Genomic DNA, 57,671 nt, shown 5'->3' with positions numbered 1-57,671 from the left:
TTTTCCTTGGCCAGTTTCACTGCATAATGTGTCGCTTCTTTTGAAGGACTGGAGATCATGGAGATGGAGCCAAAGTGGAGAATCTTATGTTCGGTAAAATCTGTTTCCTCGATCTCCCCTGCTTCCAGGAATCTGTCCGCACTTGGGTCGATGTAAAAGTCGAAGCTTCTCTCCCCGTCTTCAGCATTTGTAACAAACACGACACCCGTTTTGATGTCCGGGGTAAGAAACATTTGGTTCGTCCGGACCCCGTAGTTCTCCAGGGTTTCTTTTAGAAATTCACCCAGGACATCCTTGCCCACTTTTCCTAAAAAAGTAGACTTGGCACCAAGCCTTGCCAGTCCTACAGCTACATTGGCAGGGGCACCGCCCGGGCTTTTCTGATAAGAAATATTCTCTTGATCAAGAGGGATAAAATCAATTAAGGCTTCACCCAATGAAATAATTCCGTTTTTCATCCTTACATCCTCCAATACAGTTCTAGGAAGGGTCTCTTCTTTTGTATGAACCCCTTTTCTGCTAGCTCATTTAATGTGTATATTTCTTATAATAACGCTTCAGAACGCGGGAATCTATGAGTGAGGTATTTTTGCAATGATTTCCCTTCACCACGTTAAAGCACTAAGAGGGACAGTCCCTCTTAGTGCTCTAACGCATTAACGCGCTGGGGGACTGTCCCCCAGCGCGTTAGTGTGGTAAAGCAATCTATTTATTGAACAGTATATCCTCCGTCAAGCACGACTGCCTGCCCTGTGACTCCCCTTGCTCCTTCTCCGCAAAGGAAGATGGTATATTCGGAGATTTCTTTTACTGACAGAAGCCTTTTCTGCGGTACAAGCGGATAGATGACGTCTTCCAGCACCTTTTCAAGTTCGACACCGCGCGTCCTTGCCAGATCCCCGAGCTGATTCCGTACCAGCGGCGTATCGACATAGCCAGGACAAACGGCATTTACCGTCACCCCATGCTCAGCTGCTTCCAAAGCCGCCACCTTCGTCAGACCGATCACCCCGTGTTTTGCAGAATTATAGGCTGCTTTTCCGGCAAAACCAATCAAACCGTTGATGGACGCCATATTGATAATACGGCCGAAGCCTTGCTTTTTCATGATTGGCAATGCATGCTTGATTGCCACGAAAGGTGCCGTCAGCATGACCTTGACGAGCAGCTCGAATTTTCCAGTAGGAAAATCCTCAATATTGGAAACATACTGCAGGCCGGCATTATTGATCAGGATATCCAGCCCGCCAAACTGCTCGACCGCCGACTCAATCGCCGCCACAATCTCTTCTTCAGATGTGACATCACACTTAACGCCAATCGACTCGTACCCCAAGCCAGTGAGCTTTTCTGCGGATTCCCTGACTTTGTCTTCCTGCAAATCAGTCAGTACCACCTTGGCACCCTGCTCAGCGAAATCCTTGGCAATCTCGTAGCCGATTCCCTGCGCGGCACCTGTAATTAATACGACTTTATTTTTAACCATATAAATCAACTCCTTAGGAAGCCGGCTGCCGGGCAACACCTCTCCGCCCCGCCCGCCTGACCGGCACTCTATATTATTAAATTCCAACACCAAGCGAGAATAATAGAATCGCAATCGCCAGTCCGATCAGCGGAACGATGACCGTCAGTGCTCCAACTGCCCCATAGGCCGCTGCGTGTGTCTCGTTACATATCGAACGGATCGTTGTAACGACATAACCGTTATGAGGAAGCGAGTCCAGTGCACCGGAAGAAATCGCAACCGTACGGTGGAGGGCTTCCGGATTGACGCCCATATCCATATAGTGAGGAGCCAGAATCGGAAGCGCGATCGCCTGGCCACCCGAAGCAGATCCCGTCATACCGGCAATCACACTGACCGCAATCGCGCCGCCAATCAGAGGTGATCCAGGGATATTCGTCATCACATCAACGGCCACGTCAAAAGCAGGAACTGCCTTCGCCACACCGCCGAAACCGACAACGGCTGCCGTGTTACCAATCGCAATCAACGCACCGATCGTACCTTCGGAAACCGCTCCCCAGAAACCTTTGAAATACTTACGGTTTAATAGATACGCAGAAATGACTCCGCCAAGAAGCGCAATGATCAATGCTGATTGTTTTAAAGAATCATGGAAAATGAACGCAATGACTAGTACGACCAGCAAAGGAATCAGACCCATCAATGGGTTTGGCAACTGCCTGTTACTGTCAATGACAGGGTCTTCCTCACGTGCCTCGAATCGTTCGCCTTTTGCCACAGCCTTGTTGATCATTCGTCTTAGCCACCAATATCCGAATACAGCCATGAATACGGCTACAATCAAACTCACTTCCCAACCCGCGTAAGGGCTGGTTCCAAGGTAATCAATCGGAATCCAGTTCTGGATTTCCGGCGACCCTGCAGACGTCATCGTAAACGTAACAGAACCGAACGCCAATGCTGCCGGGATGAAACGGCGGGGCAGATCAGCCTGCTTGAACAAACTCACAGCCATCGGATAAACCGAGAACGCCACAACGAATAAGCTTACTCCGCCGTATGTCAAGACCGCACAAGCAAGCACAATCGCAAAAACGGCAAACTTCATACCAAGTTTCTCTACTACGAAACGGGATACACTGTCTGCGGCCCCGCTGTCTTCCATAACCTTACCGAATACTGCACCAAGCAAGAACATCAGATACCAGGAAGCAATGAACCCGGTGAAACCCGACATATAATTGCCGACAAGGTTGGCTTCCCCTTCCCCAACCAGCTGCGGAAACAGCGGCAGTCCGCTTAATACCGCGACAAACAAGGCCGAAATCGGCCCGACGATGAGGATATTCATCCCCCGCATCGTTAACACAATCAATAAAATAAGTCCCCCGATTAGACCAATCATGCTTAACATGAAAGTTCCCCCTTTGTCCTTTAATAAGAAAAGCGCAAGCGCCCTGTTCAGCGGCGTACAGATTGGAGGGCTCTCGCATGAGATAAAGGAAACACAACGAACGTAGTGAGTTGATGTTGACTTATCGCAAGGAGAGAGACCGAAATCTGCTAGCAGCTAGGGCGCTGGAGCTAGACACTAACTCCATTCAAGATTTTTACTTCTTTTAAAATTATTATGATTTCACTTCTTCTACATGAAGCTTCGGTCCTGTCGAAGCAATGACTTCCTCAACCGTGAATCCTTCAAACACTTCTACCAACTTCAAGCCATTTTCCGTCACATCAATGACCGCTCTTTCAGTGATAATGCGGTCGACCACCCCTTTGCCTGTCAAAGGCAGGCTGCAATTGCTTACAATTTTGGGTGCACCGTTTTTAGAGACATGCTCCATGATGACAATGATTTTCCTCGCTCCATGAACAAGGTCCATCGCGCCTCCCATTCCCTTTATCATTTTTCCGGGAATCATCCAGTTTGCCAGATCACCATTTTCAGAGACTTCCATTCCTCCAAGAATCGCGACATCGACATGCCCGCCGCGGATCATTGCAAATGATTCTGATGAATCAAAATAAGAGGATCCTGGGATGGCTGTGACCGTTTCTTTTCCCGCGTTAATCAAGTCTGGGTCCACTTCGCCTTCAGCTGGATACGGCCCTATCCCCAACAGCCCGTTTTCGGATTGAAGGACGACATGTTTATTTTCTGATATATAATTGGCGACCAGGGTCGGCATGCCGATTCCTAAATTTACATAGTCCCCGTCATTGATTTCTTTTTCAGCTCTTCTCGCAATCCTTTCTCTCACTGCTGCCTTATCCATTACTTCGCCTCCTTACTTGCTGACTGTTCTCTTTTCAATTCTCTTTTCCTGTTTTGCCTCTATCATTCTTTGAACATAGATTCCCGGTGTCTGCACATCATTCGGGTCAATGTCCCCGATTTTGACCAGCTCTTCTACCTCTGCAATCGTTACTTTCCCGGCAGCGGCGATCATCGGATTGAAATTTCTCGCTGTTTTGTTGTAAACAAGGTTTCCGGCATTGTCGCCTTTAGCTGCCCGCACCAGACTGAAGTCAGCGGTCAGCGCTTCTTCCAGGACATATTCCTTTCCATTGAACATCCTTGTTTCTTTTCCTTCCGCAACTACTGTCCCAACGCCTGCAGGAGTAAAGAACGCCGGTATTCCGGCTCCGCCTGCACGGAGTCTTTCTGCCAGTGTCCCCTGCGGTACAAGCTCCACTTCCAGTTCCCCTGACAGCACCTGTCTTTCAAACTCTTTATTTTCACCGACATAAGAACCGATCATTTTCTTAATCTGCCTTTTTTGAAGCAGCAGGCCAAGCCCCCAGTCATCTACTCCGCAGTTATTGGAAATGATGGTGAGGTCCTTCACATTCTTTTCAACCAGCACCAGAATCAAATTCTCCGGGATTCCGACAAGGCCGAACCCTCCAACTGCCAAGGTCATTCCGTCTTTTATTCCATCGATGGCATCGAATGCTGCGTCATATATTCGTTTCAAGTTGAACAACTCCCTTCTTGTAAAAATAATGCTCACTCACCTTAATGCAAGAAGCGTGCCAACTTTTCATCCCTTGATAAAACTCATCCGGGCTTGTCCCTCTGTCCAGAATTCTGGACAGAATTGAAAGCGCTTCATTTAAAAATTAATAAAATGTTCACATTTGTCTGAATTAAAGAAAGGTGTCCGAAATCCTGGACATTATTCCAGAATTCCGGACACCTCAGTCAATCCCGAATTTATTAATTTTTTCATACAGGCTGGATTTACTGATCCCCAGAGCTTTTGCAGCAGAACGCCTGTCGCTGTGTTTCTTCAATGTCTGGGTAATCACTTTTTTCTCTGTTTCCTCTAAAATTTCCTTTAATGATTTTTCGTCAAATTTATACGAATTGTCGCCTTTTATATAAGCAGGAAGGGATTCCACTGTAATCGTCTCGTCTGACGTGAAATACGTGGAGGCCTCGATCACATTTTCCAGTTCACGGATATTCCCCGGCCAGCTGTAGCGGTAAAAGAGATCCATCACTTCCGGCTCCAATCCCTTCAATCGTTTTCCGGATTTTCCAGCAGATTTATCCATGAACTTCCTGGCCAATGCAGGAATGTCTTCCACCCTCTCCCGGAGCGGCGGAACGCTGAAAGGAATGACATTGATCCGGTAATAAAGGTCCTCACGGAACCGCTTCTCCTCGATCATTTTTTCCAGCGGGCGGTTGGTTGCGGCAATGATCCGGACATCCACCTGTTCCGTTTCGGTTGCTCCGACTGGTTCAACCTCGCCGTCCTGAAGAACACGCAGGAGCTTGGCCTGCATGTTAAGCGGCATGTCGCCGATTTCATCCAGAAACAGGGTGCCTTTGTCGGCAAGCTGGAATTTCCCTTTCTTACCGCCTTTCCTCGCACCAGTGAAGGCTCCTTCTTCATATCCGAACAATTCGGACTCCAGAAGCTGTTCAGGAATCGCGGCACAATTCACTTTAATAAAAGGCTGCTGGCTCCTCTCACTCAACTGATGGATGCTGTGGGCAAATAGCTCTTTGCCTGTCCCGCTTTCCCCTCTGATGAGGACAGAAATATCACTTGGTGCGATTGTCTGGACCTTTTGCTTCAGTTCTTCCAGGGTCCTGCTCCCGCCGGATATGTCCGTTAAGGTGTACTTGGCTCCATTGTCGATATCCTGGATATAGCTTTGCATCTTGGAAAGCAGATTTTTCACATGGGAACTCATCTGCTTCCATTCGCTCGTATCACGGAAAAAGACAGACCCAAAAGCGCCGACCACTTTGTCGTTGACCACGATTGGGATCCGGTTGGCAATCATATAGTTTCCTCTAATGTACTGCAGGTCCGCTATCTCTTCTTTTCCGGTATTTGCGACAATATGCATTCTTGTGTTCTCGATCACTTCCGTCACATGGGTGCCGATGGCCTGGTCACGGTCCACCTCAAGGAACTCACAATAATTCTGATTGATGAAAATGATCCTGCCGGTGTCATCCACCACGACCAGCCACTCAAACGCATTCTCCAAAATCGTCTCGATCATATCTGTAGATACATGCCCTAACAAGCTCTTCATAAGATGCTCCTCTATCGAAAAATTCCGTCATTTTTATCATTATCTTATCATAAGGAGGAGCGCTGCGGAATGCCGTTTCACCACTTTAAAGCACTAAGGGGGACTGTCCCTCTTCGTGCTTTAAAGCGCTAAACAAAACGCAGAGCCGGCACTGGCCGCTCTGCGTTTAGATTCAAAATATAATGTTACCCCGCTTTTTCCACGGTTGTTGGTGCTGGTACGGAACGGTGCTGCAGATGGCTGACAAACCAAGTGATGATACCTGCAGCAAATAGATAGGCTGCCAGTATCCAGCACTGTTCTAACAGCTGCGACCAGTCTCCAAGCGTAATGACATCCTGCAGTCCTTGCAGGGAGTGAGCCATCGGCAAAAATTGTCCGATTTTGCTCAGCAACGGAAAGCTTAACTCTCCAGGGAAGGTGCCGCCGCAGGTTGCCAATTGAAAGACCAGCAACGTGACGGCAAGGAATTTCCCTAATACGCCAAAGACCGTGATCAGCATCAGAATCACTGTCATGAACGTAAAGGAGATGATAATGCTTGATAAAATGAACAACGGCACACTGGCCACATCAAGATGGAAGCCCAGCAGCACGACTGCATCCACGATCGCCGCCTGGATAAGTCCCATTGTATAGACCAGCCCGAGCTTGTTCAAAAAGTGATGTGTCCCATTGGCAAGGGGCTTTTCACGTTTGCTCAGCGGTAAAATATTGGCTGCCATGATTCCCCCGACGAAAAATGCCAATGATAGGAAATAAGGAGCGATTCCCGCACCGTAATTCGGCACTTCCGACAGATTGGATTCAACAAGCTGTACCGGCTCCGAGAACATGGTTGTCAATTCATCATCCTGAGGTACTGCTGCCGTTTCTGCAGCCGCATCCTTCAGTTTAACAGCCAGATCACCTGAGCCATCAGAAAGCTGATCAAGTCCATCCGTCAGTTTCACAGCACCTTCCTGCAAAGGAGCTGTGCCGCTTTGCAGTTTTCCAATACCGGTTTGAAGCGAATCAAATCCTTCATTCCACTTAGTAAAACCAGCCGACAATCCGGTGCTACCTTCCGCCAATTGACCGGCACTTTCAGCAGCTGTTCCCATTTTACCGGAAAGGTTCTTCACACCTTGACTAATGCCAGCCTGTCCTTCAGCGATTTTTTCAGCACCATTGCCGAGCTGAACTTCCGCTGCTTTCAAGTCAGCTCCCGCCTTCACTAGTCCGGAAGATAAGGCTGTTATCTTTTGAAAGCTTGGATCCTCCGCAAGTTCAGGGTGGCTTGCGGCAAGCTGTTCAAGCTGTTGCTTTAATGCTTCCTGACTTGCGTTCACCTCTGTTTGTTTCTGGATCAGGGATTGATTTCCTTTGGACCAGGTTGCTGTCCCTCCTGCCGCCTCTTCCGCACCTTTCTCCAAAGAAGCTGTGCCTTGAGATAACTTATCCAGGCCGGAAGCTAAAGCAGCCGCACCATCACTGACCCGGTCAGCCCCTGCAGCTAATTCCCCGCTGCTTCCTGACAATTGAACCGAGCCGTTTTTCACTTCACCAATTCCATTTGAGAATTTCTCCAGGCCATCAAGGAGTTCTGCACAGCCATCCCTTGCATCGGCAATCCCTTGATGAAGCGTCTCCGCTCCATCTCCGGCATCATTCAAGCCGTCAGATACATCCTGGAACTTGGAAAGAACGCCTTCCGCATAGGATTTCGTGACAGAGTTGGCGATTTTGGTTTTCATTTTTTCCACAGCCGTCGAACTGATCTGCGACGCCACAAAGTTTTTACCAGGATTAATTTTATATAATAGCTTTGCAGGCTGGCGGTCTTCCTCCATCAACGTGCTTATATTAGCCGAGAAATCCTCCGGGATGGTGATCACCATATAATAACTGCCTGCTTTGAGCCCTCGTTCAGCCCTTTCTTCAGAGACAAACTGAAAATCCAAATCTGGATTCTCTTTCAGATTCTCGACAAAATCATCCCCGGCATGGACAGCATTCTCATCCATCACCGAACCTTCATCCATATTCACAACGGCAACCGGCAGTTCATCTACACGGCCGTATGGATCCCAGTAACCTGATAGAAAGAGGCCGGAATAAATCAAAGGTACAAGTGCTAAGAATATGAGTGCAATCCTCCCATGTTTATGTCTCCACATAGCTGTCAGGTCCTGTCTGACCAACTGTAATCCTTTCATAGAAAGCTCCTCTCTTGTTTAAAAAATTCAACAATATTTCTATCCTACTGAAAGAGTATTATAATGTATAATACATATTTATCTATGAATTAATAGCTTACAGTCTATAAAAAGGAGTTGCCTATGGAATTACTGCAGTTAAAATATTTTCAAGTCGTCGCCAAACATGAACATATGACCAAAGCAGCGGAAGAACTCCAAATCGCCCAGCCGTCTTTGAGTAAAACCATTTCCAGGCTGGAAGAAGATTTAGGGGTGTCCTTATTCCAAAGAGAGAAACGGCAAATCCGTTTGAACGCCCATGGGAAACTATTTTTGAAACGGGTGGAGAAAATTTTTACTGAGTTAAATGAAGGGAAAAGAGAACTCCTGGACTTATCCCGTAATACTGAAAAGAGTATCACGCTGGCAGTATCCATCTCCAGGCTGCTTCCTTCCTTAATACAATCCTTTCGGCAGGAGCATCCGGATGTTCGCTTTCAGCAATTTCTGGAATCTACCTCCTCCATGAAAACGGAATTGGAAGAAGGACAGATCGATTTCTGCATCTCCTCCCTGCCGGTCGAAGGAAGCGATATTGTCTGGGAACCCTTGATGACAGAGGAAATCTGCCTCATTGTTCCGCCGGGCCACCGTTTTGCCGGGACTTCCGTGATCGAGCTGCAAGACATGAAGGATGAAGCTTTCATCAGCATGAATACCGGTTACGGTTTCCGTGATTTAACAGACCGGTTTTGCAGAGAAGCGGGTTTCGAACCTCACGTAGCTTTTGAAGGGGATGAACCGGGGGTGATTGGCGAGCTGGTCAAACAAGGGCTGGGCATCGCCTTCATTCCGGAAATTGCCTTACTGAATCAAAGGGGCCGCTTTCCTCATAAGCTCAGGATTTCCCATCCCGATTGTAAAAGGACGATCGGAATCGGCTGGTCGACAAGGCGTTACCTTTCGCCAATCGCTATCCAGTTCAAAGAATTCGTGAAGAACTATTTTGCGGAAGTCGCCCGCGAACTGGAGAGTGTAAGAGATTAACATTAACGCGTTAAAGCGCTAAAAGGGACAGTCCCTCTTAGCGCTTTAACGCACCACCGCGCCGGGGGACTGTCCCCCGGCGCGGTAGTGTACTAAAGTATTTTATCCAGCTGGCATTTTCATTTTATCTTTAAAAGCCGTTAAGTAGCTGCGGACGGAATCGAGCGTTTTATTTTGCTGATCACGGGATGGAAAAGCCTGACTGGGAGTTGCTGAAGTTTCTTTTTCCGTTGGCCCGTCCTGATCGTCCTCCATCAAAGCAGGAGAATAAACCCGCTCCCCATCCAAAATCAGCCGTATCGATGACACAAACTCCTCGCTCGAACTATCTTTGGGGAGGTAGCCCCTGACATCCATCTCGATAATTTTTTCGAAGTAACCCTGTTTTGGGAAAGTGCTGAGGATCAGCAGCTTACACCCCGACGCCCTTAATTCCTCAGAAAAGCCTTCCTTTGAATGCATTTCAGTATCCATCAGACAGATATCCGGGCGATGCTCCTTGACGAGGGCAAGCACTTCTTCTCCTTCGCTTGACTGTCCGACCACTTCCATATCATTTTCCAGGTTGAGCAGGGATCCTATAATGCCTAACAAAAATTCTTGATCCTCTGCAATCACTATGCGAATCATGTCTATTCTCTCCTTATCGGAATTACTAAGCAAAGACTCTCCTCCATTGTGAGAGGAGAGTCAGCTGAGGGTGCTGTTTTTATAGCTCAGGCTTTGCCTCGGCAGCAATACGCCGTTCGGCTGCTATAGCCTTGATACCTTTTCTAAAGCTGACAAATTTCTTTCCCTCTTCATCCCACAGGCGGAAACGAAGTGACTCAAGGCTTGTTTTAAGAGTGATGGTCGGTACATGATGCAATGGAGGCGTGTTCTCATGGGCGTCCTCCAACCGGTAATTCGGCACTCTCGGGCTTAGATGGTGAATATGGTGGTAACCGATATTTCCAGTCAAGAATTGAATGACTTTAGGGAGCTTGTAAAAAGAGCTTCCTTCTACAGCGGCAAGCACGTATTCCCATTCACTGTTCTCTTCAAAATAAGAGTCTTCGAAAGTGTGCTGGACATAGAACAGCCAAATCCCTGCAGAACCTGAAATCATGAAAATGGTTCCCTGTACAAGAAGGAATGACTGCCATCCGAGTGTCATGCCAAGCAGAGCAATCAAAGCCACGATGATGACATTTACCAAATAAGTGTTGTTGCGTTCTTTCTTGCGGGCATTCTTGCGGTTAAATCTATTTTTAAGAAGGAATACATAAATTGGTCCGAGACCAAACATGACGATCGGATTGCGATAAAAGCGGTAAGCCAAGCGAGTTTTCAGCGGCGCTTCAGCATATTCCTTAACGGTAAGTGTCCAAATATCCCCTGTTCCCCGCTTGTCCAAATTTCCGCTGGTAGCGTGGTGGACTGCGTGGTCGTGACCCCATTGGTCAAAGGGAAATAATGATAGCACGCCAACAATTGTTCCAAAAATACGGTTGGCACGTCTGCTTTTAAAGAAAGAATAATGGGTGCAGTCATGGAAGATAATGAAGCTTCTCACCAAGAACCCTGCTGCAAAAACCATCGGGACAAGAGCCAGCCAATAAGAAACAGATAAACTCTGATAGGCTAGAATCCACAATAGAAGGAACGGGCCCAATGTATTGATGATCTGCCAAACACTTTCCTTTGTTGTTGATTTTTCATAAGGGGCGATTTCTTTTTTTAAGGTTTTCAGGTTTGTCATTTAGTAGAATTCCCTTCGTTTGTTGATAATCTTATTATAGGAAAGTAACACTTTTCCGATAAGTAGTAGGTGTCATGTGCAGGGTATGACATTTGTCATGTGCGGAACGGGAGGCCTTGGTGCAACTGGGTTTTGGAGCAGAAAAAAATTTTAATTATTTTTCTAATATAGATAATTAGCTGGTTTTTTCCTGATACTTTATCACTTTAACGTACTAAGAGGGACAGTCCCTCTTAGCGCTTTAACGCACCACCGCGCCGGGGGACTGTCCCCCGGCGCGGTGGTGTGCTGAAGGATTGGATCTCCCAATAAAAAAACCCTGCGCTGTTCAACCGAACAGGTCAGGGTTTTGCCATTCATTATGGAAGGATCAGGTCCCGCAAAACGTTTGGTAAGGTTCATCTGTATCCGGCGGCAATTTTGCATATTCTGCTTGCTCCGGGGAATGGGCATAAGGTTCCAACAGGGCATCCAGCAGACGTTCCATGACGCTGTAGTCCCCTTCTTCCACGGCGGCTTCCAGTGCTTCTTCGACTCGATGATTCCGCGGGATGACAGCGGGGTTGGTTTTTTTCATCAATTCATGAGCCTGCTCCGGTGTTTCCTCCTGTCTTTCCAGCCTTTCTTTCCAAATCGCATACCAGCGGTCGAATTCAGGCTTGTCGTACAGGTCCGTTTCCTCCGGCTTATCGAAGGTCAGGGCAGCAAAGGTATTCGTGTAATCCGCTCCGTGTTCATGCATTTTACTCAGCAGGATATCGATCAGCTCCTTATCCTGCGGCTCTGCATTGAACAATCCAAGCTTGGCTCTCATCCCTGCCAGCCACTCAGCGTGGAACAACTTCGGAAACTCTGAAATAGCCTCTTGCGCAAGTTCCAATGATTTCTCCTCATCTTCATGAAGCAGCGGCAGCAATGTTTCCGCCAGCCTTGCAAGGTTCCATCCCGCAATCGGCGGCTGATTGCCAAAGGCATAGCGCCCCTGCCTGTCAATCGAGCTGAAAACGGTTGAAGGATCAAACGCATTCATAAAGGCACACGGGCCGTAATCAATTGTCTCGCCGCTGATGGTCATGTTATCTGTATTCATCACCCCATGGATGAATCCGACCATCTGCCATTGCGATACCAGTTTGGCCTGCCTCTTTATGACCTCCTTCAGCAAAGAAAGATAAGGATTTTCGTCATCTTCAAGCTCCGGATAGTGCCTCTCAATCGTATAATCGGCCAGCGCCTTCAACTCTTCTGTTTCAGCAAAGTTGGCTGCGTATTGAAATGTCCCGACCCTGATATGGCTTTCCGCTACGCGTACCAGGATTGCTCCAGGAAGGGCCGTTTCACGCCTAATGCCTTCACCGGTTGTCACGACTGCCAGGCTCCGGGTTGTCGGGATTCCAAGGGCATCCATCGCTTCACTGATGATATACTCCCGCAGCATCGGTCCAAGGGCTGCCCGGCCGTCACCTCCGCGTGAATAGGGAGTTCTCCCCGCACCTTTCAGCTGGATATCGAACCTTTCCCCTTTAGGAGTGATCTGTTCTCCTAAAAGGACCGCTCTACCGTCCCCCAGCATATTAAAATGCCCAAATTGATGTCCGGCATAAGCCTGTGCCAAAGGCTCTGCACCTTCCGGAAGTTCATTTCCTGCGAAAATAGCGGACGCATCCTTCAGAACTTCGACGTCCAGCCCAAGTTCTTCCGCCGCCTCAATGTTGAGCACTGCCAATTCAGGCGAATCAACAGGTTCCGGCTTTTGTTTTGCATAAAAAGTTTCAGGCAGCCGGGCATAACTGTTATCGAGGTTCCACCCTGCCTGATCTGCTTTATGAGAGTTTGTCATACTATCTTCCTTTTTCCTTTTGACTTTGATTTCATCTTAACACAGTTGCTTTTATTTTCTGTCCTTGCTGATTTTATTATTCTTTATGCCTGCGACTTTCATTTCATAAAACTCCGCACTCCATGTCCAATTACCCCAATAACAATCAGGGCCATTCTCTGCGATAATAACTATATGAAACTTGTTTCAAGAGGAGGAACTATAGTGAAGCAGAACAAATCCACTTCCAATCGCCAAAACAACACTCTCTCTCAGAACCAAGTTAATCCCGGAAAACAGCATCAGGGTGACAGAAACCATTATCCAGCAACGATCGAAAAGCTTGAAACAAATGCGGAAAAGATTAGTACGGAACTTCATGAACTGCAATGCCGAATCAGCCTGGATACTCCTGAAGATCTTATCCAGGCAGAAGAAGAATCCATCGGCTTACTTGAAGAATTGAACAATATCAGCTCAAAGCTCGATGCCTACTCTGTCGACATTTATGAAAAAGAGGAAAACCTTGAAAAGTATCACTATGTCCATAGAGGGGCCCGGAGAGTGGAACGGATCATCAGGCATTCTCTCGACGTGCTTCCGATTGAAAGCTGGCAGGCAACCCGGCCGACTGTCAGGAGAATGGACATCATGCAAGGATACCGGCCGGATAACTATTTTAGAAAAAAGAACATCCTAAAAAGAGTGACCCCTAGAAGAAAGGGCAGCGAGAGAGGTTAATCACCACATTAACGCATTAACGCGCTAAGAGGGACAGTCCCTCTTAGCGCGTTAATGGGATAAAGCATCATTCATGGTCATAAAAGCTTTTTTTCGAGTTTATGTAGGCACTCGCCAGCTCCAGAGCCTTTTCATTATCTCCCTTTGCGGAATAATATTGAAACAACTTCCTCTCGTAATGGTCAATCAGGATGACATAACCGATTTTCCTGAAATGGGGCAGTACCGTCTCTTCAATGAAACGATAGAAGTTCTCTTCGTCCCCTTTTAATTCATAAAGATTCAACTGGAAATCGATCCAGGTCGTCGAATTTAATTCACGGGCCTTTTTTAAGCCGTCAGCGGATAACTCGACCAGTGTATCCACGCTGGTCAAATTCCCCCTGAAACATGTATGGACATAACTATCGAGCGTAGTTAAATAAATCGGTGTCCCCTCATCCATCAATTTCATCGCTTCTATGTAGTAATTGGCCGATTCTTGATACATCTTCCGCCGGAAACATTCAAACCCAAGATTATGATAGATTTTACCCTTCCGTTCTGATGAATGGACTGAATCGCATAAATTTAAAAGCTGTTCATACTTTTCCTTTGTTTCTTTGAAGTCATGAAGTTCCTTGGCATTCAGCTGAACAACAAGCATCATTTCAGTATCAATGATGCGGAGGATGTTTAACGTGCGCTGAAAGAATTGCAGGGCCTTCTTTCCATAATAATAGGCGGTAATGTTGCTGTGGATGGAATGATAAGCAATCGCCAAGTGGTAAAAATATTCTTCATTGTTGTACTGATCGTGGTCGATAGCCGTCAGGCAGCTGATACAGTCGCGAAACTGGCCGGTGACAAAATAGTATATTCCCCAAATATGTTTCAACATGTTCTGGTTATGAAGGGAGAGATCCGCTTCATGCTTCTGCAATCCCTGGATAATATCATATGCGGAGTCTACTTTATTATTAAACAGATAATATCTTGCCGAAAGAAGCTTGAAAAGAATCTGAAATTCCGGCATTCCGATCAACGTTTCTGTTTCAAGTTCCATTTTCAATGCCTGAGATTCCTTAGTGCGCTGCATAATCATGGCTTCTTCCCATTGATTCAACTTTTTGGACAATGCGTAGTATCGCGAGAGTTCATCTTCAGTCTTGATTCCCAGTCTGTCAGCAAGCAGATTCGTAATCTCTTTTGAGTACTCCGTGATACCTCTCTCGATCTTACTCAAATGTGTGATCGAGCATATTCCTTCACACAGCTGCCCCTGAGTCAATCTTGCTTTTTCCCGGTAAAATTTTATGATTTTCCCCTCTATCATGCTGCACCTCAGTTGAAATAGTTTATATTATTATAGCAATAGTATTGAAAGAAGCGGAAGAACGTGTCTTCCGCCAATTTATGTTGATTCTTCAAGATTACTGGAAACGTTCTCCTCTGCTTGAGCCTGCCGATCAGTCCTGTTTCGGTGCCAGGCCGATCATTTTCAAAAAGTCGCCAATCCCTTTGTTTCCTAGTTTCTCTTTTGGCTGGTTGCCCTTCCCGGCAGCCATTCCTTTTTCCAGGAAGTTCTGCTCAATCATCCGGACATCAGTTTCATCCACCGTTCCATCCTGGTTGATATCGGCACTTGAACCTTCGGCGGCGCCATATTGTTCCACCGCTTCTTTAATATCCCGGATATCAATGACCTGGTCGCCCGTTACATCACCGGCAAGGTTGTCACCAGGATTCTGCCTCCAATAAATACCGTGGTATTCACCATCTACCTCAATGCTTCCCATGACTTTCACCATCTGAGTCAAGTGGCCAGGGATCTCTGCATATACCGTGTAGGCATCTTTGTCAGCCGGAACGAAGAAATCAAATGATCCTCTCTCATCCATTGTTCCTTCAAAGACTTGTCCATCTTTGTTTTCCGCATAGACTTTTGCATTCAATTTTGTCAGATCGTATTTGTTATCAAGGTAGCCTCCCGGTGTCAAAAAGGCTTCAGGAGACATGTTACCTGTCAATTTTGTTCTTGTCGGAATGACCTCTAACTCATGCACATTGTAGGCAGGGATTTTCGTCATTTCCGCCTGTCCGTGTTTTTGGTAGGATAGTTCTTTTAATCTAATCCAAGCACTTTGCGATCTTGCGGAGTCATCGGAAAGCTTGAAGGTTACGTCAAGGAAAGGCATATCCCCGCTCAATCCTTCAAATCCTTCTTTTACAAGGGAAGCTCCTACCTGGACGGAAGAATCAGTTACAGCCGGTTCATCCAGCTTTACTTCTGCTCCATGCTGGTCGGCAAATTCCTGGAATTCCTTATTCACTTTGACTTCTTTCAATTCCAGCGTGTCGACAAGGAAGTCCAGTTTATAATTTCCGGATGTGAAATTCTTTACATTATTGAGATCCATAGTCACAGTCACTTCATCATCCCACTTTAATACGTCCTTATCCAACCGGGCCTCCGCGAATTCCGTCCCTTCTTTGAGGAAGATATACTGAGGTGAATTATGATAATCTGCAGCAGTCGCGATATCCCAAGGGAAAATCCTCAGGTTGTAAGGCTGCGTTTCGTATTCTTCCGGCAGAACACCGAATTTTGTATCCCCATTATCCCCGAGGTTCAGGAATCCCCGGATAAATGGATTTCCGTTCTCGTAATAGGCAGCGGTATTGGATTTCTGTGTATAGTCAAACCCTCTTTCCTGAAGGAGATCAACCGTCTCATCCTTCACAGTTCCATGGACCCAAAGGGCTTTGTGGCCGTCTTCCTCCGTCAGCATATCGTCGCTGACTTCAACCACACCCGGTTCGATATCAAGGTCGACTTCCGGGGATGTGTTATCCACCACGGCGGTGCTTTCATGGCGGTACGTATTTCCATCAGCATCCGTACTGATCATTTCCATTACGTATTCACCTTCCGGGACCTTCTGGACATAATCTGCGACAGGTTGTTTTTCATCACCTGTGAACGGGTAAACCAGCCCTCTATGGCCGAAGAACACAAGATATTCCCTGTCTGGAACAGCAGTTGTTCCATCAAAGCTGCCGACAATACCGACCGGCTTTCCGGTTTCAGCGTCTTTCATGATGATGTCAAACCGTTCCATCGGGCTGTTGAATTTGAAGGCAATGTGCGTCCCCGGCGCATAATACTGATGGAATGGCGTGTTATTCGTGATGGACGGAGCAAGCGGTGCCGCTTCGGCAATCCCTTTTTCCACCACACGGATGGCAAATGGAATCTGGTAGCTGTCTTCCTGATTCTCCTCATTCACCACATGGATGTACCCTTCATAACGCCCTGCCTCGGCGTTTTGCGGCACCACGATTTCAGCATCCAGTTCCGCAGACGCTCCAGCTTGGACCATCAGCTTTTCAGGAACATTCACTTTGATGTTATTGTCCGTGCCATCCTGAACGCCTTCTCTCGCAGCATGGTACTCCACTTCCACTTTAAAAGATTGATCCTGAGTGCCTTTGTTCTCAACCTGGATGTTCCGGCTGTCGGAAATATCCCCGTCTTCTTTATAGTGATTTCCATAACTGATCGATCCTGTCAGCTCTTCAATTTCCACATATTCGCCGTTTTCGATATGATCTGTTTTATCTTTTACGGTAAAAGAAATGTCAGAATGAACAGCCTGATAGGCATCGAGTCGCCCCGTCCCAACTTCATAAACGGAGTAGTCGCTCTTCAAGTCATCCGCTGTATTCATCAGGGCTGTTTTTACCGCGAATGGATCAAGGCCGGGATTTTCTTGTAAAATTAACGCCGCTACACCAGCTACATGCGGAGTCGCCATCGATGTACCATTCAAGCGTGCGTAGGCGGCTGTGAAATCATCTCCGGCTTCCGGGTGGTTCATGAATTCCGGGTATGTGGAGAAAATCGATACCCCCGGTGCGACAAGGTCGGGCTTGATATCATAACTGCTGTTGACCGGCCCTCTTGAACTGAAGTCCGCCAGGGAATCCCCTTCTGTTTTGACTTCCGACAATTCATTGAATGTAATGGAACCTTCTTCTTTCAGCATTTCTCCATCTTCTTTTGAAAGCTGGAATGTCGGGATATATTTCGTGTTCTCCCCTATGTAATAAAGAATTTCTCCCGATTCATTGTTAGAAATGATGACCGCTTCCGCTCCAGCTGCCTTGGCATTCTGCACCTTCGCTTCAAACGTCAGCTCCCCGCGCTGGATGAGGGCCACTTTACCGGTCAGGTCCGTTCCTTCGAAATCTCCGGGTTTACCCAAGCCTGTAAAAACAAGCGGGTACGTTTTGCCTTCCAATGTTTTTAAATCATCGGTAAAATTCTTCGCCATCAGCTTCATCTTATCGATGGATTTATCACCCGCATCTGCACCTATCGCCGGGATCGTCATGGCAGCGTCGCTTGCCCCCACTGTAATTCCAAAGGCACTTGCACCCGGTGAACCAAGCGTTTTTTCAGACGGCCCATTATTTCCTGCCGCTACAACGGACACGACCCCTGAAAGCATCGCATTGTTGATGGCTACGGAAGTTGGATACATCGGGTCGTTGACTGCTGCACCGAGGGAAAGGTTGATAACATCCATCCCATCTGCAACGGCTTTATCGATTCCAGCCAGGACACCATCCGTTGCACCGGAACCGTATGGCCCTAAAACTTTGTAAGCATACAGGTCAACATCAGGCGCTACCCCTTTGACCGCATAATCCACATTGTTTTGTTTATCCGCTGCAATCGTCCCGGAGACGTGAGTCCCGTGAGATGTATAGTAAGAGTTACCGGTATAGCTGAACTCAGGGTTTGAAGTACCCTTCCAGTCGTCATAGGTCGTTTCCATTGGGTCCGCATCATTGTTGACAAAGTCCCAGCCTTTTACCGCAGACGGTTCGATACCTGCCGAATCCGTTCCTTCTTGCCCGCGGTACCCTTTATAGGCGTCGGTCAAGTCAGGGTGCGTATAATCGATACCTGTATCCAGGACACCGACCTTGATTCCTTTTCCGGTTACCCCTTCATCGTGAAGCTTGTCCACTCCGATCTGCGGGATGCTGTCTGCCATCTTCGGCTGTATTTTTTGTTGTTCATCTGCCGGCAGTTCAAGCTGAACCTGGGCGTTGCTCCAGATTCTTTTTACAGCACCGGATGAAAGAAGTTCTTCAACCGCTGTTCCCGGAAGGGTCATTGCCACGCCGTTGAATGCACTCTTATACTCCCGCTTGATTTCAATTTTTCCAGCATCATAGATTGCAGTGCCTCTCTGCTTTTTGAGGCCATTAATATACCCTTTGAATTCTTTATGCGCTTCTTCTACTTTCTCCTGGGCTTTGTTCAGCGCCAGCCTCTTCCCTTTAAGTTCCGCTTTCTTTAGTTCAACTTTAGCCGGTGCCTGGTTGAACTCGACGATTACCTCTACATTATCCGGTGTAGTCGTATTGATCTCCGGTGAAATCGTGAATCCAGGTCCGACCTCAAGCTGCTGAAGCACTTCCCTTTGTTCGTCCGACAGGCTATTCAAGATTTTTTCCGCATCCCCCATCGTCATGGCCGGCTTCTCTGCCAACACATTGTAAGGAACGGATGCTGATAGAATCAGGCCTGCCGCCAGCGTTCCCTTTAAAAACTTCTTATTCCCCTTCATGAAAAATCCCCCTTGCCAGCAAATTGATAGAAAAGTAGAACAACTTTCTATCTTTAATACTAAAGGCGGCATATGTACAGCGTAAATTGGGGTAATCAAAGCGGGACAAACCTCACAGCCATGCCCATTTAACTGGTATATCCCTCTCGAAATCAGCGAAACGCGGGCCCTTTGGTACCCTTCTGAATCGGAAGAACTAGAATCATAGAATAGAGCCTGCACCGTTACCCCAAATCAGCCTCGCTTTAGTACGTTAAACCACTAAGGGGGACTGTCCCTCTTAGCGCGGTGAAGTGCTAAAGGGCGATTACAAACCAATACAAAAAAGCATCCAAATCAGCTTCGGATACTTTCTCGATTTATTTACTTGTTAGCGAACCAGCAGCGGAATCCTGCTTTTATATTTATCGATGAGCTCCTGGTTGTGTTGTTCAGCACCATCGACATTTCCGCTTTTGAAGATCGGAGGGGCGAAACCATCTTGGATCATTTCTTCAACCGCTTCAACCATGATGCCATTGGCGATGGCCGTGCCGATCACAGTGGAGCCTGTCCCGAAGGAAACGTCTAGATTTTCTGCTTCCATAAGAGCATCTCCAACTTCGATATGATTGTCGATCACGAGATCAACCGATTGAAATAAGTACTTGCCGGAATGGTGGCGGGAAGGCTGTGTCTCTGCATATCGCGGAGACGTGATCCCAATGACAAATGCCCCCATGTCCTTCGCAATCCGCGCGACGTCTATCGGTACAGGGTTCCTTCCCGACGTCGAAACAACGATCACGACATCTTCAGGGCGGATGTCCACTTTTGCCATGACCTTCTCTGCCAGATGCTCATCTTTTTCAAGCTTTGAAGAACGGACTGCCCCTTTATGAAGCATAAGATCTTCTACTAAAATCGGGCTGACGGGGACAAGCCCTCCTGCCCGGTAGAATAATTCTTCCCCGAGGATATGGGAGTGCCCGCATCCAAACACATGAATGATTCCATTCTGCTGAATGCACCTTGCGATTTCCCTGCCCGCTGTTTCGATTGCTTTTGCTTCGTTTTTTTCCACTTCTGCTAACAATGAATTCAGCTTTTGAAAGTACTGTTGGAACAAGCTGGCTGCCTCCTTCTGCTATCGATTCATCTGGATTTTGAACTTATAGCGGTCTCCCCGATAAGATGACCTGACATATTCAACAGGGGTACCATCTGAAAGGAATGTATTCCGTTGGATGAGCATGATGGGCGAACCTTCCTGTATCTTCAAAAATTCCGCTTCCATCTCGTCCGCAATGGAGGATTCGATCACCTGTGAGGCATGGTCTATTTTCAAGTCCAACGTCTCTTCAATATAAGCATATAAGGACTGATTGACGATCTGCTCAGTCAGGCCCTTTATAAAGTTCGCCGAAATATAATTCGTTTCAAGAGCCATCGGCATATCATCTGCCATCCGGATCCGCTGGATTTCATAAACAGGCCCATACTCCTGAATACCCAGCTCACGGGCAATATCATTTGTGGCCGGAATGATTTCAAAATTGATCAATTGGCTTCCCGGTTTCATTCCGCGGGAAACCATGTCTTCCGTGAAACTGGTCAGCCCTTGCAGCCCCTGCTCGATCTTCGGCTTCCGTTCGGCTACAAACGTTCCTCTTCCTTGCACCCGATGCAAATATCCTTCATTGACCAATTGCGTAAAAGCCTGCCTGACCGTCATGCGGCTGATTTGGAACTTTTCGGCGTACTCCCTCTCTGCCGGAAGGGAATCGCCAGGTTTCAGCTCACCTTTTTCGATTAGTTCTTTGATGAGTTCCCCTAGTTGATAATAAATGGGAATGGGAGAATTTTTTTTAATCAATTTTCAGGCTGCCTCCTTTCTGCCTTGCCTTTAAATGCCGCTATTTTCGGGCTATGACTCCCTCGGGAATCGCAGCTTTGTCTGCAATTATTGTAACACATGGATGATTCTTCAATATAGACGCCGGAAAGCGTTCATCTACCTCTCCGTTAAAAAGCTTAGCCAACGCATCCCTTTTCTTTTCCCCTGAGGCTAAAAGAAGGATTTCCCTGCTTTTCAAAATCGTCGCAATGCCCATCGTGACCGCTTTGTCCGGCACTTCATCCAAGTTGTCAAAATACCTGGCGTTTGCTTCTCTTGTGGAAGGTGCCAGATCCACAATATGGGTGCTCGATTCAAAAGAAGTACCGGGTTCATTGAAACCGATATGGCCGTTGCTGCCAATCCCAAGAACCTGGAGGTCGATTCCTCCATGCTGCTCAATCTGATTTTCATAGCGAAGGCACTCCTTCTCCATGTCCGCTGCATCACCATTTGGGATATGGGTGTTCAATTTTACAATATCGATATGATTAAACAATTTCTCATCCATGTAATAACGGTAGCTGTTCGGGTTACTGCCGGAAAGACCCACATATTCATCCAGGTTGAACGTGGTCACGTCCCTGTAGGAAGTATAGTTCTGCTTGTGGTCCTCAATCATATATTCATACGTTCCCACCGGTGTGCCTCCAGTTGCAAGGCCGAGATTAATAGCATCTGCTGCACGGACTTTTGCGATGATGAATTCTGCCGCCCGTTTACTCATTTCCTGATAGTCTTTCACTTCTATTAATTTCATTGATCCAGTTCCTCCTTCTTGAATGCAAGCTTTCCTCTGCAGAACGTCATGGCCACTTCCAGCTCCTCGTCCAAAATCACAACATCTGCGTCTTTTCCTTTGGCAAGGCTGCCTTTCCGCTCAAAAATATTTAACTGTTTAGCGGGATTCACCGAGGCCATTTCAATGATTTCCGCCAGGGAGCATCCGGTAAAGTCGATCATATTTTTCACGGCCGCCCCCAGCTTCAAAATGCTGCCGGCAAGAGTCCCGTCACTCAGGACCGCTTTCCCATCGCCAACGGTCACATTCTGTCCGCCCAAATCATAATCACCGTTTTTCAGGCATTTGGCGCGCATGGAATCCGTGATCAAGATAACCCCTTCGCTTCCTTTCTGTTTATAGGCGAGTTTAATCACTTCAGGACGCACATGGATGCCGTCAACAATAAGCTCTGTCTTCAGCTCATCATATAAAAACGCAGCTCCGACCACTCCCGGTTCACGATGGTGGAGCCCTCTCATCTGGTTGAATAAATGGGTGACGTGATTGGCACCTGCCTCCACCGCTTGGCCGACCTCTTCAAACGTCGCATCCGAATGGCCGATCGAGGCAATGACACCGTTATCTTTTAAATACCGGACCATCTCCAGTCCGCCTTCCTGTTCAGGTGCCATCGTCACAAGTTTGATCACACCTTTCGATAGGGCCTGCCATTTCTTGAACAGCTCTATATCCGGATTTACAATATGAGCTGACGGCTGCGCTCCTGCTCTTTTCTCATTAACAAAAGGGCCTTCAAGATGGACTCCGGCGATTTCCGCTTTGCCCGGGTGTTGCTTGTTTTCAATATATTCCCCGGCATTTTCCAACGCTGCTTCTATTTCCGAGCTGCTTTGCGTGATCGTGGTCGCCAGGAAGGTTGTCGTGCCTTCCTTTGGAAGTGTTTCAGCCATCGTGTTCAAGGCTTCTTCGGTCGAATCCATTACATCCGCACCGTTCACCCCGTGAATATGGACATCAATGAATCCGGGAATGGCTTTGCAACCTGGTGGAAGTGAAATGACCTCCCAGTGTTCCTCTTCTTGCAGTTCATCTATTGGACCGATATCGGCAATCTTTTGTTCTATTATTTTTATATATCCATTATGGGCTGTGCCATCTTCAGAATAGATTTGCAGGCCTTTAAGCAAAATAACATTACGATCTGGACTCATGATTTTCCATCCTTTCATTTAGAAGAATTGTAAAATCCATTTCAATTACATCTTATCATCACCATTTTATAGTTGTCTATACCAATTTTACCGATAAAATTATTATCCAGCCAATGAATAATGGTAATAAAGCAATTATAACTTCGCCTTTTGCCTAAATGTTTTTTGAAAATGGTATAGACAACTATATTAAGCGATGTTAAGATAGGCTTGTTCAGAAAAACGCTTTCATGAAATTGATTTTTATAAAAGGAGAGGGTAGTATGTTAGGATTTCTACAACGAATTGGTAAGTCATTGATGCTCCCTATCGCAGTTCTTCCAGCAGCGGGTCTGCTCCTGAGATTTGGGCAGCCTGACTTACTGGATATCCCGTTCATTGCGAATGCCGGGGATGCGATTTTTGCCAATTTAGCACTGATCTTTGCCATCGGGGTGGCAATGGGATTTGCAAAGGATAATAACGGGGCTGCAGCATTGGCCGGGGCCATTGGGTACTTGGTTTTAACAAATGGAGCTGCAGCTCTGGATGAATCAATCAATATGGGGGTACTCGGCGGGATCATCACAGGTATTGTCGCCGGGCTGCTCTATAACCGTTTCCATGATGTAAAACTCCCTGAATGGCTCGGATTCTTCAGCGGACGAAGATTTGTACCGATCGTCACCTCGGTTGCGATGGTTATTATCGCTGGGATTGCCGGAGTGATCTGGCCGCCGATCCAGGCAGGCATCGATGGCCTTGGCAACTGGATTATTGACCTTGGTGCGATTGGTTCCGGTATATTCGGTGTCCTGAACCGCTTGTTGATTCCTTTGGGGCTTCACCATGTATTAAACAGCTTGTTCTGGTTTGAGTTCGGGGAATTCACGAATAATGCCGGAGAAATTGTTTCCGGGGACATCGCCCGTTTCTTCGCGGGAGATCCAACAGCGGGCGGCTATATGACCGGTTTCTTCCCTGTCATGATGTTCGGTCTTCCGGCAGCGGCATTTGCCATCATTGCTGCAGCAAAACCAGAGAGAAGAAAAGCCGTTTCCGGTATGTTCATCGGTCTGGCCCTTACTTCTTTCCTTACAGGTATCACCGAACCAATTGAATTCTCATTCATGTTCGTTGCTCCTCTTTTATATGGAGTACACGCCATCCTGACGGGTATTTCCATGTGGCTGACTTCCCTGCTTGGAATCAGGGATGGATTCACATTCTCAGCCGGCGGCATCGACTATCTGCTGAACTTCAATATTGCGGAAAAGCCGCTCTTGCTTCTATTGATCGGTATCATCTATGCCGCCATTTACTTTGTGGTTTTCTATTTCTTGATCAAAGCATTCAACTTGAAAACTCCAGGGCGTGAAGACGATGCTGAAGAGGTCAACCCGGCCGCTGCTCCAACAGCAGGCAATGACAAATATGAACAGATGGCCAGCCACTTCATCCAGGATATTGGCGGTAAAGAGAATATTACGGCGATTGACAACTGTGCAACACGCCTTCGCCTGAACGTGAAGGATATGACGAAAGTGCAGGATTCTTCATTAAAAACTCATGGCGCCAAAGGCGTCATGAAGCTGAACAAAACCAACCTGCAGATCATTGTAGGAACGGAAGTCGAGTTTGTTGCCGATGCGATGAAACGATTGGACGGTGCGGCCGTTCTAAGCGCTCCCGCTCCTGAGATGGAGGCTGCGCATGAAACTGAGGGATTGAATCCATTGAGCGAAAAAGATTTCGTCATGCCTGTGGACGGAAAGATCATCCCGATCACAGAAGTGGAAGATCAGGTTTTCTCACAAAAAATGATGGGCGACGGTTTTGCGATTGTTCCATCCAAGGGATCTGTGGTTTCTCCGGTAGACGGCGAAATCATCAATGTCTTCCCGACAAAGCATGCCATCGGAATCAAATCTGTTCAAGGATATGAGATTCTCATCCATGTCGGATTGGATACAGTGCAGCTAAACGGACAGGGCTTTGACGTACTGGTCGAGGAAGGCCAGCAAGTAACGAAAGGCCAGGAACTTCTCAAGTTCGACCTTGATTTCATTGAAAAATCAGCTACTTCTGCTGTCACACCGGTCATCTTCACCAACTTAACGAAACTGAACATCAAGAAGAATGACCACGTTAAACAAGGAGAAAGCGGAATTCTTTCAATAGAATAGAACTATATCAAAAAGCAGTGCCCGCGGGCACTGCTTTTTTGTTTAACGCTTTAAACCACTAAAAGGGACAGTCCCTCTTAGTGCATTAACGCATTAACGCAATGGGGGACTGTCCCCTGTTACGTTAATGTGTTAAAGTTCTCTTCTTCCGGAATACTTTTCCTCCTACTTCAGATACTACTAGTAAATTCCAAGTGTTGAGGAGGTTGAGAAAGTTGTTTAGGAAGAAGAAAACGGCTGATAAAGAACCGCTAAACCAAGACAACCCGCCTCAGTCTCCCTTATCTGATGACTTGGAGACGAACATCACGGCCATCATGGATGGGTTCGGACAGAGCTCCGATCTCCAGTACCGGCGGCTGGATCATAATAAAAAAATCATCATTTTTTATATTAACGGCATAACGAACACCGACATCATCAATAAGCATATTGTCGAGCCGCTCCAAGAGACCAATATTGAGGAGCCGGAAGATATCCAGGACGCCGTATCCGTCAACAATCTTCAGATCGAGAAGGACCTGAAAAACATCCTTTCCTCCCTCGCTCAAGGACAGACCGCCATCCTGGCCGATCACTGCCCGGCCGCCTTCGTTGCCCAGACAAGGCAGGTGGAGTCCCGGCCCATCCAGGAGAACAGCACCCAAGCTGTCATCCGCGGGCCGAAGGATAGTTTTTCAGAGAGCATCGAAAAAAACATCGCCCTGCTCCGGTCCAGGATACAGTCCCCTTCTCTCCGTTTCAAAGAAATGACGGTCGGGGAAGTCTCTCAAACAAAAGTGAGCATCGCCTATATCGAGAATATCGTTAACCAAGAAGTACTCAGCGAAGCCATCGAAAGGATTTCAGCCATAAAGATAGATGCCATCCTTGAATCGAGTTATATAGAGGCTTATATCAAAGAAAATGATCTGACACTCTTTCCGACAATCAAAGATTCCGAACGTCCGGACAGTGTGGCAGCAGAGATCCTGGAAGGCAGCGTGGCCATATTTGTAGATGGAACACCATTTATCCTGCTCGCACCCACATCATTCATTCAATTTTTTCAGTCTGCAGAAGACTACTATCAGAGCCAGTACATTGCTTCTTTTTTGAGAGTGATCAGATTGGGGGCCTTTTTCATTTCCATGCTTGCCCCTTCCCTTTACATAGCCATCCTGTCCCATCATCAAGGACTTCTTCCGACCCCTTTTCTAATCAGCATCGTTGCGCAGCGGGAAGGGCTCCCCTTCCCTGTCGTCTTTGAAGCCTTATTGATGGAACTGATTTTTGAGGTGTTGAGGGAAGCGGGTATCCGCATGCCCAAAGCTGTCGGCAGCGCCCTCTCCATCGTCGGCGCCCTGATCATCGGCCAGGCGGCAGTCGATGCCGGTTTTGTGGCGGCTTCCACAGTGATCATCGTTTCAATCACCGCCATCTCGAGCTTCTCACTCCCTTATTACTCAATGGGAACGGTGACAAGGCTGCTTCGTTTTGCTTTTATCATCTGTGCGTCGTTCATAGGACTTTACGGGATCACGATTGCCTTCATACTGATGCTCCTTCATATGGCCAGCCTCCGTTCCTTTGGAATGCCTTATTTGTCGCCGCTGGCTCCCATGAGGAACTCTGAATTGAAGGACAGCATTTTCCGCTTTTCCCTTCGTTCTTTTTTAAAGAGGCCTTACCCGGCAGATAAACGGAACAGAAAACGGGCCAAATCAATTGAAGGTGAATCTAATGGCTAAAAAAATCCTAAGTGCCATCCTGGCGATATTCCTTCTCAGCGGATGTTCCAGCTATAAGGAGACCAACAACCTTGCCATCGTTTTAGGATTCGGCATCGATTATGACATGGAAAAGAAAGAATACGAAGTCACTCTTCAGCTGGTGAATCCGAATGGGGTTGCCAAGACATCCGGAGGGCAGGCAGGAGTACCGGTCATCAACATTAACGGCAAAGGGAGGACATTGACCGAAGCGGCAAGAAATGCCTCAAAATCATTCTCGCGGGTGACGATTTACTCTCACCTGACGCTGATCGTCTTGTCCGAGGAATTCGCGAGGGAAGTCGGGATCAATTTTATATTGGATACGTTTGAAAGGGATGCAAAGGTCCGGACAAACAGCTTGATGGTCATTGCCAAAGGGCAGGCCGCGAAAGAGCTCCTTTCTGTCATACCTGTCATGGATTCCATCCCGGCGACTTCCCTGGTAAAAAAAATCGAATCTACTTCCAGGGTGTTGGGACAAAATCCAAATAACTTTGTGCACAAGGTCATTGGCGGATTAACCAGCAAAGGGCAGGAACCCGTAATTAATGGAGCCTCGAGCGTTGGTGATCTCGAAAAAGGAGCAGGACTTCAAAATATTGAAAGCCTGAAAGATACCTTCATTAAGATCGATGGGATTGGAATCTTCCGGAACGGCGTGCTGGTTGACTGGATGAACGGAGATAAGGCGAAAAGCCTGCAAATCATCAGTAATGAGTTAAAAAGTACAGAAGTGACCCTAGCCTGCGGAGAACAAGGCACCCTGTCGGCCATCACCCGTTTAAAGGCGACCAAAACGAATGTTTCCTATCAGAATGGCAAGGCAAGGATTTCTGTGAAAGTAAGCGGCAATGGCTTTCTGACAGAAATGTTGTGCAATCTTCAATTTGACAAGCCTGAAGTATTGAAGGAAATAGAGAATAGTTTACAAAAAGAAATCGAGCAGAATGTTTTAGAAGGCATCCGGTTTGCTCAAGATAAAGAGAGTGACATCTTTGGATTTGGGGAGATGCTTCACAGGAGCAATCCCAAGCAATGGAAAAAAGCTGAAGACAACTGGAATCAAACGTTCGCAGATGCAACTGTGGAAGTAGAAGCGGACATTTACCTATACGGAACAGGCATGCGGACAAAAGCGTATCCATTTTAATGGAGTGATACCATGAAGAAACAAACTATTGGAGTTAAAGAGTTATTTGCCATGATTGTCCTGTTTGAACTGGGAAGCGCCCTCTTGTTCAGCCTGGGGGCCGATGCCAAGCAAGACGCTTGGCTAGCTGTCTTGGCGGGGCTGATCGCCGGAATATTGATCGCTGGCTTTTACCTGTATTTATATCGATACTCCAACCAGCAAACGCTGACAGTATTTCTAAAAACAGCTTTTGGGAAGTACGCGGGGTGGATACTCGGTTTCTTTTATATCATTTATTTCATTTACATCGCCTCCCGGATTTTCCGGGACTTCATCACCTTGATTACCATGGTTGCCTATGAGGATACATCCTATCTGACCATTGCGATTCCGATTACCCTCTGCGTCATGTATGCAGCCTACAAAGGAATTGAAGTTTTTTCTCGATTTTCCATGATCATTTTTTACATAGTGATGACGTTTCTTTTATTGATTTTTATTTTGGAAATGGCAAGCGGTTTAACTGAATTCAAAAATTTACAGCCGGTAATGGAAAATGGCCCCCTCCCTGTTTTGAAGGCGGCCTACCCCATGCTTGAAACTTTCCCGTATGGGGAATTGATTGTTTTCTTGATGATTTTTCCCTATGTAAAAAAATCGGAGAAAATGACAAAGCCGGTTTTGAAGGCGGTGCTCATAGGAGGTATGATCCTGCTGATTTTCACCTTTATGAACCTATTGATTCTGGGGGCAGATGTATACTCCCGGTCCAGCTTTCCGCTGCTGACGACCGTCAGTTATATAAATATCGGAGAATTCATCCAGCGTCTGGAATCCATGGTTCTCATCATTATGGTATTGCTGGGGTTTGTAAAAATCCACCTGTTCTCCTACGCAGCCATATTGGGAAGCAGCGATTTATTTAACATCCCGAAAAACAAACTGATTTATCCCGTCACATTACTGATTTTGATCAGTTCCATCATGATTGCCTCCAATAACAGCGAGCATCTCAAAGAAGGGCTCAAAACCGTCCCCTTCCTGGTGCATTTTCCGTTTAGATCTACATCCCTGTCGCACTGCTTGCGGCAGCCTGGGTGCGGAAGAAGATGTCCTCTAAGAAGTCCGGCTGATCTTTCTATAGAGGTAAAAAATAAGAGGAAGAAAGTAAATCAACAAGAGAATATAATCTTCACTGGTCGTCATTTGCAAAAACACTTTCTTGGATATAATCAATTCAGTCAGTGAAATATTCTGTGCCAGATCCAAACCAATAATCAAAACAGCCAAGCCGGCACTCAGCAGCACCACCATACCAACAAACCTGAGCTTCACAGAATCACCCCTTTTCAACTATTTTGACTCTAAACACAGATAGTATGTAAGCGGGCCGGTGCTTTAACACACTAAACCACTAAAAGGGACAGTCCCTCTTCGTGCATTAACGCATTAACGCACTGGGGGACTGTTCCCCAGTGCGTTAGTGTGCTAAAGGATTCTTGTGCTCCTCTTCAATAAATTGGCAATGCAAAAAATGGGGCCACACCGAATCTTTGGAATCGCACCGGGTATATATCTACTAAAACCATAAAGGAGGAATAGACTTGGAACACGTAAAAGCTTTAGCCATTAAGTTTGTTATGGTTGCGGTAGTGTTAGGAGTTATTCTTACAGGTATTTTCGGTGTTGAAGTTTCGGATATGCTGACAGTGAGCATCGTGTTGACATTAGCAGCCTATGTACTGGGAGATCTGTTGGTTTTCAAACGGTTGAACGGCGATCAAAAGAAGCGCAATACGATTGCAACTTTATCTGATGCCGGTATCGCTTTTATACTGTTATGGTTTATGGGAACTTCCATGTTTTCCGTGGACAATATCTTTCTCGCATCACTCATTTCAGCCATCGTCCTGGCAGCAGGAGAATGGTTCTTCCACAAGTATCTCGACAATGAAATTTTCAATGACAATAGATCCTACCATTCAGATCCGATTCATCACTAATGAAGGCTGATAGGTATAAAAAAAACACGCTCCCTGCAATCAGGAAGCGTGTTTTTTTTATTAAACTTTATTGAATATGTCCGTTATTTTCCCTGACAATCTCTTTCGCTTGGGAATATTCTCCGTCCTCCACCTTGAATTCCACCACATGCGGTTCATGATGGTCTTCATTAAACGCGTCGTCCCTGCTGAAAGTATCTCTGATCAAATCCCACAAGTTTCTATTGGATTCAGGAACCCTTTCTACCATGACGTCTCTTACATTCAACGTCTGAAGGCTGGCTTTGACATCCTCTGCTTCATTCTCATTTCTAAAATAGGCTTGGATTCTTTGCATTATCTTAATCTCCTCCTGTGATCTTCGTCTAATATTTACATTCCCTCTTTTACTAGAAACTTAAACAGTTTACTTGCCCTTCAAATTGAGGTAGTTAACTGCCTCTTTTAACGACAGCCTGTACACAAACCTATACAAGCCTCTTGCCTTTTACATATTTTATAGTATCGCTGTCATGATAGCAGCGAAATTTTGTATTAGGAGGTTATTAGATTGCCTTGTGAAAATTGCCCAGCAGATTTAAATCAGGATGTCTGTATCACGATAGGGACGGAACCCGAGCTTTCTTACGGGGTTGAGTTTGTAGGGTTGTCAAATGATTTGATAAACAACCTTACACTCGTCGACTACCGGGTTTGCAACTGCAACCCTGGAGCACAACGTTCCGGAATCAGTCATATCAACTTTGAAATCTGTCCTAACGGAACAGGTCCTACAGTGAATATAACTGAAACTCTAGATGAAAACGAAGATTTCGTTAACGCTGTAGAAATCCTACGAGCAGGACAAGAGTTTGCTTTCCCGGCAGTAAAACTGGAGTTTGATCCAGCTGTCGAACCTGGTCAGTGTGTAACGGTTACAATTGTTTATAATGGAATCTTTACGCAACTCGAAGACGGAAATGTAGGTGTGAAAATTGGGGGAGATCGATTTGTAATCGGTGTTACTGCTGATTCTGCTTTCGGCCTGCCGCTGCTTGCATGTGAACAGGAATTCGAATGTCCGGACGGCTGCCAAGACTTGTGTGAAACTGCGGGAGAAAGCACTCTTCCTATTCCGCCATGTATTGGTCCAACCCTTCCTACAGCAGAATGCTTCGAACAAACTGTCGGTGACTCTGAAGTATTGAATTACTGTGTCGTACTTGGTGAGGATGATGAAGCCCCTGTCGTTGATACATGTAACAACAGAGCCATCTTCCCAACATGTAATGGCCCAATTCAATGTTGTATCGAAACACCTTATATCCTCTTCCCATCTGTTACGGTCAATATCCTTAACGGAACAGATGTCACTTACGAGGGCTGTGAAGGAGAGACAACAACAACGGTCCCATGTATTAACTCTGTCACTTTCGAAAACCAATTCTGCTTCTTCTGCCCAGATGTAACAGTAGATGAACTGGAAGATTTCCTAGCGGGCGAAGATTTTGATCCATGTGACCTTGTCAGCTTTGATGATGTTAACGGAACAGTATCCTTTGTCTGTCCAGTACTTCCTGACAACGGGAATGGAAACGGAAACGGTTAATCCCATTTAAAAAAATCCCTCTTGGACATTGATCCAAGGGGATTTTTAAATTAGATAATCCATTCAACGCACACGACCATTATGCTCCCTTAATATCGAATGGGCCTTGTCATAATCATCATCCGAAACATCAGCCTCTACCATACGAGGATCCTTGTGATGCTTCTCCCCGCTGAAAAGATCTCCCGCAATATCACTTATATTTCTGCCATCAGGTACGTCCTCCAGCATTCCGTCTTCCACAGTGAGTGATTGCAGCTTGTTCCTGGCATTTTGCGCGTCGGTTTCATTTTCAAAATAAGCTTTTATTTTCTTCAATGATTTCACTCCTCTCAATCGCACACTTTCTTTTACTTTTTCCTATCTGGAGGACTATGAAACTATTTTGGCTGCGCCGCGATAAAACACTTTATCTTTCTCTCCTCCCCCTATATAATGGAAATTGAAAATTACATAGTACGTTGACCACAAGGGGAGCGGATTGCTGAGAGTGAACATTGATTGTTCTGACCCTTTGAACCTGTTAGTTAATGCTAGCGCAGGGATGTGGACCGGATGGACATCCATTGTCTGTCCGCCTGTCATGTTCTCCCTTATGGTTGTCGTATTACAACTTGTGATAAGGGGGATTTTCTTATGTCAAAAATGAAGTTACAACCAATGATTGAGGCTTCCATATTTGCAGCGCTCGCTGTAATTCTGGATCTGCTGCCATCCATCAGGCTGTCTCCGGCGATTTCCATTTCTTTTGCGATGGTACCGATTTTCATCGTCGCATTCAGATGGGGGTTAAGGGTCGGCTTGGTATCCGGATTCCTATGGGGGCTGCTGCAAGTGGTGCTCGGGGATGTTTGGTTCCTGACTCCACTTCAATTTGCGATTGAGTACTTTGTGGCGTTTGCCTTTGTAGGCTTCGCAGGCCTGCTTTACCATCCAATTCAGAGAAGTCTGCAAAACGGCGACCGCAAGAAACTGCTGGGATGGGTCATGACCGGCGTCATCGTCGGCAGTATCGCTCGTTACTTCTGGCATTTCGTCGCAGGGTTCATTTTCTGGGGAGAAAGTGCGCCTGAAGGCCAATCCGCTGTGATGTATTCTTTCATTGCCAATGGCACAACGGTTCTCGGCGCCATCATTTTCTGCTCGCTTGTTCTGGCCCTGCTGGCAGGCAGCCTGCCGCGTCTATTAACAACCGGTTCGACAGCTTGGAATATGGATCGGAAAGCTTCATAAAAAAAGATGGTACATCTGTTTAGGCATAAGATGTACCATCTTTTTTTATCTTGTCAGAACCGGAATCCAAATTTCACTTTTAAAGTCAGGGGAACTGATATCCCTTTGCTCATTCCATAAAATCTCCGGGCCCTCTGCTTGCTCGTAAGGTGCTGAAGGGAACCATTCTGAATAGATGCGGCCCCAGATATTCTGAAGAGTGCCAGGAAAAGGGCCCACCGATTCAAATACAGCCCATGTGGATGCCGGAACTTCCAGGCTCTCAAAATATTCCGGACATCCCATTGTTGTAGCAGCTCCAATATAGTGATCGAGTTCCCCCTTTTCTTCCATTCTTCCTTCCGAGAAATTCACAGAGGCACTGATGATCCCTGATGGCTCAATATTCGATAACTGCTTCATCCTCTTGATAATATCTTCGTTCAAACTCCTCCACATTGCGTCAATCTCCGGGTTGGCTCCATTAAAAATAATAGGCACTCTCTTCTTTATTCCCGCAATTTGAAACGGTCCTTTTTCTTCAATCCGATAGTTCATTTCTGTCCCTCCATCTATTGTTAATTGGAAGGTCATTTTTGGAAATGCTTTGAGCAATTGGCCATTCCTCCTGGCTTCGGAAGGTGTTATCCCATGATAGTCTTTAAAGGCTCTTGAAAAAGCATCCGGGGACTGGTAACCATATTTTACTGCAACGTCTATTACTCTTAAGCCATCATTTTTTAAATCACCCGCAGCACAGGTAAGCCTTCTTCGGCGGATATATTCCGACAGGGAAAGTCCAGCCAGGTATGAAAACATCCGTTGAAAGTGATATTCAGAACATAATGCCTTCTTTGCAGCCTCTTTTAAATGAATTTCCCCATCGAGGTTGTCTTCAATATATTTCATGGCTTCATTCATATGCTTTAAAGAATCCATAATATGACCTCCTTTCAACACTAGAATAGCAGGACCATGACCATGCCACCCGGTATTTCCTGCCTGATATTGCAGGGTTCAGTCTCACTTTTACAAAAGAAAATCACCACCATACTCCCACACTCCAAGCTGCCCTTTGGCAGGAACAAATTCATCCAGCAGCCGCATGCCTTCAACCTCCCATGCATAAGAACCAATCCGATAATCGCCCAAAAGCAATTCCGTTCCAGTGATTACGCGCCCATCTTCCAATACGGCCATTCCGCTGCCGGTTTCTATTACTTTTATACAGTTTAGCAGGCTGCATACCCCGATGATCTGCCCGGTCGGCAGACTTTCAACTGATTCACCATGTTTTCCTAATAACTCCTGCACTTTCGGATGTCTGCAGGCAGATTTATCCACTTTTTTGCTGGTATGTATAACGAGCCTGCCCCTGTAGTTCGTTTTCCACGTCCTCGTTTCAAACTCTGTCTCTCCCAAGACAAACAAGCTGGCCCACGGCTGTATCATCGTTAAAACCTTCATTTCACCGCCCCGCTTTCTGTTCCTTACACCCTTTTCATTAACAGTATTCGCCTAATCAGTGCAGAGAATCCAATTGCCAAAATATACATCGCCGCAACTCTCTATTGTAAGCTCCTGTATAATTATGTAGAATTTTGTAGAAAGGTCTTTTTTACATACATAGAAAAAAAGGAGGTTGTAACGATGAAATTAAACGGTAAAATCAAACTCATTATTATTCTTTCAGTTACAATCCTCCTCTGCCTGACAACTATCAATATATTAGTTTCTTATTTTACAGCTAAAAAGGCGGCTGAGATATCAGTGGCCAACAATGCGCTGGAGATGGCCCGGTCCATCGCCGAATCCATGGATACAGCTGCCTATGAGCGCTTTCTTGAAAATCCCGAGAGAAATGAAGATTACTGGCGGATAAGGGAGAAGCTTTACGAAGCCAAGCAAAATACAGCTGCCCTGTATGTCTATACCCTTGCCTTCGAAGATGCGGACTCACGCCCCAAAGTCATGATCGCCGGTTTCCCAAGAGACAATAAACCATACTATGATATCGGCATGGACTGCATGGTCCCTACCGATCAAATCCAGAGGGCCTACAAAGGCCTGGCTTATTTTACTGGTAAAATTGATGACCCTCATTACGGGGAGTATATTTCAGCCGGAAGCCCGATTCTTAATGACCAAGGGGAGACAATCGGGTTTCTCAGCATCGATATCTCCACATCAAGGCTCGACCGGATCGGGGATACCGTTATTAAAAACAGCATTCCCGGCTTTATTCTCAGCGGAATCTTGGTTCTTGTACTGCTGATGACGTTCATCCTCATTCAAAAATGGTACAACCGCGAATTGAAAAGCCAGATCGGTGATACGGAAAAAACCTATCACTCAGAAATCCACTCACTGATTCAATCTGTCCGGTCTTTGCGGCATGATTTTGCCAATCATATTCAGGTTTTGAACGGACTGCTGAAACTCGGTAAGCATCAAGAAGCATTGGAGTATTCGGATTCCATGCGTGAAGAAGCACAACTTCTGTATAAAATCCCGATCCAATCTTCCAATCCGGCGCTATCCGTGCTCTTCCAGACCAAATCACTGGCAGCGCAAAGCCAGAATATTGACATACAATTTAACAACTCTGATTCTTCTTTTGAAAATCTGCGGACAACTGATTTAATCAAGCTGCTGTCGAATTTGATTGATAATGCGATTGATGCAGCAAGCGAGCTGCCAAAAGGGGAACGGAAAATAGAAGTCACATGTGAAGATGTTAATGAGGAATATGTTTTCCGAATTTCCAACAGCGGGCCTCCCATTCCGCCTGAAGCAAAAGATAAAATCTTCATTGCCGGCTTCTCCACTAAAGCCAAGAGCCATGCCAATAAAAAAGTGAGAGGCCAGGGTCTGTACATCGTCAAGCAAATCGTTGAAAAATACAATGGCCGGATTTCATTGGAATCAGAAAACAATAAAACCACATTCGAAATCAGGCTCCCAGCTAAAAGAAAGGACGGCTCCTTGTTATAGGAACCGTCCTTTTATTTTCATTTACTTTCCTGTTTTCCTTCCACTTCAAGCCGGCTGCCCCCCATCAAATACACAAAAATCAGGGCAATCCCCAAGGGAATCAAAGCATACGCAAAAGTCGTGGTGATGGAATCCGACATGGCTGTCGTGATTTTTTCCAGAACAAAATCAGGAATCTTCTCCCGCATCTCCGGTTCAAAAAGGCTCCTCGGATCACCAGTCGGAAAACCTCCGCCTGACTGCCCCTCGAATGCCGACTCCAGATTGCTGGTGAAGAACTTCGTCTGCAAGGTTCCGAACACCGTGATCCCGATCGTCATGCCCAACGACCGGAAAAAGGCATTTGTAGAGTTGGCCGAACCTCTGTATCTTGGATCAAGCTTATGAATGGTGGCATTAGGCAGTAATGAAAAAGAAAAACCGACCCCAAATCCGCTGAGGACCATATAAATCGTCAGCAGCCACCTGCTTGTATCGGGCCCCATCGTAGCAAGCAGGACCATCCCGGCAATGAAGGATATAATCGACAGCCACATGATGCTCCGGTAGCTGTTTTTCGTCATCCGGATTCCCGCCACAGCACTGCCCGCAACAGAGCCAAGCATTAATGGCGTCAAGATCAGCCCGGCATTCGTAGCAGAGCCGCCATAAACAGCCTGAACGAAAATCGGGATGAGGATGGTTAAGATAATGAACGCTGATCCATATAAAAATGCCAGAGCTTGAGCTGAAGCAAACAGCGGACTCTTGAACATCCAGAAAGAGATGATCGGCTCCGCCGCTTTCCGTTCAATGAACAAGAAGCTGATAAAGAAAATCAGGAAGGAACCGAACAAACTAATAATCTGCCACGAGCTCCAGGAAAACTCATTCCCGCCAAGCTCAAGGGCAAACATCAAGCTGACCACCGCCACAACAAGCGTGATGGCTCCGCCCCAGTCAATCCGTTCCTCTGACCGCTGAGGAGATTCCCTGTAGGCTGTCACAATGAAAAATAAAGACAGAAGGCCTATCGGGACATTCACATAGAACACCCAGTGCCAGCTGAGATTATCTGTCAGAAAGGCGCCGATCAAAGGTCCGAACACGGACGCTGAACCGAACACTGCTCCCAGTATCCCCGTCATCTTCCCTCTTTTTTCAGGAGGAAAAATATCAAATACGATCGTGAAGGCAATCGGCAGCAGCGCTCCGCCACCTATCCCCTGGATGGCCCTGAAAATACTCAACTGCACAATATCCTGGGCAATCCCGCAAAGGGCCGATCCGATAAGAAAGATAGAAAGACCAAAAATATAAAAGCGTTTGCGTCCATACATATCGGACAGTTTCCCGAAAATCGGCATACCGGCCATGACTGCGACCATGTAGGCGGAAGTCACCCACACGAATTTGTCCAGGCCCCCAAGATCGGAAACAATCGACCCCAGCGCGGTCGCGACAATCGTATTATCCATCGCGGACATCAAAATCCCAAGCAGCAGCCCGGCAAGAGCCAGCCTCATATTGCTCTCTTTTGCGACCACTCTCATCACCCCTTCTTATGTAAATCAAATCATATACCACTTTATTATAGTCCTCTCCCTGTTAATGTCCAGATACAAAAGTTACGCTTTACCGCACTACCGCGGCGGGGAACATTCCCCTCAAAAGAAAAAGCCTGAATTCAACTCGCATCCGTTGAATTCAAGCTTTCCATGCAGCTTAAGAAGCTGCCTTCTTTTGATCGTTTCTTTTGATATTATATTTCCAAGCTTCATCCTGATCCATCATCTTCTTCGCCGCATAGATGAGGATGAATTGTACCACGATGATCGGCAGTCCCATCAATCCGGAAATGACGGACAACGGAGGCAGACCGCCAATCCGCATGAGGATCAAGGAAAACACAGTGATGACGCCTGCGATGATGATGCGCAGCAGTTTCGTCGGTTCAAACTTGCTCATGTCCCTCGTGCTTGTATAGGCGGCTACTGTATAAGTAGTAGAATCAAGGGTCGTTGTCAGGAAAATGAGTGCAACCACTATGAACACGATAATGGAGAAATCCCCAAACGGAAGTGTCGATAGAATCTCTGGAATCGCGGCCATCCGCTCTTCTTCCTGGACAAAGGACAAGATGGACAAATCCCCTGTCAAATAACGGTGAACGCCCAGGCCTCCAAGAACCCCAGTTGCTGCCCAAGATAATAATGTCGGGGCTAAGAGATAAGTAAGAATCATTTCTTTAATCGTCCTGCCTTTGGAAATCTTGGCAGCGAAGACACTGTGAAGCATGGCCCAGGTTGCACTGTAGGCAAACCAGAACACCGTATTGCTTTGAATATATGAGGCTTCCCCAAGGTGAACCGAATCTGTATTTAATGAAAAGTGAAGATAGTTAGTCAGCAAGAAAGAAACACTATCAGAAAAATAATTCAATATAAATACGCCGGGTCCGGCAATCAAAACGAATAAGGCAAAAAGCCCCGCCAGATACATGTTCAGTGTGCTCAGTCTCTTGATTCCTTTGTCGATCCCGAGATAGGCACTCAATGAAAATAGAAAGACCCAAATAATCGTGACGATGATCGTCATGCCGAAGGTGACTTCTATATTAAGAAGTGCCGAAAGGTTGTGCGTAATGATAGGCGCACCAAGGCCAAGGGTAACCGCAGCCCCTGTCAAAATACTTAAAAGAAACAGGATATCAAGGGATTTACCTCCCCATCCATCGGTGAATTTATCCCCAAATATCACTCGGCATGCTTCTGATATCCTCATCAGCGGGCGTTTCTTCACATGAAGCACATACCCCATCGCAGGAGCGATCATCACGAATATAGCAAATACCTGGAACCCCCACAGAAACATACTATAGGCATTTCCCCACAAAAGCGCCTCGGCTGAACCGGGCTCAACACCCACAGGCGGCTCATTTGCAACAGACGTCCATTGCAGCATGCCCGTCCGCATGATGGTGGATCCTACTCCCATGGCAATTAAAATGGATGCATATTCAAACATGGTAAAATGGGGCTTCTCATTTGGATCCCCTAACACAATCTGTCCATATTTAGAAAAAGAAAAATAGATGGCCGCTGCGACTAGAAGAAGTCCATACCAAAGATATCCCCATCCAAAAACGGAAACAATCGAATCGAATATGTAATTGAGCAGCTCCAGCGACTCTGATTCATACAGGGCAAGTGGAATCCCAATGCCTATCAGAATCAACAGTGATGGAATAAATATTTTGTAATCAATCAAACTTTTGGAACGCATATTTCCTCCTATGACTTTTTTGAAAATTGACTTATTTCATTTACCCTTCTCCTGCTGACTTCAAACACTTCTCCATAGAAAAAGCAGCGGGGGCAACCCTCCACTGCTTTGATAAAAAATTATGATTTGTTCAACTGCCAGGTACTGTAGTTGAGGCCAAGCGCATAGCTCACCCAGAGCACATATGGAACCATCATTGCCCCTGCTGCTTTGTCCTTCTGGAAAAACTTATACGTGGTCAGCGTAATGGACGTCAGCAGGATGCAAATCTCTGTAAAAGCCGTCCCCCGCAATCCCCATCGGAAGAAAAGGAAAGACCATAAGAAATTCAGGCCCAGCTGTATATCATAGAGCGATTCTGCCTTCTTCGTCGGCTCCTCTTTCATGGAAACCCGGTTTTTCGCCGTTCCCATCAACGTGTAAAGAGTTGTCCATGCTACGGGAAATACCCACGATGGAGGAGAAAAATCCGGCTTCTTCAGATTACTGTAGATTTTCTTCGCATTCCTGGTTGCCAGAAAACCGGTCACCATTCCGCCAACCACCGGTATCAAAATATCTTTAGCCAATTTTGCCTTATTGATTTTGCCATCCACCTCAAATATGTTCACTCCATCACCTCTTTTGTTCTTTCTTCTTATCTTGCCTAATTCCCGGAGTGGGAAACATTAGAATTGGCCCATAAGGGGTGCTGCGAGGTTCTGAGGACATGGATGATACTCAAGTGCCTGGACCATGCCCTCTAGTCGACATTCTGACGGCACTGATTTGGGTCCATTGTTAAATCCATGACGTCTCCTCGACATTCTGACGGCATCGATTTCCTCAAATTCAAAATCGACAACCTCATTGACGCTCTTTGACGGCATCGATTTCCTCAAATTCAAAATCGACAACCTCATTGACGCTCTTTGACGGCATCGGTTTCCTCAAATTCAAAATCGACGACCCCATTGGCGCTCTTTTAAATAAAAAAGCCCGGTTCCACAGCGAACCAGACTCTCCCAAAAATAAAAGGACACAAAAAGCATCCTGAATGCTCCCTGTATCCTTCTTATTCCGAGTCACTCACCGGCTCGAGCCAGGTCTGTGACCATTTTTCTATATCTCGTATCAGGGGCTCCAATGCCAGCCCTTTGTCAGTCAGTGAATATTCAATGCGGACTGGAGTTTCCGGATAAACATCCCTCTTCACGATGCCTTCAGTCTCCAATTCCTTTAACCTCTCTGACAGCACCCGGTTACTGACACCAGTACCAGAGCTGATAGCGCTGAAACGCTGAGGACCCGCCAGCAGCTGGTAAACAATGATTCCCGTCCACCTTTGGCTTATTAAACCCATCGCTTTTTCGAATCTTGGACAAATTGATGTATCCATCGAGATCATCTCCTTATCCTCTATTATACCCAAACTTAATTAGAAACTAAATTACTTTTATCTAAAAAGGCACTTGACGTAATCAAGTATTGAAAATATAATAGGTTACATAAAGTAACTTAATAAACATTAGTTATAAAATAATTTTATAAGGAGAGAATAATCATGATTAAAAACGAAGCAGCTGCAGCCATCATCCGAATCTTTTTAGGCGCAACCTTCTTTATCCATGGCCTTGCCAAGTTTCAGGGAGGCATTGAAAATACGGTAGGATTCTTTGACAGTCTAGGTCTGCCAGGATTCACCGCATATGTGGTAGCCCTGATTGAATTGATCGGCGGTCTTGCCTTGTTACTTGGAATTGGCACCAGAGTCGTTTCCATCCTATTTGCCGTTATTATGCTGGTGGCCACCTTCAAGGTGAAATTGGCTGGAGGATTCCTTGGAAACGGCCAGGGAGCGGGCTTTGAACTTGACTTGGCTTTGCTGGCAATGGCTATTTTCCTGGTTGTAACAAACAAATCTTCTCTAGCTCTCGATAATGTACTATTTCAATCTCGGGAAGCTTAAATCACTTTTTAAAAGGAAGGTGTTAAAAATGAACTTCCATCAAGAACCTCTGACATTTGTCGGGACCGTAAATTTAAAAGTACAAAATTTAGAACGCTCCCTTCTTTTTTATAAAGAAGTCATCGGCTTTAAAATATTGGAACAAACGGAAACAACGGCCAGCCTGACAGCAGACGGAAAAGCTCCCCTGCTGACCATCGAGCAGCCCGGCGATATCGTCCCTCAAACGGGCAGGACAACGGGGTTGTATCACTTCGCAATCCTTCTGCCAACACGGGCAGACTTAGCGAATATCGTCCAGTACTTTGCCGAAATCGGTCTGCGCCTTGGTTCATCAGATCACCTTGTCAGTGAGGCGCTGTATTTCTCTGATCCAGATGGAAACGGGATTGAAATTTACGCTGACCGTCCTGCTTCTGAGTGGGATTGGAACAACGGAGAAGTGCATATGACGGTTGATCCATTGGATTTCAAAGAACTTCTTTCCATTAAAAGAGAACATCCATGGAACGGCCTGCCAACTGGAACTGTAATGGGCCACATCCATCTGCACGTATCCGAACTGCCGAAAACAGAGGAATTTTATACAAAAGGACTCGGATTCGAAGTGGTCTCCCGCTTTGGCAATCAAGCCCTGTTTATTTCAACAGGCAAGTACCATCACCACATCGGGTTGAATACCTGGAATGGTGTCGGTGCCCCGCCGCCTGCAGCCAATAGTGTCGGACTACAATCTTACACATTAGTGCTGCCAAGTGAAGAAAAAAGAAATGAAATTGTGAATCAGCTCAAAAGTATCGGTGCCCATGTAACAGAGGACTTCATGACTGAAGATCCTTCAGGCAACCGCATCCTATTGAAAGTTTAAGAACAGAAGGTGAACAGCATGGGAATTTTAAACAGATTATTTGGAAAGCAAAAAGAGGAGGAAACAACAATGACAAATGAAAAATTAAACATCGGAATTATCTTAGGAAGCACTCGCCAGGGACGCGTTAGTCCTCAGGTAGGGGAATGGGTAAAAGGCATCGCTGACGGACGTGAAAATGCAAACTATGAAATCGTCGATATCGCCGAATACAACTTGCCGTTCTTAGGCACGACTGACGGAACGGAACCGGGGATTGCCGCTTGGAATGAAAAGCTTGCAAGTCTTGACGGTTTTGTTTTCATCGTTCAGGAATACAACCACAGCATTTCAGGCTCGCTTAAAAATGCCATCGACTTCGCCCGTGAAGCATGGAACAACAAAGCAGCCGGCATCGTCAGCTATGGTTCAACAGGCGGAGCGCGTGCAGCCGAGCACCTTCGCGGCATCCTTGGGGAATTAAAAGTAGCCGATGTCCGCACTCACCCGACACTATCCCTGTTCACGGATTTCGAAAATGGTTCAGTGTTCAAACCGCAGGATCTTCACCTTGCAAACATCAACACAATGCTTGATGAAGTGGAATCTTGGAGCAAAGCTTTGAAGACAATTCGATAAGACATTATACGGACAGCCGCCTGCAACCAATCAGCAGGCGGCTGTCTTTTTTTACCTCCCCATCTTTGTCGAGAAATGTCCTATGAAATAGATATTCAAAATCAAGCAAAAATAGGAAAATGATGTAAACACTATCTTTCTGTGAGGTAATGAAGATGACCCTTGATAAAGTGCTCGTGGTAGAAGATGAGTTGCCGATCCGCAAGCTGATCAGTTTCAACCTCAGCAGGTCCAGTTTTACTGTCATTGAAACCGGGGAAGGCACGGAAGCGCTTCAGCTGGTTGAAGCGGAAAGACCCGGAATGGTCATCTTGGACCTGATGCTTCCTGACATGGACGGCTTTGAGGTATGTACCAGATTAAGAGAGTCCTATCCTCACCTCCCCATCATTATCTTGTCGGCCCGCGGGCAGGACATGGATAAAATCATGGGGCTGGAATTGGGTGCTGACGACTATATTGTCAAACCATTCAATCCTCTCGAACTGGTGGCGAGAGTCCGGACCGTACTCAGGAGAACAGCCGCTGCCTCCCTCGCGCCTGAGCAGAAACAATATCACCTCGGACCGTTCTTAATCGATTTGAAAACACAAAGGATTTATAAATCAGGGAATCTCATAAAACTGACGGCAAGGGAGTTTCAGTTAATGAAACTCTTTTTTGAACGGAGAAATGAGCCCCTCAACAGGAATGAACTGCTTGATGAGATATGGGGAAACAACTATTTCGGCGATCCCAAGACCGTTGATGTCCACATCAGGAGATTAAGAGAAAAAATAGAAGATGATCCTTCCAACCCGGAATTCCTGCAGACGATTTGGGGGTTCGGGTACTGCCTTCAGGAAGGCGGGGCCTGAGGATGAAATCGGGGATAAAACAGCGGCTTGTTTGGAGTTATTTATTGCTCATTGTCTTAACCGTTATGTTATTTGAGGTCCTGCTCCTTTCCGCGCTCCGATTTTACTACGTGGAAGGTGTCAAACAAACCTTGGGGGATCAGGGTTCCATGTTCGCCTCCTTTTATGAACAGGAGCTCCTGGAGGGAACTTTCATGGAAAAAGCACCGGTTCTTCTCCAGCGTTATAACTTTCTTATCGATGCACAGGTGCAAATCTACGATTCCAGCGGCACCCTTTTGGCAGATACACATGAAAAAATGACAGGGAACAGCCGGGCACCGGATGATATGGAAGCGGCTTTAAGAGGACAGACCGGGTACTTCACCGGTGACATGAATGATGAAAAAATATTATCCATCTCTCAGCCTCTTAAAGTAAACGACACTGTCTCAGGCGGCATCCGGATGGTCACCTCGATGGAGCAAATTAACCAGGTTTTCAAGCAAAGCCTGACTGCCCTCCTCCTGATCGGATTGTTCGTCATCCTTATAGCTGCAGCGATCAGCTATTTTGTCGCAAGGACCATCACCAAGCCTCTTGCAACGATCACGTCAAGCGCTGAACAAATGGCTGCCGGACATTTCTCGGCCAGGATTCCGCTAAAACAGGAAGATGAGCTCGGGAAGCTCGCTGACACGCTGAATTTTATGGCTTCAGAAATCGAAAAGCATGAACGACTGAAAAATGAATTCATCGCATCGGTTTCCCATGAATTAAGAACTCCCCTGACTTCTGTGAAAGGCTGGGCCATTACGCTCCAATCCATGTCAGAGGATTCTTTTTTCCGGGAAGGGCTTGATATCATTTCAACGGAAAGTGACCGGCTGTCCGGTATGCTCAGTGAACTGCTCGACCTCTCCAGGCTGTCGGCCGGAAAAATAGAATACAAGTTTCAAAGAGTGAATATCAGCCAGCTGCTTCAAGGGGTGGTGTCCCAGTTATCTCCCCGGGCGGCAAGGCAGGGAGTCCGCCTGGTCACTGAAATCACTGGGGCTGAAATCGTATGGGGGGACCCCGACCGGTTGAAGCAAGTCTTCCTTAATATCCTGGATAACAGCCTCAAATTTACACCGGCCGGGGGAATGGTCACCACCTCCATTTTCCTGCAGGGAGATCACATCCTGATTGAGTTATCGGATACGGGCGAAGGGATTCCCGATGAGGACATCCCGCTTGTGCTGGACAAATTTTATAAAGGAAAATCAAAGGCCTCGGGCACGGGACTGGGTCTGGCCATTTGCCGGGAAATCATTGACGCCCATCATGGCACCTTTAAACTGGAAAGCCAAGCCGGCATCGGAACCACCATTAAAGTTAACCTTCCCGCCGCCAAAAATTAACCTTTATGTAACGACTTCTCTTCTATCCTTTTTTATAGTTAAGGAAAAAAGAGATACGGAGGAATGATCATGAAAAGGAAAGCCCTGTTACCCCTCCTTTCCGCAAGCTTTCTGCTGGGAGGATGCAATCTGTTTCCAGAACCGGCAGCCCTCATCCAGCCGCCGCAAACCGTAAGCGATGAAGGCCCCTCTGATGAAAACCTGCTTCACGTGGTGAAGGGATTTCTGCCGAAAGGGACTTCCCTTTTTGTCCCTAATGAACCCGCAGGGATGGATTCTTTTATAAAAGAAGACTTGACCAATGACGGATCCGAAGAAGTTATCGCTTTTTATAAATCACAAATTCAAGCAGACAATACCGGAGCGATCGTCCTCCGGCAGAAAGACGGGAAATGGATACGCGAAAAAGATATCTCAGGAAACGGATACGAAGTCAGCTGGGGAGGAACCGCGGACTTTACCGGCGACGGGAAACCGGAGCTTATGGTTGGATGGAAAGTCGGCGTTTCGCCCGGAAGCATCCTTGATATTTACAAGTGGGAAAATGGAAAGTTCATCAAGCTGGCACAGCAGAACTATCATAAGCTGGATGTCATCTATGAAAACGATACTCCGCGGCTCGCAATCTGGAAACGGGTCTCTGATGATATCTATGATATCTCTGTTCTAAAATGGGGGACCAGCTCTTTTACACCTGATGGGGACCTTTCCCCCGCTTACTTCGCCGAAGCCGCAGACTACTATAAACAGCGGGCGAAGGAAGTCCCGGATGCCGCGAAATACTGGTATTCCCTTGCGGACACCCTGTTGATGGCGAATCAGCCGGAATCCGCCCTCGAAGCACTCACCACCGGCATGAACCTGGATACCTCCGTCCCCGGATGGGATCAGTTCCAGGAGCTGCAAGGAAAGATTGAAAAAGCGATCTATAAAACAAAGGACACGGATGTTCAATATTATGATGAAACCGGGCGGCTAACGATGAACTTCCCAAGGGAACTGGCCGGCAATCTTACAGTCGAAACCCAGCAGGGAGAGATGAATAATTACATTCTCAATGTCTACGTAACGGATAAAATCCATAAAGGGCTCCTGTTTGCCATCGAAGTTTTTCCAAAGGAATTCATGACTGACAGCGATCTGCCCTTCCCTGTCATTGCCGAAACCGATCAATTGATCTACATGGTCCGGCGAAGCAGCGAGAATCCTTTTATCGAGGAGCCGGAAAGTGAACTTTATAAAGTGTTCACCCAATCAGCCGGGGTCATGGAAGAAATCATTTCAAGCGTAAGGCTTGGCTCACCATACCCCCAATACGAGAGTGTAAAAGAGAAACTGTTGATGCAGAAAATTCAAGATGCCGCTCAAAAAGCCTCCTATGTGGGGATTGGGGGTGCCATGGAATCGGGAGAAATCCATTCCTTCCCGCTGAATGATACCGACTATCGGTACATGGGGGCAGACCTGGATACCACGGAAAAACTGGAAGACTATTTTTCTTCTTCTTTTACCGAAGAAGCCATCCAATCTTTTGTGGAAACCTCCCGTATCACCGAACATGAAGGAAAACTCGCACAGCCCAATGCCGACGGCGGCTCCCTTCTGAACTACCAGGGAGCCTCGATTGCCAAAGTGAAGGACTACGGCACCGAGGTACAATATGATATCAACGTACCTGTCGGGAACAGCCTTGCCTATGAAACCATCCAGGTCATATTCAAAAAAACAGAAGCCGGATGGCGGATCTCCACCAATCCTGTGACGCTGTAATTTACGGCCGCCTTTAGGGCGGTTTTTTGTTTTATTTGGATGGGGTGCCTAGCGCAGTGTGCCCGGTACATCATTTTGGCATTTTTCTGTTATGATGTCCCTCGCTCTCCTACCCGATTAGCCACCCCAGTGACTTCAGCAAAAAAACTGTTACCACCTTTCAACCCTTTATTAACCTTTTCGTAACTTCTCAAGTCTCCCGCCGAACTACAATAAGGTCATAGGAAGCAAACAAAATGGAGGTAAGAAAATGAAAGCAAAACAATTAGTGATCGCAGGGGCGGCAGCAGCCATCATAGCGGCGCCGTTCATCCAGGGTAGTGTATCCTTTGCAAAAGATTCTCCAAAGATCACCCAATCACAGATTAAAAAATCAATGTCTGAAACAGGGGTGGTTAAAAAGGTCCAAAAATGGATGGCAAAGCAAAGTTACATCCAAAGCGGCGGTTCCTACGGAGAAGGAGAGTATAAGTGCTTCCCTTATAAAGGCACAACCTACCGCTACTTATCCAAGGATATCGATACCAGGAAAGAGTTAATGAAGTACTTGCTGGAAAGCGTCACACCAAAACACGCTGAAAAATTCATCAAAGAAAAAGGCATCATCGAACACAAAGGCAAAATGGCACAAGTTGAAGCTGACGGCGGTTCCCTTCTTCAGTGGGACCGAGCAGCTGCGAGAGAAATATCTTCTAGCAGCAAAGAAAAAATCTACAAACTGATTGTTCCGGTTGGTGAAACCGACGAATTGGAAGTGAATCACGCTCACTTCACCTACCAGCCAAAGGCAGGCTGGAAGATCAATCAAATGGAGTTCAGCCATGATGTAGATTTACATGTTCCCTTCAATATCAATCCCGCTTTCATCTTTTTCAACTTCCTGCTGGTCGATTCAACTCAATCCGACGCGCAGTTTATAGATAAAGAAAGTTTTGATACAGAAGCATTCAAGCAGGGCATCACCAAGATTGAAGTGCGCACCATGGAAGAGCAGTCAAGGTCATTGGATAGAGTCGAATTCAAAGTTACTTTTTATGCTGAGTTAGCTAAAGAGTACAAAGGATCTCTGAAACAAGGAGAAAACACCATGTACTTCCTCGTTGAGAATACAGGTGAAATGGAATATAAAATCGTCAGTGCAGGAATGGATTCACAGCTTCAAAAACATAAATAACTTTTAAAATTTGAAAGGTGGAAGAAAAATGGTATTGAACATGAAGGTTTCTAAGTGGATGGTCATTGGAATGAGTTTGTTATTAATGGCGGCAGCCCTGTTTGCCCCTCTTGGTGGAAAAGCGGAAGCCGCGACTTCCCCGGCAAAGCAAGTCACACAATATGCGCAAAAATTCATGGGCGTGAAATATAAAGATGCCGGCACAACTCCTAAAGGATTCGATGCTTCCGGATATACACAATATGTGTTTGCCAACTCTGTAAAAGTAAAGCTGCCTCGTACATCGAAGGATCAGTATAAAGCAGGCAAAGCGGTCAAACAGAAAGATCTTAAAGAAGGCGACTTGGTTTTCTTCAATACAAACGGTAAAGGCGTCTCATTCGTCGGCATCTCCCTTGGAAAAGACAAATTTATCGCGGTCACGACAACAAAAGGCGTTTCCATCAACTCCATGAATACGAAGTATTGGAAAGACCGCTATGTCGGCGCGCGCCGCGTGTTGAAATAAGATTATAGGAACAGGCTGCCAGAGTAACTCCATCGGCAGCCTGTTTTTTATAGATATTTTTCCATTTTACGCAATTCCGTTTACCCCCTGCTCTTCGGTGGAATGAAACTTACGTATACCATAATTCCAATAATTTGAAAGGTGGTTATCGTAGTGGCATTTCTACACAAGAAGCAGCTTCAGTTTGAAGCAAAACCTGAAAAGCCCGATGCTTTATTCGCAAAAAAATTACAGGAATTGATCGGCGGACAATATGGGGAAATGACAATCTTCATGCAATATTTATTCCAAGGCTGGAATACAAGAGGAAAACACGAAAAATACAAAGACTTAATCATGGACACAGGATCCGAAGAAATCGGTCACGTGGAACTCCTTGCAACCATGGTGGCACGATTATTGGACGATGCTCCTGTCAAAGAACAGGAAGAAGCCGCGAAAGACCCGGTCATCGAGGCCGTACTCGGCGGCATGAACCCGCAGCACGCCATCGTATCCGGGATGGGAGCGATGCCGGCAGACAGTAACGGCAACCGCTGGACAGCGGATTATATCATCGCGAGTGGAAACCTGATGGCTGATTTCCGCGCTAACCTCACAGCTGAATCCCAAGGACGTCTTCAGGCTGTCCGTCTGTATGAAATGACCGATGACCCTGGAGTCAAGGACATGCTTTCCTACTTAATCGCCCGTGATACCCAGCACCAGAACCAATGGATCGCCGCCCTTCAGGAACTGCAGGAAGAAGAAGGCGGATTGATCGTTCCGACAACAGCCAAAGAAGAATGGGAAGCTGTCGGCTTTGCCCACCAGCTTTTCAACTACTCTGAAGGCGAAGCAAGCAAAGAAGGCCGCTGGGCTTCCGGAAAAGGCCCGGATGGCAAAGAATTCGAATACGTCGACCATCCTAAGATTGTCGGCGGCCCGCTGGAACTGGAAGATACCCCTTCCTATATCCATAATACGCCGCCGAAGAAAAAATAAATCAAAGAGGGAGACAGCCTTGAACCGGCTGTCTCCCCTTTTTTTGTCCTATCGGGTGTAAAGGAAGACCTCTTAGACTCCTTTAAAACCTCGCTACATGACGATAGATCCGCAAAAGACAAACTAAAGTCTTTTAAAAGTTCACTAAAGGACGATAGTTTCTCAAAAGACATATTAAAGTCTTTTAAAACCTCTTTAAAGGACTTTAGTTCCTCAAAAGACAAACTAAAGTCTTTTAAAGCCTCTTTAAAGGACGATAGGTTCACCGCAGGCATATTAAGGTCCTCTAGAAACTTCCTAAAGGACGCAAGCCAGCCAAAATGACAAACTAAAGTCCTTTAAACATCCCTAAAGGACGTTAGTTTCTCAAAGGACATATTAAAGTCTTTTAAAGCCTCTTTAAAGGACGATAGGTTCACCGCAGGCATATTAAGGTCCTCTAGAAACTTCTTAAAGGACGCAAGCCAGCCAAAATGACAAACTAAAGTCCTTTAAACATCCCTAAAGGACGTTAGTTTCTCAAAGGACATATTAAAGTCTTTTAAAACCTCTTTAAAGGACTTTAGTTTCACCGCCAGGCCTCTTAAAGTCCTCTAGAACCTCCTTAAAGGACGCAAGCCCTCCAAAAAGACAAACTAAAGTCCTTTAAGCTCCAGCCGAAATTTCACCCCTGCAAAAATCAATCCACACTCTTCAAAAATTCACTCATCACCTGCATATACTCTTCCGTCTCTTCCACATAAGGCATGTGCGCGCTTTGCTCAAACACATGGAACTTCCCGTTCGGTGTCAAAGAGCTGAAGTATTCCGTCGACTTCGGCGTCGCTTCGTCATATCGCCCGCAAGTGTACAAAGTCGGCACCTTGAAATCCTGCAGCTGGCCTGTGCAGTCAAAGCTTTTAAGATTGCCGGTCACATGGAATTCAGACGGACCCCACATATGATTGTAAACTTCAGGCCCCCTGAACTCCCTGCCTTTTTTCAGGAACTCCGGATAAGGATCGAGCCTGCAGACGAAGTGTTTATTGAATACCGCCGTGGCCTCTTTGTACTCTTCCGAATCAGTTGTTCCGTTTTCCTCATTCCTCTTCAACGCTTCCTGTACATCCTCCGAGAGCAGCTTGCGGTTCTCCTCCTGGTCCTCCGCCCACATCGGTGCGCTTAAACACGGACTGGAGAAAATGATGCTCTTGACTCCTTCAGGCTTGGCCAGGTAATAAGCAGCCGCTAATGTAGTACCCCATGAATGGCCGAGAATGTGGAATTCTTCAAGCTCCAGACCATCCTTCACCTGACCCAGCTCTTCCACAAAGCGGTCAATATTCCATAAAGATTTATCCGTCGGGCGGTCAGACTTCCCGCAGCCCAGCTGATCATAAAAAATGACAGGGCGGTCCTCCGCCAAAATACGCAGTCCCTGCATGGAGTAGTGGGATGAACCCGGACCTCCGTGCAAGATGATGACCGGGGTATTCCGCGATTCTTTATTATGTATTTGATACCAGACCTTCCCGCCGGTTACTTCAATAAAACCTTCTTGTGCAGACATACTAGCTACCTCCTGGTTTGTACTAAAAATAATTGCTGTTATTAGAATTCTATCATAATAACCCGATTCCCTCTTAGTAGCGACTACCATTGGCCCGGTAATTCTCTTTGCGGGCCAAACCCTGAAATAACTTTAAAACGCCTGGAGTCTCATAATACACCAAGCGTTTCTCAACCAAAATTTAAATGGTCCACTGCCCGCTTACAAGCGCGACGGCCTTCCATTCTCCTTCACTATTTTTCTGAAAAACTATATACAAACTGGACCAATCCATGTTTGAATTCTCTTCTGTTCCATTTTTGTAAAACTCAACGACATGCGATTCAGGGAAATATTCTTTAATGTTCATTTGTACATTGCCGCGCTGCTTAAGGTCATCGACGATCACCTTGTCGACTTCGGCAAAGTCCTGATAGCGCTGGAAATATTCCTGTGGCGTTGATTTCATCGGCTTTCCGCTTCCGTCCTGATATCCCCAAGTATACGTCTCTTTCATCTCAAACAAGTTTGCAACCTGCTCTTGTTCAAAGACCACATCTTCGTCTGAGATATTGACATATGGAGAAATCAGCAGTCCTTTTTCCTGGTGGACATAACTTGCTAATGTATCCATATCCTTATTCAATAGGGCATCCAGGACATTATCGGCCTTTTCTTTTATCTGCTGGGATCTGCTGGTTTGCTCGTCATCACCAAAGAGCGAAGTGATTTCCCCTGTGGCAGGGTCAACTTTATACCAGCCATATGTCGCCGTATGCGAGCCTTCTTCATCCTCTATCTGATCATAAACATGGATCACGTATTGGTTTTGTTCCATATGGTCATATTCAACAATCGTACTTTCTGTGATGTCATTCCCCAGGTGATTTCTGACCGATTCCTCTGCCTCACGTTTGGTCACCTCACCTGATTTTGCGCTTGAGACCTCATCGACAATCCATTGGCCGTTCTTATAAGCAAGCTGGAAAGTATACTCCCTGTCGCCCCTAAGCTCACTCGATTTGCTCTGAACGACATGATAAGTGCTTTCATTCTGCTTGTTTAATTGATAGTCGTTTTCTGGATCCAGCCAAACCGGAGGCTCTGTCGCAACCATCTTCAACTGGCCGTTATCCATCCGGAAAAAGTCATCCACATAATTCTGTGCGAGCTCTTGAGACATGATTGTTTTAAAATGGGATAATAGCTCTTCCTTAGTGCCATAGTTCTCGACTGTTCCATCCGTACTCGTTTTCACCATGAAAGTATTTTCGTATTCTTGAAGCACTTCTGCTGCCTCTTCTTTTGAAAGATCCTGGGAAGAATCTTCTTCGTTTTGTTCTTCCTCCGTCTGCTGGTCATCTGAATCTGTCTGCTCTTCCTCATGGTCCTGATTTGATTGTTCTTCATCATCTGCAGGATTTTCCTCGTTTGCCTGTTCCTCTTCACCCTGCCCATCCGGAGTATTTTCATTAGAATCATTCGGCTCTTCCTGTGCCGCCTGATCGGTTTCCTGTTGATCATTGGTTCCGGCTTCCTCACTGGAGCAGCCTGTGACGAGAATTGCTGCAAGGAAGGAAAATAATAGCGTTTTTCTGGTAGAGGCCAATCTCATACAACATTCTCCTTTCTGCGATGTTACTTTTCCTTTTCACGTAAAACAAATGGATTAAACAGCTCTTAGAAATATACTATTCTTCCTGCTGCACAACGATAAAAAAGGATGAGGCTTCTCCGCCTCATCCTTCAACTTAATCCGCCAGCCCCATCCACAATTCCATAACGGTATCCAGTTCCTTGCCAAGGTCCAGCTTTTGCCGGTACACCTCGTACAGATCTTCATGATCCAGCTGGCTGGCAGCCAAAACAATGTCCAGCTTTCTTATCTCGTTTTCCAGATCATCAATTTTCGCCTGCGCCCTTTCCATTTCTTTTTCTTTGTTTACTTCAGCGACGCTGTTTTGAGTTAACCCCGTTTTTTCAATAGGCTGCTTCGCTTCCTGGATTCTTGCAGCCTTTTCTTTTACTCTGCGATACTCATCATAATTTCCGGCATAGCTTTTAAATCCGTGGTTCTCGAGCGCGATGATCCGCTCTCCAATCTTATTGATAAAATAGCGGTCGTGGGAGATGAAGAAGATCGTTCCCTTAAAATCTTCCATGGCCTCCTCGAGTGTCTCGATCGAATCGATATCCAGATGGTTCGTCGGCTCATCCAGGATCAGTAAATTAATATCCTGATATAACAGCATTGCCAGCTTAAGCCGGATTCTCTCTCCGCCGGACAAATGCTTCACTTTTTTGAAGACCGTTTTTTTATAAAACATGAACTTCGCCAGATACTCCCGTGCTTTCCCTTCCAGGATGGAAATGTCCTCGCGGAAACATTCCAGCACTGTCAGTTCTTCATCGGAAAATTTGATATTCTGTGGTAAATACGCGGCTTTAACGTTTGCACCCAGTTCTACCGTTCCGCTGTCAGGATGCTCCTCACCCAGAAGCATTTTCAGGAATGTTGTCTTCCCGCTTCCGTTTGAACCAAGGAATCCAACCCTTTCTCCAAAGTGAACCATGAGGTCAGCATCCTTGAGGATCACTTTATCACCATAACTTTTAGAAAGCCCTTCCGCTTTGATGGTTTCCTTTCCAGATCGTTCAGCCGCTTTGAAGTCGAGCCTCATATTCCTTTTTTCAAAAACCGGTTTGTCGATACGGTCCAGCTTTTCGAGCTTCTTCTGAATACTGGCTGCTCTCCTGAAGAATTTGTTATTGTCCGCCCTCATCGCCCAATCACGCAAGTTATGAACCTGCTTTTCCATGTTCTTGATGTCTTTTTGCTGCTCCCTGAAGTGTTCATATTGAATCCGCATATTCTCTTCTTTCTGGGCGACAAATGAAGAGTAGTTCCCCTTGTACGTTGTGGATTCCATATCTTCAATCTCGACAATTTTGCTGACAACATTATCGAGAAAATAGCGGTCATGGGAAACAATCAGGACGATTCCCTTATAGCTTTTCAGGTAACCTTCCAGCCATTCGATCGATTCCATGTCCAGATGGTTGGTCGGCTCATCCAGAAGCAGGATGTCCGGTGCATTCATCAGGAGTTTCCCGAGCATGACGGTTGTTTTTTCCCCGCCGCTTAAGGTATCAAAGTCTTTTTCAAGAAAGCTCTCATGGAACTTCAGTCCAGTGCAGACCCTGTTCATTTTTTCTTCTGTTTCATAACCGCCCTTGGTTTCGTATAACTGGACATGGTCACTGTATTTCAAGAGTGCTTTTTCCAAGGCATCCCCTTTAAGAGCTTTCAGTTGTTTCTCCAGAGTGCGCATCTCTTTTTCGAGGGCATGGACTTCCTCAAATGCAAGGTTCAGGACATCCGTCACTTTTACCCCCTCAGGAAACTGTGGAGTCTGCTCCAAGAAAGCCACCCTGGCATCCTTCGGGAGATTCACGAAGCCCTCATCATATCCATAGCTGGATGTCTGCGGGTAGCCGGGGTAGTACTCCATCGGGATGATCCCGGCAATCAATTTCAGAATCGTACTCTTGCCGCTTCCGTTTGCTCCGACGATCCCGACCTTTTCCCCCGTCATCACTTCAAACGAGATATTCTCCAGCACCTGAGTTGCTTCCATATATTTTTTAACGCCGGTCAATGATAGTTCCAACATATCCATTCCTTCTTTCATCCATAATGTCCGTTACACAATTTATGGACAGCCTAAAGAAGTACTTAAATACTATTCAGTTCATATAAAAAAGACCGCAAGAAGGACGTGTCCTCTTACGGTCTTGGATTCTCTTTTTGTTATAAAATACGGCGCACCCAAAAAAGCATGTGGATATGCCGCGGCCCCCCGTGTTTCATGGCGGGTGGTCCGGTAATTATATTTTGAGAGTCAAGTAAGTAAGTTACCTTCTTAATTGCTTGATTCCATAAAGAGCATAACAAATAAACCTAGTAAAATAGGCATAATTAACGCTCTGTACAAAATCGATATTAATTTCGAAAAATTAATCATTAGCAATTAGTTGGTTCCATAAACTTACTTTCCCCCTTCAACTATTTTCTATATTATCTCAGTATTTCATTTATTTGTAAATAACCCTTTTTTAAGAGTTTTGATGAGTGTGTTGATTTCCGCTCCAGGTGTGTGACTCCGCGGAGCGGGCGGTGAGCCTCCTCAGCTGCGCCTGCGGGGTCTCACCTGTCCCGCTAGTCCCGCAGGAGATCACACACCTTCCGCTCCAATCAACCTGTCTGAACAACTGCCGAAAAGCCACTTTAATAGCACCCCTTTCAGGCTACAGTATTATAGAATTAGGCCTTTTTGAGTTAGTCAGATTTCAAATCGGGTAAGGAATTGATAAGGAACTTATTAATCAGCCATTGGATATGAGGCCATCCATGGCTTTTTCTTATTCACAAAAGGAGGGATTAAAAAAATGGAGACGCAGAAGAAAGAAGTCAAAAAGGCAGGTTTTCCGGTGCTTTTGGTGGTGATCGGACTTATTCTTTCCAGTCTGTTCATTTTTACCTTTTCACAAATAGCAGAAGGACTGCTTGAGAGCGAAGTAAAAAACTTTGATTCAGCCATCATCGATTTTCTCGCTTCGTTCGAAAGTGAAGGAATCGACCAATTCATGATAGTGATAACAGAGCTTGGTTCGGTTTGGTTCGTTACGACCCTTTCCATCATCACCATTCTCGTTCTGTGGCTTAAGTTCAAAGATAAGTGGGGAATCCTCTTTTTCATTCTCGCTGTAGGGGGCGGCGGCTTGCTGACTACCCTTTTGAAAAATTTTTATGAAAGAGGACGTCCGTCGATTAACCCGGATATTGATGCGGTTGGATTCAGTTTCCCAAGCGGCCATTCCATGGGATCTGTGATCTTTTACGGATTTATTATTTACTTAATTATCCGGAGCGGTTTATCCTCTGCTGCGAAATGGAGCTTGTCCACTCTCGGAGTGATCCTTTTCCTATTGATCGGAATCAGCAGGATCTTTCTCGGCGCGCATTTTCCTACAGATGTGCTGGCGGGACAGATGGCAGGAGCCGTCTGGTTGCTTCTTTGCATCATTGCCCTTGAGTATGTCGAATGGCAGAGTGACAATCCTGTCCAGCCTATTGAAGCAACCCGCCAATTCTTCAAGGAAATTTTTTAAAAGGATATTGCTAGTAATATAATCTGAAGAAAGGAGTATCGTACAGTTGAAAACTTTTTGGAAAAGACTAGGGATCACTGCAGGCATTGCCGTTGTCGCAGTGCTCATCTGGGGGTTCATTGAGCCCTATATCATTGATGTTGAAAGAGAGGAAGCTGAGATCCCCAACCTTCCGCAAGCTTGGGAAGGAAAAGAAGTCGCTGTCATAGGGGATTTCCAGGTTGGAATGTGGATGGATAACGATTCTGTCATCCCCCGTATTGTCGATAAAATCATTGAAGAAGACCCTGAAGCAGTCCTGCTGTTGGGTGATTATGTCTACCACCCGACAGATGACCGGACGCTGCAAATGGGGAAAGTGGCCGATGCACTGGGAGATCTTCAAGATGCCAACATTCCTGTTTTTGCAATACTGGGAAATCATGATTATGCTATGGCTAAAAAAGATGACAAGATCAATAAGGAAGAGGCAAATCGTGTTGAAGGCGTTCTTTCCAGTGAGGGTTTCACCGTGCTCCGAAATGAATCAGTCCCCCTTACTTTGGAAGAAGACGGAGTGACTTTAAGCAGAGAAAATGAAAACACCCTTTACCTCGGGGCACTGGGAGCAACTTGGCCGGAGAATGTCGATGTATCCAAAGCATTGCAGGATATCCCGGACGAAGCACCCAGGATGTTCATGATGCATAACCCTGAAGCTTTCAGTAAACTGCCGGCGAATACAGCACCAGTAGCCATTGCCGGCCACACTCATGGAGGCCAGTACCGGATACCTTTTACCCCCGACTGGTCTTATAAAGAACTTTTCACGGATAAAGAAGCTCATGTCGATGGCTGGATCACGGATTCGTATGGAAGCGAAGGAAACAGCCTTTACGTAAACCGCGGGATTGGCTTTAGCCTGTTTCCTATGCGGGTGAACTGCCCGCCTGAAATCACCATCCTGGAATTCACTTCACAATCATAACTCTTTATCACATTAAAGCGCTAAGAGGGACAGTCCCTCTTAGCGCTTTAATGCGGTAAAGAAAAAAGGGGGGCTACCCTCTTTTCTTTAAAAATCGTATTCAGCTTCTTTTTTCTCACGGATTTCTGCAAATGTTTCGGTTAACATGATCGTGTCTTCAACAAGGCGCTCGATTCGGAAGATGACATCATCATTGGTGATTTCTTTCATATGAAAATCCTTTTCTTCGATGAATACATAGGTCTGCACGATTTGAGCTTTCATGTAGGCCAAAATCGGCTTGATTTGCTGTTCGGCAATCAAATAGTGCTTGGAAGATCCTGCTGTTACGAGGATGCTGACCACTTTATCACGGAATGCATTCTGTGGAAGCAGGTCAAAGATATTTTTCAGCGTAGCCGGAATGGATGCCTGGAAAACCGGTGTCCCTATGATGATGGCATCCGCCTCCATCAATGTTTTCGTGACATGTCCGGTATCACCTTCGTATTCCAGATAGTTACGGCCGTCGCTGAACTGGATGTCATAATCAGCCAAATCGAGCAGTTCCACTTCCGCATCCGGATATTTTTCTTTAACGGACTGCACTGTGTAGTTCATTGCAGTCCTTGTTTTGGAGCCGACTTTTGAACCTGATAATCCAACAACTTTCACTGGGTTCCCCTCCTATTTCTTCGCAGTGTATTTTCTGATCGCCGGTAAGATTTCTGTACCGATGATTTCAATATTTTTCATGAGTTTATCAAACGGCATGCCGCCAAAATC

Annotated in this window: 50 protein-coding genes and 1 riboswitch (2 of these 51 only partly in view); of the genes, 21 read left to right on the top strand and 29 right to left on the bottom strand. The window is 46.2% G+C overall.

The window, feature by feature from the left end; genetic code table 11:
* From ACOJQI_RS03465 to ACOJQI_RS03435, 7 genes are all read right to left on the bottom strand, one after another.
* Positions 1-458, bottom strand: partial view of an aminoimidazole riboside kinase gene (locus tag ACOJQI_RS03465; RefSeq protein ID WP_421383598.1) — the start only. 514 nt of this gene lie to the left of the window's left edge; 458 of the gene's 972 nt are visible here — the first part of the coding sequence; the start codon lies at positions 456-458; its stop codon lies off the left edge, out of view.
* A 251-nt stretch (positions 459-709) separates the two neighbouring features.
* Positions 710-1,486, bottom strand: coding sequence for a 3-hydroxybutyrate dehydrogenase (locus ACOJQI_RS03460; RefSeq protein WP_421383596.1), 777 nt, complete (start codon positions 1,484-1,486; stop codon positions 710-712).
* A 76-nt stretch (positions 1,487-1,562) separates the two neighbouring features.
* Positions 1,563-2,885, bottom strand: coding sequence for a GntP family permease (locus ACOJQI_RS03455; RefSeq protein ID WP_421383594.1), 1,323 nt, complete (start codon positions 2,883-2,885; stop codon positions 1,563-1,565).
* Positions 2,886-3,099: 214 nt separating this feature from the next.
* Positions 3,100-3,750 carry a CoA transferase subunit B gene (locus ACOJQI_RS03450; RefSeq protein ID WP_421383592.1) on the bottom strand — a complete coding sequence of 217 codons (651 nt, stop codon included), beginning with the start codon at positions 3,748-3,750 and terminating at the stop codon, positions 3,100-3,102.
* Positions 3,751-3,762: 12 nt separating this feature from the next.
* Positions 3,763-4,452 carry a CoA transferase subunit A gene (locus ACOJQI_RS03445; RefSeq protein ID WP_421383590.1) on the bottom strand — a complete coding sequence of 230 codons (690 nt, stop codon included), beginning with the start codon at positions 4,450-4,452 and terminating at the stop codon, positions 3,763-3,765.
* A gap of 223 nt (positions 4,453-4,675) precedes the next feature.
* Complete coding sequence (locus ACOJQI_RS03440) at positions 4,676-6,034, bottom strand: sigma-54 interaction domain-containing protein (RefSeq protein ID WP_421383588.1); 1,359 nt, start codon at positions 6,032-6,034, stop codon at positions 4,676-4,678.
* Between the two features lie 185 nt (positions 6,035-6,219).
* Entirely contained in the window at positions 6,220-8,232 is a 2,013-nt protein-coding gene (locus ACOJQI_RS03435; RefSeq protein ID WP_421383586.1) for a YhgE/Pip family protein, read from the bottom strand.
* A 123-nt stretch (positions 8,233-8,355) separates the two neighbouring features.
* Here ACOJQI_RS03435 and ACOJQI_RS03430 point away from each other — a divergent pair, with 123 nt between their 5' ends.
* Positions 8,356-9,261, top strand: a complete 906-nt coding sequence (locus tag ACOJQI_RS03430; RefSeq protein WP_421383584.1) for a LysR substrate-binding domain-containing protein — start codon at positions 8,356-8,358, stop codon at positions 9,259-9,261.
* A 102-nt stretch (positions 9,262-9,363) separates the two neighbouring features.
* Here the strand turns inward: ACOJQI_RS03430 and ACOJQI_RS03425 are convergent, their stop codons facing one another.
* From ACOJQI_RS03425 to ACOJQI_RS03415, 3 genes are all read right to left on the bottom strand, one after another.
* Positions 9,364-9,891 carry a response regulator gene (locus ACOJQI_RS03425; RefSeq protein ID WP_421383582.1) on the bottom strand — a complete coding sequence of 176 codons (528 nt, stop codon included), beginning with the start codon at positions 9,889-9,891 and terminating at the stop codon, positions 9,364-9,366.
* Positions 9,892-9,970: 79 nt separating this feature from the next.
* Entirely contained in the window at positions 9,971-11,002 is a 1,032-nt protein-coding gene (locus ACOJQI_RS03420; RefSeq protein ID WP_421383580.1) for a fatty acid desaturase, read from the bottom strand.
* 370 nt (positions 11,003-11,372) lie between these two features.
* A complete protein-coding gene (locus ACOJQI_RS03415) occupies positions 11,373-12,842 on the bottom strand; it encodes a protein adenylyltransferase SelO (RefSeq protein ID WP_421383578.1) in 1,470 nt (489 codons plus the stop codon).
* Positions 12,843-13,046: 204 nt separating this feature from the next.
* On the opposite strand from ACOJQI_RS03415, the gene ACOJQI_RS03410 reads away from it, so the two are divergent.
* Positions 13,047-13,562, top strand: a complete 516-nt coding sequence (locus tag ACOJQI_RS03410) for a hypothetical protein (RefSeq protein WP_421383576.1) — start codon at positions 13,047-13,049, stop codon at positions 13,560-13,562.
* A gap of 67 nt (positions 13,563-13,629) precedes the next feature.
* On the opposite strand, the gene ACOJQI_RS03405 is transcribed toward ACOJQI_RS03410, so the two are convergent.
* From ACOJQI_RS03405 to nagA, 6 genes are all read right to left on the bottom strand, one after another.
* Positions 13,630-14,877, bottom strand: a complete 1,248-nt coding sequence (locus tag ACOJQI_RS03405; RefSeq protein ID WP_421383574.1) for a helix-turn-helix domain-containing protein — start codon at positions 14,875-14,877, stop codon at positions 13,630-13,632.
* Between the two features lie 133 nt (positions 14,878-15,010).
* Complete coding sequence (locus ACOJQI_RS03400; RefSeq protein WP_421383572.1) at positions 15,011-19,186, bottom strand: S8 family serine peptidase; 4,176 nt, start codon at positions 19,184-19,186, stop codon at positions 15,011-15,013.
* A gap of 370 nt (positions 19,187-19,556) precedes the next feature.
* The gene (locus ACOJQI_RS03395) at positions 19,557-20,294 is read right to left on the bottom strand and encodes an SIS domain-containing protein (protein ID WP_421383570.1); all 738 of its coding nucleotides are present in this window, start codon (positions 20,292-20,294) and stop codon (positions 19,557-19,559) included.
* A gap of 18 nt (positions 20,295-20,312) precedes the next feature.
* Positions 20,313-21,041 carry a GntR family transcriptional regulator gene (locus ACOJQI_RS03390; RefSeq protein ID WP_421383568.1) on the bottom strand — a complete coding sequence of 243 codons (729 nt, stop codon included), beginning with the start codon at positions 21,039-21,041 and terminating at the stop codon, positions 20,313-20,315.
* A gap of 40 nt (positions 21,042-21,081) precedes the next feature.
* Positions 21,082-21,822, bottom strand: a complete 741-nt coding sequence (nagB, locus tag ACOJQI_RS03385) for a glucosamine-6-phosphate deaminase (RefSeq protein WP_421383566.1) — start codon at positions 21,820-21,822, stop codon at positions 21,082-21,084.
* On the bottom strand, positions 21,819-23,018 hold the full coding sequence (nagA, locus tag ACOJQI_RS03380; protein ID WP_421383564.1) for an N-acetylglucosamine-6-phosphate deacetylase: 1,200 nt from the start codon (positions 23,016-23,018) through the stop codon (positions 21,819-21,821). Before nagA ends, nagB begins: the two co-directional genes overlap by 4 nt.
* 263 nt (positions 23,019-23,281) lie before the next feature.
* Between nagA and nagE the strand changes: the two genes are divergently transcribed.
* The 5 genes from nagE to ACOJQI_RS03355 all read left to right on the top strand — a co-directional run bounded on the left by nagE (position 23,282) and on the right by ACOJQI_RS03355 (position 30,072).
* Positions 23,282-25,183 (top strand): N-acetylglucosamine-specific PTS transporter subunit IIBC, encoded by a 1,902-nt coding sequence (gene nagE / locus ACOJQI_RS03375; protein WP_421383562.1) that lies wholly within the window; start codon positions 23,282-23,284, stop codon positions 25,181-25,183.
* Positions 25,184-25,398: 215 nt separating this feature from the next.
* Positions 25,399-26,913: a spore germination protein gene (locus tag ACOJQI_RS03370; protein WP_421383560.1), complete on the top strand. Its 1,515-nt coding sequence runs from the start codon at positions 25,399-25,401 to the stop codon at positions 26,911-26,913.
* Positions 26,906-28,087, top strand: a complete 1,182-nt coding sequence (locus ACOJQI_RS03365; protein WP_421383558.1) for a Ger(x)C family spore germination protein — start codon at positions 26,906-26,908, stop codon at positions 28,085-28,087. The genes ACOJQI_RS03370 and ACOJQI_RS03365 overlap by 8 nt, the downstream gene beginning before the upstream one ends.
* 12 nt (positions 28,088-28,099) lie before the next feature.
* Positions 28,100-29,317, top strand: coding sequence for a GerAB/ArcD/ProY family transporter (locus tag ACOJQI_RS03360; RefSeq protein ID WP_421383556.1), 1,218 nt, complete (start codon positions 28,100-28,102; stop codon positions 29,315-29,317).
* A 356-nt stretch (positions 29,318-29,673) separates the two neighbouring features.
* Positions 29,674-30,072 (top strand): DUF2512 family protein, encoded by a 399-nt coding sequence (locus ACOJQI_RS03355; protein ID WP_421383554.1) that lies wholly within the window; start codon positions 29,674-29,676, stop codon positions 30,070-30,072.
* A 67-nt stretch (positions 30,073-30,139) separates the two neighbouring features.
* Here the strand turns inward: ACOJQI_RS03355 and ACOJQI_RS03350 are convergent, their stop codons facing one another.
* Entirely contained in the window at positions 30,140-30,409 is a 270-nt protein-coding gene (locus tag ACOJQI_RS03350) for a hypothetical protein (RefSeq protein ID WP_421383552.1), read from the bottom strand.
* A 213-nt stretch (positions 30,410-30,622) separates the two neighbouring features.
* Here ACOJQI_RS03350 and ACOJQI_RS03345 point away from each other — a divergent pair, with 213 nt between their 5' ends.
* A complete protein-coding gene (locus ACOJQI_RS03345) occupies positions 30,623-31,660 on the top strand; it encodes a hypothetical protein (protein WP_421383550.1) in 1,038 nt (345 codons plus the stop codon).
* Between the two features lie 63 nt (positions 31,661-31,723).
* Here ACOJQI_RS03345 and ACOJQI_RS03340 read toward each other — a convergent pair whose 3' ends face one another.
* Complete coding sequence (locus ACOJQI_RS03340; protein WP_421383548.1) at positions 31,724-31,978, bottom strand: hypothetical protein; 255 nt, start codon at positions 31,976-31,978, stop codon at positions 31,724-31,726.
* Positions 31,979-32,120: 142 nt separating this feature from the next.
* Positions 32,121-32,222, top strand: a riboswitch (TPP riboswitch).
* 74 nt (positions 32,223-32,296) lie between these two features.
* Between ACOJQI_RS03340 and thiT the strand changes: the two genes are divergently transcribed.
* Positions 32,297-32,893 carry an energy-coupled thiamine transporter ThiT gene (gene thiT, locus ACOJQI_RS03335; RefSeq protein WP_421383546.1) on the top strand — a complete coding sequence of 199 codons (597 nt, stop codon included), beginning with the start codon at positions 32,297-32,299 and terminating at the stop codon, positions 32,891-32,893.
* 45 nt (positions 32,894-32,938) lie between these two features.
* Here thiT and ACOJQI_RS03330 read toward each other — a convergent pair whose 3' ends face one another.
* Entirely contained in the window at positions 32,939-33,811 is an 873-nt protein-coding gene (locus ACOJQI_RS03330) for an AraC family transcriptional regulator (RefSeq protein WP_421383544.1), read from the bottom strand.
* Positions 33,812-33,901: 90 nt separating this feature from the next.
* On the bottom strand, positions 33,902-34,324 hold the full coding sequence (locus ACOJQI_RS03325) for a 2-oxoglutarate dehydrogenase E1 (RefSeq protein ID WP_421383542.1): 423 nt from the start codon (positions 34,322-34,324) through the stop codon (positions 33,902-33,904).
* A 198-nt stretch (positions 34,325-34,522) separates the two neighbouring features.
* Here ACOJQI_RS03325 and ACOJQI_RS03320 point away from each other — a divergent pair, with 198 nt between their 5' ends.
* Positions 34,523-35,866, top strand: coding sequence for a sensor histidine kinase (locus tag ACOJQI_RS03320; RefSeq protein WP_421383540.1), 1,344 nt, complete (start codon positions 34,523-34,525; stop codon positions 35,864-35,866).
* Between the two features lie 17 nt (positions 35,867-35,883).
* Here the strand turns inward: ACOJQI_RS03320 and ACOJQI_RS03315 are convergent, their stop codons facing one another.
* The 4 genes from ACOJQI_RS03315 to ACOJQI_RS03300 form a co-directional block, all read right to left on the bottom strand.
* Positions 35,884-37,392: an MDR family MFS transporter gene (locus tag ACOJQI_RS03315; RefSeq protein WP_421383538.1), complete on the bottom strand. Its 1,509-nt coding sequence runs from the start codon at positions 37,390-37,392 to the stop codon at positions 35,884-35,886.
* A gap of 178 nt (positions 37,393-37,570) precedes the next feature.
* Positions 37,571-39,130 carry a BCCT family transporter gene (locus ACOJQI_RS03310; protein ID WP_421383536.1) on the bottom strand — a complete coding sequence of 520 codons (1,560 nt, stop codon included), beginning with the start codon at positions 39,128-39,130 and terminating at the stop codon, positions 37,571-37,573.
* A 119-nt stretch (positions 39,131-39,249) separates the two neighbouring features.
* Positions 39,250-39,741, bottom strand: a complete 492-nt coding sequence (locus ACOJQI_RS03305; protein ID WP_421383534.1) for a TspO/MBR family protein — start codon at positions 39,739-39,741, stop codon at positions 39,250-39,252.
* A gap of 443 nt (positions 39,742-40,184) precedes the next feature.
* Positions 40,185-40,508, bottom strand: a complete 324-nt coding sequence (locus ACOJQI_RS03300; protein ID WP_421383532.1) for a winged helix-turn-helix transcriptional regulator — start codon at positions 40,506-40,508, stop codon at positions 40,185-40,187.
* A 165-nt stretch (positions 40,509-40,673) separates the two neighbouring features.
* Here ACOJQI_RS03300 and ACOJQI_RS03295 point away from each other — a divergent pair, with 165 nt between their 5' ends.
* The 9 genes from ACOJQI_RS03295 to ACOJQI_RS03255 all read left to right on the top strand — a co-directional run bounded on the left by ACOJQI_RS03295 (position 40,674) and on the right by ACOJQI_RS03255 (position 49,239).
* Entirely contained in the window at positions 40,674-41,078 is a 405-nt protein-coding gene (locus tag ACOJQI_RS03295; protein ID WP_421383530.1) for a DoxX family protein, read from the top strand.
* Between the two features lie 28 nt (positions 41,079-41,106).
* On the top strand, positions 41,107-41,946 hold the full coding sequence (locus tag ACOJQI_RS03290) for a VOC family protein (RefSeq protein ID WP_421383528.1): 840 nt from the start codon (positions 41,107-41,109) through the stop codon (positions 41,944-41,946).
* Positions 41,947-41,964: 18 nt separating this feature from the next.
* Positions 41,965-42,564 carry an NADPH-dependent FMN reductase gene (locus tag ACOJQI_RS03285; protein ID WP_421383526.1) on the top strand — a complete coding sequence of 200 codons (600 nt, stop codon included), beginning with the start codon at positions 41,965-41,967 and terminating at the stop codon, positions 42,562-42,564.
* 155 nt (positions 42,565-42,719) lie between these two features.
* Positions 42,720-43,421: a response regulator transcription factor gene (locus tag ACOJQI_RS03280; RefSeq protein ID WP_421383524.1), complete on the top strand. Its 702-nt coding sequence runs from the start codon at positions 42,720-42,722 to the stop codon at positions 43,419-43,421.
* Positions 43,422-43,423: 2 nt separating this feature from the next.
* Entirely contained in the window at positions 43,424-44,803 is a 1,380-nt protein-coding gene (locus ACOJQI_RS03275; RefSeq protein ID WP_421383522.1) for an ATP-binding protein, read from the top strand.
* Positions 44,804-44,872: 69 nt separating this feature from the next.
* Positions 44,873-46,573 carry a DL-endopeptidase inhibitor IseA family protein gene (locus ACOJQI_RS03270; protein ID WP_421383520.1) on the top strand — a complete coding sequence of 567 codons (1,701 nt, stop codon included), beginning with the start codon at positions 44,873-44,875 and terminating at the stop codon, positions 46,571-46,573.
* 250 nt (positions 46,574-46,823) lie between these two features.
* Positions 46,824-47,747 carry a DL-endopeptidase inhibitor IseA family protein gene (locus ACOJQI_RS03265; RefSeq protein ID WP_421383518.1) on the top strand — a complete coding sequence of 308 codons (924 nt, stop codon included), beginning with the start codon at positions 46,824-46,826 and terminating at the stop codon, positions 47,745-47,747.
* A gap of 28 nt (positions 47,748-47,775) precedes the next feature.
* Positions 47,776-48,255 carry a C40 family peptidase gene (locus tag ACOJQI_RS03260; RefSeq protein ID WP_421383516.1) on the top strand — a complete coding sequence of 160 codons (480 nt, stop codon included), beginning with the start codon at positions 47,776-47,778 and terminating at the stop codon, positions 48,253-48,255.
* 153 nt (positions 48,256-48,408) lie between these two features.
* A complete protein-coding gene (locus tag ACOJQI_RS03255; RefSeq protein ID WP_421383514.1) occupies positions 48,409-49,239 on the top strand; it encodes a manganese catalase family protein in 831 nt (276 codons plus the stop codon).
* 679 nt (positions 49,240-49,918) lie between these two features.
* On the opposite strand, the gene ACOJQI_RS03250 is transcribed toward ACOJQI_RS03255, so the two are convergent.
* From ACOJQI_RS03250 to abc-f, 3 genes are all read right to left on the bottom strand, one after another.
* Entirely contained in the window at positions 49,919-50,788 is an 870-nt protein-coding gene (locus ACOJQI_RS03250; RefSeq protein WP_421383512.1) for a proline iminopeptidase-family hydrolase, read from the bottom strand.
* A 181-nt stretch (positions 50,789-50,969) separates the two neighbouring features.
* Positions 50,970-52,382 carry a hypothetical protein gene (locus ACOJQI_RS03245; RefSeq protein ID WP_421383510.1) on the bottom strand — a complete coding sequence of 471 codons (1,413 nt, stop codon included), beginning with the start codon at positions 52,380-52,382 and terminating at the stop codon, positions 50,970-50,972.
* A 136-nt stretch (positions 52,383-52,518) separates the two neighbouring features.
* Entirely contained in the window at positions 52,519-54,441 is a 1,923-nt protein-coding gene (gene abc-f / locus ACOJQI_RS03240; protein ID WP_421383508.1) for a ribosomal protection-like ABC-F family protein, read from the bottom strand.
* A gap of 775 nt (positions 54,442-55,216) precedes the next feature.
* Here abc-f and ACOJQI_RS03235 point away from each other — a divergent pair.
* Positions 55,217-55,939 (top strand): phosphatase PAP2 family protein, encoded by a 723-nt coding sequence (locus tag ACOJQI_RS03235; protein ID WP_421383506.1) that lies wholly within the window; start codon positions 55,217-55,219, stop codon positions 55,937-55,939.
* A 46-nt stretch (positions 55,940-55,985) separates the two neighbouring features.
* Entirely contained in the window at positions 55,986-56,906 is a 921-nt protein-coding gene (locus ACOJQI_RS03230; protein ID WP_421383504.1) for a metallophosphoesterase, read from the top strand.
* An 87-nt stretch (positions 56,907-56,993) separates the two neighbouring features.
* Here the strand turns inward: ACOJQI_RS03230 and ACOJQI_RS03225 are convergent, their stop codons facing one another.
* Together ACOJQI_RS03225 and ACOJQI_RS03220 are read right to left on the bottom strand one after the other, a co-directional pair.
* Positions 56,994-57,560, bottom strand: a complete 567-nt coding sequence (locus tag ACOJQI_RS03225; RefSeq protein WP_421383502.1) for an NADPH-dependent FMN reductase — start codon at positions 57,558-57,560, stop codon at positions 56,994-56,996.
* Positions 57,561-57,572: 12 nt separating this feature from the next.
* Positions 57,573-57,671, bottom strand: the end of a protein-coding gene (locus tag ACOJQI_RS03220; RefSeq protein WP_421383500.1) for an LLM class flavin-dependent oxidoreductase. 960 nt of this gene lie beyond the right edge of the window; the window shows 99 of its 1,059 coding nt (coding positions 961-1,059); its start codon lies beyond the right edge, outside the window; it ends in the stop codon at positions 57,573-57,575.

Source organism: Bacillus salacetis (assembly GCF_049177075.1).
GTDB classification, from domain to species: Bacteria; Bacillota; Bacilli; order Bacillales; family Bacillaceae_B; genus Rossellomorea; species Rossellomorea salacetis_A.
Note: the sequence above shows the minus strand (reverse complement) of the source record. Positions and strands in the feature narration are given on the sequence as shown.

What these genes read in the sequence shown, in the direction of transcription:
- ACOJQI_RS03460 (WP_421383596.1), bottom strand. Translation starts at nt 1,486, where the DNA reads ATGGTTAAAAATAAAGTCGTATTAATTACAGGTGCCGCGCAGGGAATC.
- ACOJQI_RS03455 (WP_421383594.1), bottom strand. Translation starts at nt 2,885, where the DNA reads ATGTTAAGCATGATTGGTCTAATCGGGGGACTTATTTTATTGATTGTG.
- ACOJQI_RS03450 (WP_421383592.1), bottom strand. Translation starts at nt 3,750, where the DNA reads ATGGATAAGGCAGCAGTGAGAGAAAGGATTGCGAGAAGAGCTGAAAAA.
- ACOJQI_RS03440 (WP_421383588.1), bottom strand. Translation starts at nt 6,034, where the DNA reads ATGAAGAGCTTGTTAGGGCATGTATCTACAGATATGATCGAGACGATT.
- ACOJQI_RS03435 (WP_421383586.1), bottom strand. Translation starts at nt 8,232, where the DNA reads ATGAAAGGATTACAGTTGGTCAGACAGGACCTGACAGCTATGTGGAGA.
- ACOJQI_RS03430 (WP_421383584.1), top strand. Translation starts at nt 8,356, where the DNA reads ATGGAATTACTGCAGTTAAAATATTTTCAAGTCGTCGCCAAACATGAA.
- ACOJQI_RS03425 (WP_421383582.1), bottom strand. Translation starts at nt 9,891, where the DNA reads ATGATTCGCATAGTGATTGCAGAGGATCAAGAATTTTTGTTAGGCATT.
- ACOJQI_RS03420 (WP_421383580.1), bottom strand. Translation starts at nt 11,002, where the DNA reads ATGACAAACCTGAAAACCTTAAAAAAAGAAATCGCCCCTTATGAAAAA.
- ACOJQI_RS03415 (WP_421383578.1), bottom strand. Translation starts at nt 12,842, where the DNA reads ATGACAAACTCTCATAAAGCAGATCAGGCAGGGTGGAACCTCGATAAC.
- ACOJQI_RS03405 (WP_421383574.1), bottom strand. Translation starts at nt 14,877, where the DNA reads ATGATAGAGGGGAAAATCATAAAATTTTACCGGGAAAAAGCAAGATTG.
- ACOJQI_RS03400 (WP_421383572.1), bottom strand. Translation starts at nt 19,186, where the DNA reads ATGAAGGGGAATAAGAAGTTTTTAAAGGGAACGCTGGCGGCAGGCCTG.
- nagB (WP_421383566.1), bottom strand. Translation starts at nt 21,822, where the DNA reads ATGAAATTAATAGAAGTGAAAGACTATCAGGAAATGAGTAAACGGGCG.
- nagA (WP_421383564.1), bottom strand. Translation starts at nt 23,018, where the DNA reads ATGAGTCCAGATCGTAATGTTATTTTGCTTAAAGGCCTGCAAATCTAT.
- nagE (WP_421383562.1), top strand. Translation starts at nt 23,282, where the DNA reads ATGTTAGGATTTCTACAACGAATTGGTAAGTCATTGATGCTCCCTATC.
- ACOJQI_RS03365 (WP_421383558.1), top strand. Translation starts at nt 26,906, where the DNA reads ATGGCTAAAAAAATCCTAAGTGCCATCCTGGCGATATTCCTTCTCAGC.
- ACOJQI_RS03360 (WP_421383556.1), top strand. Translation starts at nt 28,100, where the DNA reads ATGAAGAAACAAACTATTGGAGTTAAAGAGTTATTTGCCATGATTGTC.
- ACOJQI_RS03350 (WP_421383552.1), bottom strand. Translation starts at nt 30,409, where the DNA reads ATGCAAAGAATCCAAGCCTATTTTAGAAATGAGAATGAAGCAGAGGAT.
- thiT (WP_421383546.1), top strand. Translation starts at nt 32,297, where the DNA reads ATGTCAAAAATGAAGTTACAACCAATGATTGAGGCTTCCATATTTGCA.
- ACOJQI_RS03330 (WP_421383544.1), bottom strand. Translation starts at nt 33,811, where the DNA reads ATGGATTCTTTAAAGCATATGAATGAAGCCATGAAATATATTGAAGAC.
- ACOJQI_RS03325 (WP_421383542.1), bottom strand. Translation starts at nt 34,324, where the DNA reads ATGATACAGCCGTGGGCCAGCTTGTTTGTCTTGGGAGAGACAGAGTTT.
- ACOJQI_RS03320 (WP_421383540.1), top strand. Translation starts at nt 34,523, where the DNA reads ATGAAATTAAACGGTAAAATCAAACTCATTATTATTCTTTCAGTTACA.
- ACOJQI_RS03310 (WP_421383536.1), bottom strand. Translation starts at nt 39,130, where the DNA reads ATGCGTTCCAAAAGTTTGATTGATTACAAAATATTTATTCCATCACTG.
- ACOJQI_RS03300 (WP_421383532.1), bottom strand. Translation starts at nt 40,508, where the DNA reads ATGGATACATCAATTTGTCCAAGATTCGAAAAAGCGATGGGTTTAATA.
- ACOJQI_RS03295 (WP_421383530.1), top strand. Translation starts at nt 40,674, where the DNA reads ATGATTAAAAACGAAGCAGCTGCAGCCATCATCCGAATCTTTTTAGGC.
- ACOJQI_RS03290 (WP_421383528.1), top strand. Translation starts at nt 41,107, where the DNA reads ATGAACTTCCATCAAGAACCTCTGACATTTGTCGGGACCGTAAATTTA.
- ACOJQI_RS03285 (WP_421383526.1), top strand. Translation starts at nt 41,965, where the DNA reads ATGGGAATTTTAAACAGATTATTTGGAAAGCAAAAAGAGGAGGAAACA.
- ACOJQI_RS03280 (WP_421383524.1), top strand. Translation starts at nt 42,720, where the DNA reads ATGACCCTTGATAAAGTGCTCGTGGTAGAAGATGAGTTGCCGATCCGC.
- ACOJQI_RS03275 (WP_421383522.1), top strand. Translation starts at nt 43,424, where the DNA reads ATGAAATCGGGGATAAAACAGCGGCTTGTTTGGAGTTATTTATTGCTC.
- ACOJQI_RS03270 (WP_421383520.1), top strand. Translation starts at nt 44,873, where the DNA reads ATGAAAAGGAAAGCCCTGTTACCCCTCCTTTCCGCAAGCTTTCTGCTG.
- ACOJQI_RS03265 (WP_421383518.1), top strand. Translation starts at nt 46,824, where the DNA reads ATGAAAGCAAAACAATTAGTGATCGCAGGGGCGGCAGCAGCCATCATA.
- ACOJQI_RS03260 (WP_421383516.1), top strand. Translation starts at nt 47,776, where the DNA reads ATGGTATTGAACATGAAGGTTTCTAAGTGGATGGTCATTGGAATGAGT.
- ACOJQI_RS03250 (WP_421383512.1), bottom strand. Translation starts at nt 50,788, where the DNA reads ATGTCTGCACAAGAAGGTTTTATTGAAGTAACCGGCGGGAAGGTCTGG.
- ACOJQI_RS03245 (WP_421383510.1), bottom strand. Translation starts at nt 52,382, where the DNA reads ATGAGATTGGCCTCTACCAGAAAAACGCTATTATTTTCCTTCCTTGCA.
- abc-f (WP_421383508.1), bottom strand. Translation starts at nt 54,441, where the DNA reads ATGTTGGAACTATCATTGACCGGCGTTAAAAAATATATGGAAGCAACT.
- ACOJQI_RS03235 (WP_421383506.1), top strand. Translation starts at nt 55,217, where the DNA reads ATGGAGACGCAGAAGAAAGAAGTCAAAAAGGCAGGTTTTCCGGTGCTT.